This window comes from Pseudomonas sp. MF08817 (assembly GCF_059862705.1).
Map to the genome: position 1 here is coordinate 1 of NZ_JCBCUY010000035.1, position 57,671 is coordinate 57,671.

The following is a 57,671-nucleotide window of genomic DNA, read 5'->3' on the forward strand; positions in this document are numbered from 1 at the left end:
TGACCGTCGAGGCGGTCAGTCGCGTGGTAACGAAGATCAATTTACGCCCGCGAAAACGCCTGGGCTGGAAGACGCCGTACGAAGTTTATGCAGGGGTGAGCGTTGCACTTATGTGTTGAATTCAGGCAGCAATAATACTGGGAAAGATAATCATGTTGAAGAGGCAGCAGATGGGTTTGGGGTAGTACCCAACACAGGAACATCTTACTTTGCGTACAAAAAATTTCCTTTTCTTTTCCGTTATTACGATTCTTTGGAGTTTCTGCGATTAGAAAAGAAATTCAAACAACTAACGAAGATGGATATATCAGATTGTTTTAACCGAATTTACACCCATACCATTGCGTGGGCTGTAAAAAGCAAAGAGCATGCAAAGCGCAACAAGCAGCAGTCTTCTTTTGAAGCTAGCTTTGACAAACTAATCCAGAATGCTAACCACGGAGAAACCGCAGGCATTCTAATTGGTCCAGAAGTATCCCGCATATTCGCGGAGATAATACTTCAGAGAGTAGATCTTGACATAATTTCTAGAGCATCAAAACTCGGACTGCAATTGGATACCGACTACACCATCAGACGTTATGTAGATGATTACTTCATTTACACAAACACTTCTACGGCGCAAGATGCTTTAAAGAAACTTATTCCTGGCGCGCTTGCAGAATTCAAACTCGCTATCAACAATGGTAAGACTTCTGACCAGGTCAGACCGTACATCACCAGTACGTCAATATCGCGGCATAATATATCCATTAATATCGCTTCTTTTTTTAACAAGTACGTCGATTTCAAATCAGAACTAAATGAAGAGTCCGGCAAAAATTCAACCGTAATATTTCTGAAAGGAATTGATAACGTCACCGCTGCGGTTGTTCAGACAATAACTGCGGTTAAACGGTCGATCGGTGAGATGGGATCGTATGACGCAACAGCAAACTATTTCTTGGGAATGTTCAAAAAATTCTTATCTAGGATGATAGGCAAGAAGATAAAATCTGAAAACGATACCGCGCATAATGCACTATATTTTTTCTTAACAGCCATCATTGATATTGTTTTCTTCTATTACTCAATGACGCTACGCGTCAGACAGACGTACCAAATTTCGGAAATAATACTCATGATCGCCAAGATCATGAAGCCTCTTCCCGCAGATTTAAAAGATACACTCATTAGAAAAATTGTCGACGAAGGCCGATTAATTATTAACCAAGCGAATAACGACCTTCCCGAGCACAAAATAGAGGTGATGAACTTACTCATCGTGCTGCGAACATTTGGAGTTGAGTACGTTTTTGATATGCCGTTGTTATCAAGAACTTTCGAGTTTGATATCGGACCTGAACAGGAAATATCTATAAAGGAGAACTTTGACTATTTTCAGTTAGTTTTTTTACTATCTTATATAGGGGGTATACCAGCATTCGATAATTTAGTATCAACCGCTGTCGAGTTCTCCTCTGTTCGATTCCTCAGCAAAGGCTGGGCCGACGAAGCAGAAAATGTATTCATGTTTTTTGATCTGCTATCGTGCCCATATGTTTCACCCGCTGAGAAGCAAAAGATAGCGAAGCTAGCTTTGAGGCATATTTCAGAAAAAAACTTGAACGAACGTGCAAACAAATTAATTCAAGATGTTAGTTTGAGGACATGGTTTTTCGGGTGGACACAAACTGTAGATCTAGGTCTGGTTTTGAAGAAAAAAGAATTGCGCACGCCCTATTAACTATATAAGATAATTTTTGAGGACACGCAGGTCAGCTTGACCCAGGCCAGAGCTGTAATTTGGCGAATACGTGGAGTAGGAATTGGCAAAATTCGTAAGGATTAGTCGAAACCGAAAAACGCACCTAGACCATTCAAGCAGCCGATATGGGGCTCAGCACCATAGAAACTGCTGGTCGAAGGACACACGATGGGCCGTGCGTGCTCTCCCCTTCGGGGCCTCTTAATTATCTATTTCCTTATGAATGTTGGACTGCCCCCGGCATCGTAGACATTTTCCAGCCTCAAAGTGAGGCACTTTCAAAGGCCTCAGGACTGACGCCGCCCAGGTGACTGTGACGACGCGCTCGGTTGTAAAACGCCTCAATGTAATCGAATACGTCGGCACGGGCCATGTCCCGGGTTTTGTAGATCCTCTTGCGGATGCGTTCTTTTTTCAGGCTACTGAAAAAAGACTCAGCCACGGCATTGTCCCAGCAGTTTCCTCGGCGGCTCATACTCGGCTCGAGGTGGTTGGCCAGACAAAAACGTTTCCAGTCATCGCTACCATATTGGCTACCCTGGTCCGAATGCACGATGACTCTGGTTTTGGGTTTACGGCGCCATACCGCCATGAGCAGCGCGTCCAGCGCCAGCTCCTTGCCTAGCGTTGGCTTCATTGACCAGCCGACCACCTTGCGAGCGTAGAGATCCAGTACGACAGCCAGATATAGCCATCCCTGCCATGTTCGGATGTAAGTGATATCGGTCACCCAAGCCTTATTAGGGGCATCGACAGTGAAGGCCCGGTTAAGTCGATTGGGGGCAATGATCGATGGTCTGCCTTTGATTGCGCGCGGGGCTTTATATCCTCTGAGCGCCTTGATTTTATTGGTGCGCATCAGTGCCGCGACACGGTGCTTGCCGCAACTTTCTCCAGCCTCGCGCAAATCAGCAAACACCCTCCGTGCGCCATACACACCTCGACTGGCCGCATAGGAGTCGCGGATCAGCCCTAACAGCCGACCATTCTCTTTTTCGCGATCAGAAACAGGCTTGTGTAGCCATTGATAGAACCCGGCACGAGCAACTCGCAAAACCCGACACAGCGTAGTGATCGCGTATTGATCTCGGTGCTCGTTCATGAAGCGGTATTTCACTCGGGTTCCCTGGCGAAGTACCGCGCTGCTTTTTTTAATATGTCGCGCTCTTCTTCCAAGCGTCGCATTTGGGCTCGCAGCCGCAAAATCTCGCTTTTGGCTTCGAGCAACTCGCTGGCCTGTTTCTCGGTTTTGTCAGGCGTCACGGCTTTGACCCATTTGTAGAGGCTGTGGGTCGAAACGCCGAGGCGCTCGGCTGTTTCCGCAACGGAGTATCCGCGTTCAATAACTTGCCTCACGGCTTCTGCCTTGAATTCCGGCGTGAATCGTTGGGTGCTCATAAACTTCCTCCTATGCTCAAAGCATAGGCTGGAGATGTCTACGATGCCGGGGGCAGTCCAGCGAGCCTGGAGAGTGTCTAGAAAACCCGGGGCGATTCAGTAGTTAAGCCACAAATTATATTCTTCCTCATGCTCTAGAACATATACCTTTTCATTCCTATTGCGTAAATTAGCCGCTCGAACCGTACCAACCATAGGTCTTGGACCTCGTATTTCTCTCAGTCCGTCCTGCCCAATCCACATGCTATTAACAACAATATCTTTGCCCTGAACCTCCATTTCAAAATATGGGTCAGTCTACTGAGGAAGTCGCAAACGGCATATGGACTTTAGTACCGCATGTGCAATTTTATTAAACTGGCCATCGTCACACGATTCAATAACAAACTGAAAAGAAGAAAAACTTTTAAATCCAAGCAAAATCGAAATATGATTTACGCGATCAAACTCAGAGTAGTCATCAACATCTTGACCTATTCGAAGCTCTATGACGCTTCGAGTCAACTGACTACGCGCCAGGATGCTTTGAATCGGCTCCATTTAACCCCCTTCTATTAACACTGCTATCTTCGAAAATAGAATTGTCGATATATTTTTTATTAATACACTCTACAGAGTATAGCTCTTTTGTGCCGATGAGGGCTTCATCATTCCTTTTGCGAGAATGCAAATTGGAATTGAGCAAAGCCCTAGGTCAGGCACTGAAAGAATCGAGAATTAGCAAAGGCTTATCCCAAGAGCAAGTAGGGGCAAGCCAGAGCTACGTGAGCGATATTGAGAGGGGATTAAAAACGCTGTCTCTGGAAAAACTGGATGAATTCGCATCTGGCATCGGGGTGCATCCAATCACCATTCTTGCTAGGTGCTATCTAATCAAAGAAGAATCAATGAAACAGGAAGATGTGATTAACAGATTGCGACTAGAGTTGTCTTTAATAAACCAGACAAAGTCCGAATAATCACAGTTACTTCACTGTTTTGAGTTTTGGCTTATTGCCTTTAGCCAGTTGGCTTTGCAAGAATGCAATCTTTAGATCCTTCGATTCTTTCTCATCGTGCAGACGAGCATTCAATTCAGAAATCTCAATCATTTGCTCCGAGCAGATCCTTGTAAGAGCCGTTACCAAATCGCGTTGCTCTTCTAATTTTTGCCTTAGGATACTAAGTTTCAGGCCTTGCAGTTCAATGGGGGGAATTTCCTTTCGATCGTGGTCCGCTTTTAATTTGGCGATAATATCTGGATAGTATTTATAGAGCGACGATCTACTGACTCCTGACTCTGATGCTAGCAAAGTCACACTGACTTGAGTGTTTGACTTAAACAGATTAGACAGAGTGTTTATTATCTTCGCTCTAGTATTACTCACCTGCCGCCCTCCCAATATCACTCAATACTTCTTCCGCCTCTGCAAGGCGTGATTCAAGTATCAACTTTGCCTGTAAAGATATATTAGATTGCCTCAACAATCTGACGCTATCTTGCTTGTAGTTTTCCCACCAAAGATAGTGCTTTGGTGTAGCGAAAAAATTGGCGCATCCTTTGCAAACTACCGGGGACTTTACCGCAGGGTTGGGTTCCAGGCGACTGCCCTTACATGCGCTTGTCTCTTGTCTATACATACATACTCCCCACTGACATGGAACAAGCGTCGTCCCGCGAGCCAGAAGAATTTTTACTTCTTTTGAGGTTCTAAATTGCCCAACGAACTTACCAACAGAGCGACCGCCTATTTTTGCGCCTGGACTAAGATAGATATCATCTGGTGATAAACCTGCCAGCTCAGAAGCAATGGATTCCATTTCGACATTTAATTCCTCCCTTACTAATCGTCTAAATTCAGAATCTGGACTTGCATAACTGATGTCAACACTAAATGCAGAGGTGTGGGAATACTGCACTGCCAGATCACCTAGGGCAGTTCGATCTCGCTTAGCAACGAATCTTGCGAAGTGTTTTCGGCCCATGTGGGAATGTAGTTTACCCGACCAGCCTGTTTTTGATTCTAATCCTATAAAAATTCCGAAATCATTTAATCTTTTGTTGATCGTAGATCCCGAGACGACCACATATCCTTTCGTAGGCCTGAATGGCCATAGAGCGTTACCCGTTGTTACTAGCCATAGATTATTATGTCCACTTTTCAGTCGAGCCGGTTCCGATACCCTTTCCAAAATCTTAAATGCACCTTCCGCGGCGGGAGATAAAATCCACGGGTGATCTTCATCCTCGCCCCCATTACTCGCGTTCTGATAAGCATCAAATCGCTTTTTTGATCTCGGTGCAAAGTAATAGGGATATTCCCTACCCTCAATGTGTTCAACCCGTTTAATGCTCCCCATACCCGCTCGTCGTACTTCACTAACTCGAGCGCCTGACGTATAGCTTATAATAACAAAGCAAGCACTCAACAGATGCCTCAATAAAAACGCGATGTCTTGGGGTTTCGTTGCGTTTAGCCCGATAATAAACTTATTCGCGGCTTCGCTATTTGAAAATGATTCATCGGAAATAAATTTTCTAGCTGCTATTGAAACCTTTTTTTTGACGTAACTTGTTCCTCCCAGAGCAGCATCAACGCCGACGGTGTACTTAATAAAAATACGAATTATATCTTCAGCCATCAACTCAACAAAAGATATCGACTCCCGTAGAAGCATCAGACACACCGGCTCTGGAGGAGCTTCCCACTTTAAGGATAGCTTTAGACCGACAGAAATCCTCTTCCTATATTTTTCCGGAAAGGGATCTTCGATCAATCCATCATCAATATATCTGCCCAATCTATATATTTTGCTAACTATTCCCATACGCTGTTTGACAGTCGCCGCAGTGTTAAGCTCTCCACTCATACCATTTTTATGGTATCGATTGAACGCAGATTGTATTTGCCTAGCAGTTATTGTCGAAAGACGGTAATGCCCTTCGGCGTTCAAGTGCAATAAAAAATTTCGCACCCATATGATTTGGGTCTTTGATGTAGAAGGCGCATAGGAAATACCTCCTAGCCCCAACAGAAAGCACGCTGCGATCTTTTTGAGCACATCCGGAAATCCGTTAACATGTGCATTCGACTGTAGAAAACCTTTCAGCAACAATGGCCAGCTAAATACAACGGGCTTGTCCGCAACCGATCTTTCGATTCTATAAATAAACACCCATTCATCAGCAAAATAATCTATTCCTCTTGACCCCAGCCCCGAGATAATAATGTTGTCTGGCTTCAGCTCTTCACTTACCTCTGCAATTCTCATACTAATAAACCAACGGTATGTCTGGAATTGTATCCACGAGCAAAAGGGCCTGATCAGTTACTTCTGGAAGTACCTGAGGGATAATTTCCTTGGTTATGATCTCTAACGTAGTTCGAAACTCTGCATCATACCTAAGCATTAGATCCGCACTGAGATGACTATCTTTCTCCATTTTTTCTAGGCACTGTCTTGTCTTGAGGAGACGAGCTATATAGACAGGGTCATCCTTAATAATTATTGCATTCTTGCAGGTCGCACAACTGGTAAATTCTAAACATGGCTTTCCACGTCTAGACTCACCTATCGTTCCGTCAAGGGGAGATGCACATGTTAATCCAAAAACAGTTATATACGGATCTGCCAATGTAGATGTATTCGACGCAATTAAATTTATCATTTGGCCTTGAAAATGAGATAACCGTTCAAAGCTATTCTGAACTGACGCTTTATCCTTCAAATACAACGATGTGGTTCTTTGGCTTTTATGCTGCAAAAATTCTGAAACCACTTTTGTTGACTTATATTCGCGTCTGATAAGCGATGCGACGGCCTTTCTTATATCACTAAATGTGAAATATTTCAGAACGTGCAGATTTCTAAAATCTTTAAGTTGATTATGAAGACTTTGAACAGACACACGCCTGGATATTTCTCCGGTACGGACGATGAATAGCAACTCTTTATCGCACGGCTGTGCTAAAGGCCGAATTGAATTCGTCAGCGCTTTAATGAGATCTACCAACGCCGGCACAGCGAATTTTCCACTCTTTAGAAACGGTAATGATTGTTCCTTCTGAGCTCGAGGCTTGTTCCAAGAAAAATACACCATCGTGTCGTCGGTTGGATGTGGCTCAATACATTCAACATTAACTTCCATCAATGCCATCGGGTTAGCAGCGGACTCAACCATCATCAACAAATATATAGGTAAGCAAGTTCGCATGGTCAACTCACGGAATTTAGATAGACGCCTCAAGCCAGACGCCCCTAACCTCCCTTGATGCATTTCACCCATCTGTAACTGAGTCCAAACACCTTGCCCTTCTAAACGGATGAGCCTTCTAAGTGCCAGTATAGAGCAGCTATCTAAGTCAGGATGGGAGATTGCTTCCCCTTTTTCCACTTGCCGCCGAACATCTATAGCGATTTGTATCTCCGCTATTTCTCTTTTGCATACCTCGACTATTTTATTTAATTCCTTCGCAGAGATATCATTATCTCTGAGTGAAACCTCTTCCCTCACAAACCTCATAAAAGGATACTCTTGTATATTCCAAAGAGTACCTACAGAGGCTTCAGCAACGCATCTAACAATTTTTGCCGCAAAATTATAATGGGTGCCGTTTGTTTTGCGTAGCCTCGAATTTTCATTTAGTGATTTTGCGTATTGCTCCAGAAAATTTGTACGATCATCATCTGTGCGCACATTGACATCTGATAGAAAAGACATAAAGTCTTTAGTAGACCTCCAGGCTTGATGCCTACTTCGACTATTATAATGACCTGTTAACTCTTCGAACGCATTTCTTAGGTCTATGGATATCTGTGTATGTAGATTAGCTAGACTAAAATCAAAATTTTCATACCGCTGTCGATTGTGATCAAAAAACGTAGCTAAAATTTCATTCCTCATTAGCACCACCTAACACTGCCGCGTATTTCTCCAAGATTCCCAGCACCTCAACGTGACTACCGGAAATTCTCTCAAGATAGCTCTGGGTGGTGTCAGAACTTGAGTGGCCTAATAGCCCCTGAACTATCTTTACGTGATCTATCCCCAAGTTTTGTGCCGCCTTAAACAATTGCCGCTCCATGAAAGTTGCAAAAGTCGTTCTCGCTTGATGTGGGTGAGAGTTTATACTTAATTGCTTGCATGCACGCTTGTAAGCTGCGTAGTAACACGACCTTGTTACCGGCGCGCCTTTTTCATTAATGAAGAATAACGTCTCATCAACTAACCATGGAGACGACTTCATTTGGTTTAACGTACGAACCACATCCGCATACATATTTGTTTCAGTTAACAGAGCCCGCGCGACGTATGCCTTTTGGATTTTTCCACCTTTCGCCAAAACCTCGATGAATCCATCGGATGAGCGAAGGTTCAGAAGCTCTATCTGGGAGCTTTTAATACTCAATACACTGCCGACCCTAAGGCCTGTGGTAAGAGTCCATGCAAATATCACACGGTGTACGCCTCGCAAATGTTGCATAAGTCTTAAGCTAGAATCTTGAGTAAGTGCTCTTGGTCTTTTTTTTGTGGACTTAACGCGGACCTTTCTGACTCTCATTTGATTTAGCTTGTAAGCGTAAACACTCTGATCCGCACTCCCTTCACGAATTTTTTTCGCCCAATAGAACTTATAAAATTCGTAGACAACAGCAAGTCTTAAATTTATGGTTGCTGCGCTGAGGGGTGTTCTACCATCATCTTTCGACTTCATTGAGTTTCTATATAAAGCTATATCCCTAGCGTCAGCATAGGGCCAGTCCACCTTAGATAGGGCCGTATATTTCAACCAACTTAGAATACACTCAGCATAAGTCTTCACGGTTTTATCTGATTTATAATATTCCGAGAAAAACGATTTTTCATATAGAAATTCGTGCATCTCCCGAACTACCTCACCGCGCACCTCATCGAAAATCAAAGGTATGGGATAATTCGATACCGACCTTTTTTCTTTTTCAGTTATCAACGCATCCAGCCCCGCAGCTCGGACTGTGTCTTGAACCGATGAGAAAGCTTTTTTGCTGGGCCATAGAAGCAACATGCGAACCCTCCTGCTACGTACGCAGTGTAGCCAATGATTCTAATGCCGGAGTTTGACCGCAAGGTCCTGGAGGTTCTACGCGAGCCCCTGGAATCGGGCCATATCGTGATCGCCCGGGCCCGCGACCGGGTGCGTTTCCCGGCGCGGTTCCAACTGGTGGCGGCGATGAACCCTTGCCCTTGCGGCTACCTAGGCGAACCCAGCGGGCGGTGCCGCTGCACGCCGGAGCAGATCCAGCGTTACCGCAACAAGCTCTCGGGGCCGCTGCTCGACCGTATCGACCTGCACCTGACCGTCGCCCGCGAAGCCACCGCCCTCAACCCCACCGCCCAACCCGGCGGCGACACCGCCAGCGCGGCACGCCTTGTCGCCCAAGCCCGCGAGCGCCAGCAACAGCGCCAGGGTTGCGCCAATGCCTTCCTCGACCTGCCGGGGCTGCGCCAGCATTGCCGCTTGGCCCTGGCCGATGAAGCCTGGCTGGAAACCGCGTGCGAACGCCTGACCCTGTCCCTGCGCGCCGCCCACCGTTTGCTCAAGGTTGCCCGCACCTTGGCCGACCTGGAGCAAGCCCCTGGCATTACCCGCGAACACCTGGCCGAGGCCCTGCAATACCGCCCCAGCAACGCCTGAAGGCGTCAGCTCAAATGCTCGACATCCGGGAGCACCATGGCCTGGGCTTCACCCTGTAGAAAGTCGCTCAAGCGCCGCAAACGCTCACCGCCGGGGCGGGTCTTGGGCCACACCAGGTAATAGCCATCGCCGCTGGCGACTGCGGTGGGCCACGGCAGGCTCAAGCGCCCCTGAGCCACGTCCTCGGCCACCATCAGCAGGTCGCCCATGGACACGCCATAACCGCGGGCGGCGGCAATCATGCCCAACTCCAGGGTATCGAACACCTGCCCGCCCTTGAGCGACACCTGCCCCGCCAACCCCATGCGTTCCAGCCAGTTGCGCCAGTCGCGGCGGTCGGGCGTGGGGTGAAGCAACTCGGTGTTGGCCAGGCGCTGCACATCCCAGGGCTGGTCGTTGAGCAAGTTCGGCGCGCCCACCGGGATCAGCTCTTCGGGGAACAGAAAACTCACCTCCCAATCCGGGGGGAAGCTACCGCTGCCCAGCAGCACCGCGCAATCGAACGGTTCGTGGTTGAAGTCCACCGCGTCGATGTCCATCCAGGCGCTGGTCAACTGCACTTCATTGCCGGCCTGCAAGTGGCGAAAACGGCTCAAACGCGCCAGCAACCAGCGCATGGTCAGTGTGGACGGCGCCTTCATGCGCAGGATGTCGTCCTCGGCGCGCAGCACGTTGCACGCCCGCTCCAGGGCGCTGAAACCTTCGCGCACGCCGGGCAGGAGCAGGCGCGCCGCTTCGGTCAGTTGCAGGTTGCGCCCGTTGCGCAAAAACAATCGGCAGGCGAAGTGCTCTTCGAGGGTGCGCACATGGCGGCTGACCGCACTTTGGGTAATGGACAATTCCTGCGCGGCGCGGGTGAACGAACTGTGCCGCGCGGCCGCTTCAAAGGCGCGCAAGGCATAAAGGGGCGGTAGGCGGCGGGGCATCGGGGGGCTCCAAGTAATGAACGGCCAACAGTAGCAAACAAACTCTCAGCATGAGTTTTAATCATGCCACCAATCGTTTTTATCCCTTTGTGCAAATGCCCGTAAGCGCCGAGAATCCTTGGTTTTCTGTCATTGCGAGCAAAAGGGCCAGATGACCATGCAGCATCCAGCACGCACCGAACTCTGGGCCATCCTACGGCTGGCCGGGCCGCTGATTGCCTCGCAGTTGGCGCACATGCTGATGGTGCTCACCGACACCCTGATGATGGCCAAGATCAGCCCCGAAGCATTGGCCGGCGGTGGTTTGGGGGCGGCCACCTATTCCTTCGTGTCGATTTTCTGCATCGGTGTGATCGCTGCCGTCGGCACCCTGGTGGCGATCCGCAAAGGCGCGGGGGACATCGAAGGCGCCGCACGCCTGACCCAGGCCGGCCTGTGGCTGGCGTGGCTGATGGCGCTGGTCGCCGGCCTGGCACTATGGAACCTCAAACCGCTGTTGCTGCTGTTCGGCCAGACCGAAACCAACGTGCTGGCCGCCGGCCAATTTCTGCTGATCCTGCCCTTCGCCCTGCCCGGCTACCTGAGCTTCATGGCCCTGCGCGGCTTTACCAGCGCCATCGGCCGCGCCACCCCGGTAATGGTCATCAGCTTGATCGGCACCGTGGCCAACTTCCTGCTCAATTACGCCCTCATCACCGGCATGTTCGGCCTGCCGAAACTGGGCCTGATGGGCATCGGCCTGGTGACTGCGATCGTCGCCAACTGCATGGCCCTGGCGCTGGCCTGGCACATTCGCCGCCACCCAGCGTATGACGCCTACCCGCTGCGCCGGGGCCTGTCGCGACCCAACCGCCAGTACCTGCGCGAACTCTGGCGCCTGGGCCTGCCGATTGGCGGCACCTACGCGGTGGAAGTCGGTTTGTTCGCCTTCGCCGCGCTGTGCATGGGCAGCATGGGCAGTACGCAACTGGGCGCTCACCAGATCGCCATCCAGATCGTCTCCGTGGCGTTCATGGTGCCGGCGGGGCTGTCGTACGCGATCACCATGCGCATCGGCCAGCATTACGGCGCCGGGCAATTGCTGGACGCACGGCTGGCCGGGCGCGTGGGGATCTTGTTCGGCGGCGCGGCGATGCTCGGCTTTGCCATGGTGTTCTGGCTGCTGCCTAACCAACTGGTCGGGTTGTTCCTGGACCACAACGACCCGGCGTTCGCCGAGGTCATCCAACTGGCCGTGAGCCTGCTGGCGGTGGCGGCGTGGTTCGAGCTGTTCGACGGCACGCAAACCATCGCCATGGGCGCCATTCGCGGGCTCAAGGACGCCAAAACCACCTTCCTGGTAGGCCTGGGTTGCTATTGGTTGATTGGCGCACCGGCCGCGTGGTGGATGGCGTTCACCCTCGACTGGGGCCCGACCGGCGTCTGGTGGGGCCTGGCATTGGGGCTGGCGTGCGCGGCGGTGAGCCTGACCCTGGCGTTTGAATGGAAAATGAAACGCATGATCCGCCGCGAGTCGCAGGAAGGGGCGGGGTTGCCAGCGACCTAGTGGAGCGGGCCGGGCGGCGCTCCGCTCGCCCGCGATAGCGGTATTCCTGCCGATAAATATCTAACGACTGTACCGGCCTCATCGCGGGCAAGCCCGCTCCCACAGTGGAACTGTGGTGGGGTTGGGATGTTCATTTCTCCGCTGTGGGAGCGGGCCTGCTCGCGAGGGCGGCCCTGAGTGGCGGTGACGAATTGGTAGGAGTAAGGCCGTTGTCCCCGCAGAGGTGAATTGTCGGGGGGGGTTAGCCCCTCAACACCGTTTGCCGGTCATGGCCGAGGGTGAGGTAGTCCACCAATTGCGCCAGCGGTACGGGTTTGCTTATCAGGTAGCCCTGCACCTGGTCGCAGCCGTAACCGCGCAGCAGTGCCAGTTGCTGGGGGGTTTCCACGCCTTCGGCGACCACTTCCAGGTGGAGGTTGTGAGCCAGGTTAATCATCGCGTGCACCAGTTTGCGGTTTTCTTCGCGCTCTTCCATGCCGCCGACAAAGCTCTTGTCGATCTTGAGCAGGGCGATGGGCAGGCTGTTGAGGTGTACGAACGAGGAAAACCCGGTACCGAAATCATCCAGCGAAAAGCGCACGCCCAGGCGCCCAAGGGCGTCCATGGTTTGCTTGACCAGGTCGCTGCGGCGCATCACGGCCGTCTCGGTCAGCTCGAACTCCAACCATTGCGCGTCCACGCCCCGCTCGGCGATCAAGCGGCTGAGGGTCGGCAGCAACTGGCTGTCCTGGAACTGGCGGAACGACAGGTTGATCGCCATGTGCAGCGGCGCCAGGCCGCGTTCACGCAGGTCCTGCATGTCCCGCAGGGCGCGGGAGATCACCCAGTAACCCAGGGGCACGATCAAGCCGCTTTGCTCGGCCAGCGGCACGAACTCGCTGGGCGGCAGCAGCCCGCGTTCACTGTGGCGCCAGCGCACCAGGGCTTCGAGGCCGACGATCTGCCCGTCTGCCAGGTTCATCCGTGGCTGGTAATGCAGCTCCAGCTCATCGCGGCGCAAGGCGCGGCGCAGTTCGCTTTCCAGATCGGCGAGGCTGCGGGCGTTGCGGTTGATGCGCTCGTTGAAGATATGAAAGGTGCAACCCTGGGTGCTCTTGGCCTGCTGCATGGCGATATGGGCGTGCCACATCAGCGGGTCGGCGCCAGCCTGGGCGCGGGCATGGGCCATGCCCAGGCTGCACCCGATCAGCAGGCTTTCGCCATCGACCCAATAGGGCTCGGACATCGCCTCGACAATGCGCTCGGCCATCCATTCGGCCCGTTGCGGCGCGCGACGGGTGTCGATCAGCAGGGCGAATTCGTCGCTGCCCAGGCGCGCCACTTGATCGCCCGCCTCCAACTGGCTCTTGAGCCGCGCCACCACTTGCAGGATCAAGCGGTCGCCGGCCTGGTGGCCGAGGGCGTCGTTGGCGTGGCGGAAGTTGTCCAGGTCCAGGTGCCCGAGGGCCAGGCCGCGGCCTTCGTTTTCTGCCAGGCGCGCGGCCAGCAGGGTGTGGAAGCCCTGGCGGTTGGCAATGCCGGTCAACGGGTCTTGTTCGGCCAGGCGTTGCAGGGTGTTTTCCAGCAGGCCGCGCTCGCGCACGTGGCGCAGGCAGCGGCGCAGGGTCTCGGCGTCCAGCGCTACGCGGGTCAGCCAGTCGCTGACGCCATCGGGGATGGTCAGGGGCTCTTGCTCCAACAGCAGCACGGTGGGCAGATGGCAACTGCCCGGCGCCGGTTGCAGAGCGGGAACGGTCAGTAAGACCGCGGTGCGATCACCCTCGAACAGGCGGCTGACCGATTCCCAGTCCGGCGCGCTGATAAGCACCGCCGCGTCCCCCAGAGGCACCAGACACTCGCGCAACAACGCCGCCCACGTTGGCTCCGGGGCCAATAGCAGCAAACGCACGGGTTCGACAGGCGTGGACAAGCTGGCTCCCTAGACTCTGCATAAAAATGGTGGCGGGGGGCATTATGACGCGCCGATAAACAATGACCAATGGTATTGATTATCAACCGCTATCTTGTACCGCTCTAACTCGCACGTTGTCGCCGTACATTCAGCGCGCATCCTGCGGCAAAGTAGCAAAAGCGGCAAATTTAGATCGAGTGCTACGTCACAAGTCGCACAGAGGCCGCAGAATCTTTCCAGCCTGTTAAAATGCCCGCCCATTTCGCAAGCGACCCCCCTTTTCGTCATGTCCCGACTCAATCCCCGGCAGCAAGAAGCCGTGAACTACGTCGGCGGCCCTCTTTTGGTGCTCGCCGGCGCAGGCTCCGGCAAAACCAGCGTTATCACGCGCAAAATCGCCCACCTGATCCAGAACTGCGGCATCCGTGCCCAGTACATCGTCGCCATGACCTTCACCAACAAGGCCGCGCGGGAGATGAAAGAGCGGGTCGGCACCCTGCTCAAGGGCGGCGAGGGCCGTGGCCTGACCGTGTGCACCTTCCACAACCTGGGCCTGAACATCATCCGCAAGGAACACGCGCGGCTGGGCTACAAACCCGGTTTCTCGATTTTCGACGAAACCGACGTCAAGTCCCTGATGACCGACATCATGCAAAAGGAATACTCGGGCGACGACGGCGTCGACGAGATCAAGAACATGATCGGCTCCTGGAAAAACGACTTGATCCTGCCCCCCGAGGCCCTGGAAAACGCGCGCAACCCCAAGGAACAGACCGCCGCCATCGTCTACACCCACTACCAGCGCACGCTCAAGGCGTTCAACGCGGTGGACTTCGACGACTTGATCCTGCTGCCGGTCAAGCTGTTCCAGGAACACGCCGACATCCTCGAAAAGTGGCAGAACAAGGTGCGCTACCTGCTGGTGGACGAATACCAGGACACCAACGCCAGCCAATACCTGCTGGTGAAACTGCTGATCGGCAAACGCAACCAGTTCACCGTGGTCGGCGACGACGACCAGTCGATCTACGCCTGGCGCGGCGCCCGCCCGGAAAACCTGATGCTGCTCAAGGACGACTACCCGTCCCTGAAAGTGGTGATGCTGGAGCAGAACTACCGCTCCACCAGCCGCATCCTGCGCTGCGCCAACGTGCTGATCTCCAACAACCCCCACGAGTTTGAAAAACAACTGTGGAGCGACATGGGCCACGGCGACGAAATCCGCGTGATCCGCTGCCGCAACGAAGACGCCGAAGCCGAGCGCGTGGCCGTCGAGCTGCTGACCCTGCACCTGCGCACCGACCGCCCCTACAGCGATTTCGCCATCCTGTACCGCGGCAACTACCAGGCCAAGCTGATCGAGCTGAAGTTGCAGCACCACCAGATCCCGTACCGTCTGTCGGGGGGCAACAGCTTTTTCGGACGCCAGGAAGTGAAAGACCTGATGGCGTACTTCCGCCTATTGGTCAATCCGGACGACGACAACGCCTTTTTGCGGGTGATTAACGTGCCGCGCCGGGAAATCGGCTCGACCACCCTGGAAAAACTCGGCAACTACGCCACCGAACGCAAAATCTCGATGTACGCCGCCACCGACGAAATCGGCCTGGGCGAGCACCTGGACTCGCGCTTCACCGATCGCCTGGGACGCTTCAAGCGTTTTATGGACAAGGTGCGCGAGCAGTGCGCTGGCGAAGACCCCATCTCGGCCCTGCGCAGCATGGTCATGGACATCGACTACGAGAACTGGCTACGCACCAACAGCTCCAGCGACAAAGCCGCGGACTACCGCATGAGCAACGTCTGGTTCCTGATCGAAGCCCTGAAGAACACCCTGGAAAAAGACGAAGATGGCGAAATGACCATCGAAGAAGCCATCGGCAAACTGGTGTTGCGCGATATGCTCGAACGTCAGCAGGAAGAAGAAGAAAACGCCGAAGGCGTGCAGATGATGACCTTGCATGCCTCCAAAGGCCTGGAGTTTCCCTACGTCTTCATCATGGGCATGGAGGAGGAAATCCTCCCCCACCGCTCCAGCATCGAAGCCGACACCATCGAAGAGGAACGCCGCCTGGCCTACGTGGGCATTACCCGCGCGCGCCAGACCCTGGCATTCACCTTCGCCGCCAAGCGTAAGCAGTACGGCGAGATCATCGATTGCGCGCCCAGCCGCTTCCTCGATGAACTGCCGCCGGACGACCTGGCCTGGGAAGGCAACGACGACACCCCCACCGAAGTCAAAGCCGTTCGCGGCAATACCGCATTGGCGGATATACGCGCGATGTTAAAGCGCTAGAATCGCCCACTTTTTCACCAGCCCTGGACGCACACGGCGTCATTAGAGGAAAGCTTCATGGAAGCACTGCACAAGAAAATCCGCGAAGAAGGCATCGTGCTTTCCGATCAGGTCCTGAAGGTGGATGCCTTTTTGAACCACCAGATCGACCCGGCGCTGATGAAGTTGATCGGCGACGAATTCGCCGCGTTGTTCAAGGATTCAGGCATCACCAAGATCGTCACCATCGAAGCCTCGGGCATCGCACCGGCGATCATGACCGGCCTGAACCTGGGCGTGCCGGTGATTTTCGCCCGCAAGCACCAGTCCCTGACCCTAACCGAAAACCTGCTGTCGGCGACCGTGTACTCGTTCACCAAGCAAGTGGAAAGCACCGTGGCGATCTCCCCGCGCCACCTGACCAGCAGCGACCGCGTGCTGGTCATCGATGACTTCCTGGCCAACGGCAAGGCGTCCCAGGCGCTGATTTCCATCATCAAACAGGCCGGCGCCACCGTGGCCGGCCTGGGCATCGTGATCGAAAAATCGTTCCAGGGCGGCCGCGCCGAACTGGACGCCCAAGGCTACCGCGTGGAATCCCTGGCCCGGGTCAAATCCCTGGCCGGTGGTGTGGTGACCTTTCTCTAAGCAGCGGTAGCAACAACGTCGCTGCGGTGTACAAGACGCCTGTGGGGCTCGCCCGCGATTGCGGTGTATCAGCCACCCGATGTGCCGGCTGACAAACCGCTTCGCGGGCAAGCCTGCTCCCACAGGCTTGAGGTCAGGGCTGCGCGGTGCCCCGCGCCGTCGCCTGCAACCCCGCCAGCAGCAAGCGCTGGTACAGCTCTTCCTTGAAGCCCTGGGGCTTGAGCAGTTCCATGCGTTCCAAGTGGCGCGGGAAACGCTCCGGCTCCGGTGCATCCAGGGCAGCCTTGCCCAACTCCAGCATCTCGCTGAGCTTGAACTTGCTCTTGAGCCAGTTCAGCGCCCGCAGCAAATCCTGCTCCTCGCCAGTGAAATCCGTCCCCAAGGGGTACTCGGGAAACAGCCGTGCGTGGCGTGCGCCGATCGCTTCCAGGCGTTGCGGGCTGTTGTCGGTGAACCTGGGGTTGAGGCGAAAACCCTTCTGCAGCTTGCCAGCCTGTTGCGCCTGCTCGATCAAATCCTGCTGGAACCGCGAATCGGTGATGTTGAGCAGCGCTTCGATCACCTGGGCGTCGGTTTTGCCGCGCAGGTCGGCGATGCCGTACTCGGTCACCACCACGTCGCGCAAGTGCCGTGGAATGGTGCAATGGCCGTACTCCCAGAGGATGTTGGAACTGACCTCGCCGCCCGCCTCGCGCCAACTGCGCAGGATCAAGATCGAGCGCGCGCCTTCCAGCGCATGGCCCTGGGCCACGAAGTTGTATTGCCCGCCTACGCCGCTGAGCACCCGGCCGTCCTCCAACTGATCGGCCACCCCGGCGCCCAGCAGGGTCACGGTGAACGCGCTGTTGATAAACCGCGCATCCAGGCGCTGCAAGCGCTTAAGTGGCTCCTGGCCATACAACTCGTTGATGTAGCTGATGGCGGTCATGTTGAATTCGCCGCGCTTGGCCTGGGGCAACTCGCGCACGCGCTCGTAGAAAGTGCGCGGGCCGAGAAAGAACCCGCCGTGCACCGAGACGCCATCGGCCTGCGCCGCTTCGTCCAGGGTGCCGGCGTTGGCCTGGGCTTGGCGGGCCTCGTCCGGGTAGACCTTGCGCCGCACGATGCCGGCGTCCACCAGCACCAGCAAGCCGTTGACGAACATTTCGCTGCAACCGTAAAGGCCCTTGGCGAAGGGTTCGACGCCGCCTTCGCGGTCGATCAGCGCCTGCCACGGCGCCAGGTCCATCTCTGCCAACAAGGCGCGATAGCCTTCGCTATCGGCCTGGCGCGCCAACAACGCGGCGGTCAGCGCATCGCCCATGGAGCCAATGCCGATCTGCAAGGTGCCGCCGTCGCGCACCAGGGTGCTGGCGTGCAGGCCAATGAAGTGATCCTGCAAAACCACTGGCATATTCGGCGTGGAAAACAGCGTGGTGCGGTCATCGCTGTCGATCAGGAAATCGAACGCCTGGGCGTCGATTTCCGAGTCCCCTGGCATGAACGGCAGGTCAGCGTGAACCTGGCCGAGCATGAGGATGGTTTCCCCCGCGGCACGGCGCTTGGCGATCATCGGCAGCAAGTCGAGGGTGATGTCCGGGTTGCAGCTCAAACTCAAGCGCTCCGGCTGCCCCGGGTCGCGGGCCACCATTTGGGCCACCAGGTTGAGCCCGGCCGCGTTGATATCCCGCGCGGCGTGGCTGTAGTTGCTGCTGACGTAGTCGCGCTGGGCCGGGGCGCTGTGGAGCAGGCTGCCGGGCTGCATGAAAAATTGCTGCACGCGGATATTGGCGGGCAGGCTGTCGCGGCGCAGGTCGGCAAGGTAGTCCAGTTCCGGATAGTCGCCGAACACCCGCTCCACAAACGGCTCCAGAAACCGCCGTTGCAAGCCATCGCCCAGGGCCGGGCGGCCGAGGCTCAGGGCGGTGTAGATCGTCAAGCGGCGCTCAGGCAACTGGGCGATGCGCCGGTACAGGGCGTTGACGAACCCGTTGGGCTTGCCCAACCCGAGGGGTAAGCCCAGGTGGATATGCGCGGGCAAACGGGCGAGTACATCGTCGACCCCGCGCTCGATTGAACAGGACTGCACCATCTACTCCTCCCGACCATTCCATGAATTGAGGTGAGCCCGAGCTTGCCGGGTCTTGGCGCCGATGACCAGCCTCCTGGCCAAATCGCAGGCACAAAAAAGCCGCTCGTAAGCGGCTTTTTCGCGGTAGATGGCTGCCTGTTAGAGGCCAGACATCTTCTTGATGGCGCCCTTGAGCTCGTCATCGGAGCAATCGGAGCAGGTGCCTTTAGGTGGCATCGCGTTGATCCCGGTGATGGCCTTGGCCAGGATGCCGTCGAGGCCGCCCTGGTGATCGGCACGTTCTTTCCAGGCTGCGGTGTCACCCACTTTCGGTGCGCCCAACAGGCCCGTGCCGTGGCACGCGTTGCAGTGCTTGGCAACGATGTCATCGGCTGTTCTTGCACCACCGCCGCCAGCCGAGGCTGCGACTTCCATCCCTTTGCACTCTTTGCCCTGGACGCAGACCTGGCCAACCGGCTCAAGGCGCTTGGCAATATCGTCATTGGTCGCAGCTTGAGCGCTGACTGCCCAAAGGGCCAATACGGTTGCTGGTACAGCCAGCATTTTCATAATTAGGTTCACACGTACACCCTCAATGGTGGCTAGTCACGCCCACGGCCACGGTTTCGCGGGCGGGCGAAAGTATAACGGTTGTCCCGCCACACTGAAACAACCCTAAAGTCGAAGGGGAGATTAAGCGCAGCGATGTACAGCTTCGGGCACCTCTGCAAGCCTTGCAGGACGCCTCTTTTCTTAGAAGTTCGCGGGCGTGGCTGCGCTGATTAGTCGCGCCGGCGCATCGAACGGGTTGCGAAAACGATGGGGCTTGGTGCTTTCAAAGTAGTAGCTGTCGCCGGCTTCGAGGATAAAAGTCTCAAGCCCCACCACCAGTTCAAGCCGTCCTTCGAGCAGAATCCCGGTTTCCTCGCCTTCGTGGACGAGCATTTCTTCACCCGTATCGGCACCCGGCGGGTAAATTTCACTGAGAAACGCGATGGCACGGCTCGGATGGGCCTTGCCCACCAGCTTCATGGTCACGGCGCCATCGGAAATATCGATCAGTTCGTTGGCTTTATAAACAACCTGGGTCGGTTTCTCCTGCAGGATTTCTTCGGAGAAGAACTCGACCATGGACATGGGAATGCCGCCCAGCACCTTGCGCAAGGAGCTGATGGAGGGGCTGACACTGTTTTTCTCGATCATCGAAATGGTGCTATTGGTGACGCCCGCCCGTTTGGCGAGCTCACGCTGCGAAAGACCTTTCAGTTTACGGATGGATTGCAGTCGTTCACCGACGTCCAATGCATTAGCCTCCCAGGATTCAGGTTGTATGAATAATGAGCGGTATCATGGCGACAGCGTTCAGTATTTACAACACTTGGGGCGCAATCCACCCGGGCCGTTCGGCAGTGCCGCGGCCCACTCACCGCTAGCTACCGCTATAGAGCCTTGGCACGCGGCGCAGGTTGCAGAAGATCTGGTAGGGAATGGTGCCCGCAGCGGCCGCGACGTCGCTGGCGAGGATGTGCTTGCCCCACAGCTCCACCGGTGAGCCGAGGCCCGCCTGGGGTACATCGGTCAGGTCGATGCACAGCATGTCCATCGACACCCGGCCCAGCAATTGGCTGCGCTGGCCGGCCACCAGCACCGGGGTACCGGTCGGCGCCTGGCGCGGGTAACCATCGGCATAGCCCATGGCGACCACGCCGATGCGCATCGGCCGCGGCGCGATGAACTGCGCGCCATAACCCACCGGCTCACCGGCCGGCAGTTCGCGCACGCAAATCACCTTCGATTCCAGGCTCATCACCGGTTGCAGGCGCGCGGCCAATGCCTGCTGCTGCTCGAAAGGCGTGGCGCCGTACAGCATGATGCCCGGGCGCACCCAGTCGCTGGGGATGTTCGGCCAGCCCAGCACCGCCGGCGAGTTGCGCAGGCTGATCTGCGCCGACAGGCCCTGGCGGGCCGCCTCGAACACTTCGACTTGCCGGGCACTGGCGGCGCTGTCCAGTTCATCAGCGCGGGCGAAATGGCTCATCAGCACGATTTTCGCCACTTTGCCGCTGGCTAGCAGCCGTTGGTAAGCGTTCTGGTAGTCGTCGGGGTGCAAGCCCACGCGGTGCATGCCGGAATCGAGCTTGAGCCAGATATTCAGCGGCTTGGCCACCGACGCCTGCTCAATCGCCTCCAGTTGCCACAGTGAATGCACCACGCACCAAAAGTCGTGTTCGACGATCAGTGCCAACTCGTCAGCCTCGAAAAAACCTTCCAGCAGCAGCACCGGCGCACGGATGCCCGCGGCCCGCAGTTCCAGGGCTTCCTCGATGCAGGCCACGGCGAAACCGTCCGCCTCGCCCTCCAAGGCTTGGGCGCAGCGCACCGCACCATGGCCATAGGCGTCAGCCTTGATGACGGCCAGTGCCTTGGCGCCCGTCACTTCGCGGGCCAGTTGGTAATTGTGACGCAGGGCTTGGAGGTCGATCAGGGCACGGGCAGGGCGCATGGCGGCAGGCTTCTAGGCAGACATGGGAAATAAAAAGCGGTGCGAGCCGCAGGCCTGGGCCTGCGACAGCACCGCAAGAGGGATCGTTGTTACGGCAAAGCGGCCACGACCGACAACTCGATCAGGATGCGCGGCTCGCACAGGTTGGCTTCCACCGTGGCCCGGGCAGGTGCCACGCCTTTGGGCAGCCACTTGTCCCACACCGCGTTCATGCCGGCGAAATCGGCGACGTGCTTCAGGTAGATGGTCACCGACAACAGGCGGTTCTTGTCGGTCCCGGCCAGGTCCAGCAAACGCTCGAGGTTGCCCAGCACTTCACGGGTCTGTTGCTCGATCCCGCTATCCAGGTCGTCGGCCACTTGCCCGGCCAGGTACACCGTGCCGTTGTGAACGACGATCTGGCTCATGCGCTCATTGGTGAGCTGGCGCTGGATTGACATGGGGTGTCGCCTCCTGGTGATTGCCGTAACGGGAAATATCGAGGCCTTCGGCGCTGATCTGCGGGGTTTTCTTCGCCATCAGATCGGCCAACAGGCGACCAGAGCCACAGGCCATGGTCCAGCCGAGTGTACCGTGTCCGGTGTTCAGGAACAGGTTGCGAAACGGTGTGGCGCCCACAATCGGCGTGCCGTCCGGGGTGGTGGGGCGCAGGCCGGTCCAGAAACTGGCTTGGGCCAGGTCGCCGCCCTGGGGGTAGAGGTCGTTGACGATCATCTCCAGGGTTTCGCGCCGGCGCGGGTTGAGCGACAGGTCGAAACCGGCGATCTCGGCCATGCCGCCCACGCGGATGCGGTTGTCGAAACGGGTGATGGCGACCTTGTAGGTTTCGTCGAGGATGGTCGAGGTCGGTGCCATCGCCGGGTTTGTGATCGGCACGGTCAGGGAGTAACCCTTGAGTGGATACACCGGGGCCTTGATGCCCAGGGGCTTGAGCAGTTGCGGCGAATAGCTGCCCAGGGCCAGCACGTAGCGGTCGGCGGTTTCCAGCTTGCCGTCGATCCACACGCCGTTGATGCGGTCGCCCGCGTGGTCCAGGCTCTGGATGTCCTGGCCAAAGCGGAATTCCACCCCCAGCTTCACAGCCATTTCCGCTAGGCGCGTGGTGAAGATCTGGCAGTCGCCGGTCTGATCGTTGGGCAGGCGCAGAGCGCCGGCGAGGATATCGGTAACGCTGGCCAGGGCCGGCTCCACGCGGGCGATGCCTTCACGGTCGAGCAGCTCGAACGGCACGCCGGACTCTTGCAGCACGGCAATATCCTTGGCCGCGCCGTCGAGCTGGGCCTGGGTGCGGAACAACTGGGTCGTGCCCAGGCTGCGGCCTTCATAGGCAATGCCGGTTTCGGCGCGCAATTCGTCGAGGCAATCGCGGCTGTACTCGGACAGGCGCACCATGCGCTCTTTGTTCACCGCATAGCGGTTGGCCGTGCAGTTGCGCAGCATCTGCGCCATCCACAGGTATTGGCCGATATCGGCGGTGGCCTTGATGGCCAGCGGCGCGTGGCGTTGCAGCAGCCACTTGATGGCCTTGAGCGGCACGCCCGGCGCGGCCCAGGGCGAGGCATAGCCCGGCGAGACCTGGCCGGCGTTGGCGAAGCTGGTTTCCATGGCAGCGGCGGGCTGGCGATCGACGACCACCACTTCAAAACCGGCCCGCGCCAAATAGTAGGCACTGGCCGTACCGATGACGCCGCTACCCAAGACCAGAACGCGCATTTTCGTATCCCTCATCGCGGCGAGCCGCTGACGTTTGTTATTCGAGCAAAGTTGCGGGCAGTGTAAGAAAGATCCGCCAGTGCTTTTCACTATATAAGCGCCTATATTTGGCGAGAATTCTCGGCAAAAACCCTTTTCACGGAGGCGCATCGCCTATGCGTACCAACACCCAGACCAAGCGCGAGCTGGACAAGATCGACCGCAACATCCTGCGCATCCTGCAAGCGGACGGGCGCATCTCGTTCACCGAGTTGGGAGAGAAGGTCGGTTTGTCGACAACGCCCTGCACCGAGCGGGTCCGACGCCTGGAGCGCGAAGGCATCATCATGGGCTACAACGCCCGGCTCAACCCGCAGCACCTGAAGGGCAGCCTGCTGGTGTTTGTCGAGATCAGCCTCGACTACAAATCTGGCGATACCTTCGACGAATTCCGACGCGCCGTGCTGAAGTTGCCCCATGTACTGGAGTGCCACCTGGTGTCGGGGGATTTCGACTATCTGGTCAAGGCGCGGATTTCCGAGATGGCCTCGTACCGCAAGCTGCTGGGCGACATCCTCCTCAAGCTGCCCCACGTGCGCGAATCCAAGAGCTACATCGTGATGGAAGAAGTCAAAGAGAGCCTGAGCCTACCGATTGCCGATTGAGCCGAGCTCGCCCGCGAAGGGGCCGGTACAGCCGATAGATGGATACCGTCAACCCACCAACACCGCGCTAAACCAACACCTGCCGCGTACTGGCCATGTACTCGTGGATCTGCTTTTCAACCCGCGGGTGGATCAGTTCCACCGGGCGGCGGCCGTTGGGGCATGGCAGGGTGGCGGTGGTGCCAAACAAGCGGCAGATCAGCGGGCGTTCGTCGTACACCGTGCAACCGTGGGGGCCCAGGTGTACGCAGTTGAGCTCGTCCATGGCCGCGTCCTGCTCGGCGGCGGTCTTGCGCGGCAGGCGCGCCATTTCCTCCGGCGAGGTGGTCACCGGCCCACAGCAGTCGTGGCAACCGGGGACGCACTCGAACGAGGGAATCTGCTGGCGCAGGTAGCGGACTTTCTGACTGTTGCAGCTCATGCAAGCGCGACCTGAAAAACGAGAAGGCCCGGATTTTGCCTTAAAACCCCCGGCGCAGACAGCGCGGGCCGACCAGTGTTGCCGCCCGCGAAAGGTCCGGCTTATGCTCCGTAAAATTTTTTAAACACAATAATCAGGATTACGCACATGAATGCCCGTGCACACTCACCTGTTCCCGCCCAACACACCGCTTCTTATTACGCCGCCAGCAGCCTGCCCCAGCCCGACCACCCGGCGCTCACGGGCGAGCAGGTGGCGGACGTGTGCGTGGTTGGCGGTGGGTTCTCCGGGCTCAACACCGCCATCGAGCTGGCGCAGCGCGGGTTCAGCGTGGTGCTGCTGGAGGCGCGCAAGATCGGCTGGGGCGCCAGCGGGCGCAATGGCGGGCAGTTGATCCGCGGCGTGGGGCATGGCCTCGACCAGTTCGCCAACGTGATCGGCAACGACGGCGTGCGCCAAATGAAACTCATGGGCCTGGAGGCCGTGGAAATCGTGCGCCAGCGGGTGGAGCGCTTCCAGATCGACTGCGACCTGACCTGGGGCTACTGCGACCTGGCCAACAAACCCGGCGACCTGGAAGGCTTCGCCGAAGACGCCGCCGAACTGCGCAGCCTGGGCTATCGCCACGAAACGCGGCTGTTGCAGGCCAACGAGATGCACAGCGTGGTGGGCTCCGAACGCTACGTCGGCGGCTTGATCGACATGGGTTCGGGGCACTTGCACCCGCTCAACCTGGCGCTGGGTGAAGCAATGGTGGCGCAACAACTGGGGGTGCGGCTATTCGAGCAATCGGCGGTCACCCGCATCGATTACGGCCCGCAGGTGCGCGTGCACACTGCCCAAGGCACGGTGCGCGCCAACACCCTGGTGCTGGGCTGCAACGCCTACCTCAACGACCTCAACCCGCACCTAAGCGGCAAAGTGCTAGCAGCCGGCAGCTACATCATCGCCACCGAGCCCTTGAGCGCGGAACAGGCCCACGCCTTGCTGCCGCAAAACATGGCGGTGTGCGATCAACGGGTGGCACTGGACTACTACCGCCTCTCGGCCGACCGGCGCCTGCTGTTCGGCGGTGCCTGCCACTATTCGGGCCGCGACCCGCAGGACATCGGCGCCTACATGCGGCCGAAAATGCTTGAAGTGTTCCCCCACCTGGCCGGGGTGAAGATCGACTACCAGTGGGGCGGCATGATCGGCATCGGCGCCAATCGCCTGCCGCAGATCGGCCGCCTCGCCGAGCAACCCAATGTGTATTACGCCCAGGCCTATTCCGGCCACGGCCTCAACGCCACACACCTGGCCGGCAAGCTCCTGGGCGAAGCCATCAGCGGCCAGCAGGGCGGCGGTTTCGACCTGTTCGCCAAGGTGCCCCACATGACCTTCCCCGGCGGCAAACACTTGCGCTCGCCGCTGCTGGCGCTGGGCATGTTGTGGCACCGGCTTAAAGAGCGGTTTTGATAGACGGTTGAGCCTGCGGGGTGGCGATCCCACGCTCGGGGGCTCAGGCACCTCGGCGGCGCCATCGCGGGCAAGGCCCGCTCCCACAGGGTTCAGGATTGAAATCACACCCGCCAAAACGGTTTCAACCCTTCCTCACGCGCCTGTTCGCGGCTCAGGCCGACGTCGCGCAGTTGTTCGGCGCTCAGTTCCAGCAGGGCCTTGCGGGTGTTCAGGCGATGCCACAACAGCCCCCAGCGGCCGAGGCCGAGCGGCGCGTTGCGCAGTGCGCCGGCACGCGCGCCGGTGTTCCGTGCTGCCGCCAGCTCCTGACTGTGTAGCGCCAGCCGCACATCGCTTAAACCATTCATGGTGATTGCTCCTGTTTACTTGGGTAGCGAGAGCTTTCATGATGCGCGGGCGGCGAAAATCGATACAGATTCAACCGCCGCCTATTATCTCCATACAGTTTTCCCGCTTTGCCCACTGAATCCCCCGTTTTCGGCCCATCTGTACGGGTCGCCGAAGCAGACACACCGGAGCCGCCATGACCCTCTACGTGAATCTCGCCGAACTGCTGGGCACCCGCATCGAGCAGGGCTTCTACCGCCCCGGCGACCGCTTGCCCTCGGTGCGGGCCCTGAGCGCGGAACACGGGGTCAGCCTGAGCACGGTGCAGCAGGCCTATCGCATGCTCGAAGACAGCGGCCTGGCCACGCCCAAGCCCAAGTCCGGCTATTTCGTGCCGGTGGGCCGCGAGCTACCGGAGCTGCCCGCCGTGGGCCGCCCGGCGCAGCGGCCGGTGGATATTTCGCAGTGGGACCAGGTGCTGGAACTGGTGCGCGCCGTGCCGCGCAAGGACGTCATACAGATGGGCCGGGGCATGCCGGACGTGATGACACCCACCCTGCAACCCCTGCTGCGGGGCCTGGCGCGCATCAGCCGGCGCCAGGACATGCCCGGCCTGTATTACGACAACATCTGCGGCACCCTGGAGCTGCGCGAGCAGATTGCGCGCCTGATGCTCGACTCCGGCTGCCAGCTCGGCGCCCAGGACCTGGTCATCACCACCGGGTGCCATGAGGCGCTGTCCACCAGCATCCGCGCCATCTGCGAGCCGGGGGATATCGTCGCCGTCGACTCGCCGAGCTTTCACGGCGCCATGCAAACCCTCAAGGGTTTGGGCATGAAGGCCCTGGAGATCCCCACCGACCCGCTCACCGGCATCAGCCTCGAAGCCTTGGAGCTGGCCCTGGAGCAGTGGCCGGTCAAGGCCATACAGTTGACCCCCAACTGCAATAACCCGCTGGGCTACATCATGCCCGAGTCGCGCAAACGCGCCCTGCTGACCCTGGCGCAACGCTTTGACGTGGCGATCATCGAAGACGATGTGTATGGCGAATTGGCCTACACCTACCCGCGCCCGCGCACCATCAAATCCTTCGACGAAGACGGCCGCGTGTTGCTGTGCAGTTCGTTTTCCAAGACCCTCGCCCCCGGGTTGCGCATTGGCTGGGTAGCACCCGGGCGTTACCTGGAGCGGGTGCTGCACATGAAATACATCAGCACCGGCTCCACCGCGCCGCAGCCGCAGATCGCCATTGCCGAATTCCTCAAGGGCGGGCATTTCGAGCCCCATTTGCGGCGCATGCGCACGCAGTACCAGCGCAACCGCGACCAGATGCTCGACTGGGTCAGCCGCTATTTCCCCGCTGGCACCCGCGCCAGCCGCCCTCAGGGCAGCTTCATGCTGTGGGTTGAGCTGCCGGACAACTTCGACGCCCTCAAGCTCAACCGCGTGCTACTGGAGCAAGGCGTGCAGATCGCCGTGGGCAGCATTTTTTCGGCCTCGGGCAAGTACCGCAATTGTCTGCGGATGAACTACGCTGCCAAGCCGACGGCAGAGATTGAAGAAGCGGTGCGCAAAGTCGGCGCGGCGGCGGCCCGGTTGTTGGCCGAAACCCAAGGCACCACGGACTTTTAACCGCTGGCTGGCGTCGAAAAACAACATTCCACGCCGCGCTCAGAGGCCACTCCTTGAAACTCACCCAGGCCCTGCCCTTTTTCCTGCTGTTGGCCACCAGCGGTTGCGCCAGCCTCGACGTGCCGCGCGAACCGAGCCAGGCCCTGCCCGCCCAGGGCTCGGCGTTCGGCCGCTCGATCCAGGCCCAGGCCGCGCCGCACCAGGGCCGCTCGGGGTTTCGCTTGCTGTCCAACAGCAGCGAGGCGTTCATGGCCCGCGCCGAGCTGATCCGCAACGCCCAAAGCAGCCTGGATTTGCAGTACTACATCGTGCACGACGGCATCAGTACGCGGATGCTCGTCGAAGAGTTGCTCAAGGCCGCCGACCGTGGCGTGCGCGTGCGCATCCTGCTGGACGACACCACCAGCGATGGCCTGGACCAGATCATCGCCACCCTCGCCGCCCACCCACAGATCCAGATCCGCCTCTTCAACCCGCTGCACCTGGGGCGCAGCACCGGCGTCACGCGGGCCATGGGGCGGCTGTTCAACCTGTCGCTGCAACACCGGCGCATGCACAACAAGCTGTGGCTGGCCGACAACGCGGCGGCGATTGTCGGCGGGCGCAACCTGGGCGACGAATACTTCGACGCCGAACCCAACCTGAACTTCACCGACATCGACATGCTCAGCGTCGGGCCGGTGGCCGAGCAGTTGGGCCACAGCTTCGACCAGTACTGGAACAGCGCCCTGAGCAAACCCATCGATGAGTTCCTCTCGCAGCCTTCGGCCAAGGACCTGGCCAAGACCCGCGCGCAGCTCGAAGCCTCCCTGGAGCAGAACCGGCGCGAGAACCACGCGCTGTTCCAGCAACTGATGAGCTATCGCACCGAGCCGCGCCTGGACCTCTGGCGCAAGGAATTGATTTGGGCCTGGAACCAGGCGCTGTGGGATGCGCCGAGCAAAGTCCTGGCCCGAGGCGAGCCCGACCCGCAGCTGCTGCTGACCACGCAGATGGCGCCGCAGCTGCAAGGGGTGAGCGAGGAGTTGATCCTGATTTCCGCCTACTTCGTGCCAGGCCAACCGGGGCTTTTGTACCTCACCGGGCGCGCCGATGCGGGGGTCGCGGTGAGCCTATTGACCAACTCCCTGGAAGCCACCGACGTGCCGGCGGTGCACGGCGGCTACACGCCCTACCGCAAGGCCCTGCTGGAGCACGGCGTGCGCCTGTTCGAGCTGCGCCGCCAACCCGGCGCCACCGGCGGCAGCGGCCCCCGCCTGTTCAGCGGCGCTTCGCGCCAGGGCTCGGATTCGAGCCTGCACAGCAAGGCGATGATCTTCGACCGCCGCTACGCCTTTATCGGCTCGTTCAACTTCGACCCGCGCTCGGTGCTGTGGAATACCGAAGTGGGGGTCATGGTGGACAGCCCGGAACTGGCCGAACACGTGCGCACCCTGGCCCTGCAAGGCATGGCCCCGGCCCTGAGCTACGAAGCGAAAATCGACAACGGCGACGTGGTGTGGGTCACCGAAGACCACGGCCAGCGCCACACCCTGACCCGCGAACCGGGCAGTTGGTGGCGCCGCTTCAACGCCTGGTTCAGCACCCGCGTGGGGCTGGAGCGGATGCTGTAAGCCGTACCCAGCCTTCTCCCTGTAGGAGCGGGCTTGCCCGCGACGACGGCGGCACCTCCAATTACTTACACGTGTTGTCGATTTTTCCTGAGCCAGATCACGCCAGCCAACACTGTGCGTTGGCGCGAGCCTGTGATCGTGGCACGATGGCGAAGTTTTCGACCGAGACCCCCTACCCATGCCGCAATCCAAAGCCAAGCATCTGTCCCTGATCGCCGCTATCGACCTGGGCTCCAACAGCTTTCATATGGTCGTGGCCAAGGCCCAGAACGGTGAAATCCGCATCCTGGAGCGACTCGGCGAGAAGGTCCAACTGGCCGCCGGCATCGACGACGAACGTCGCCTCAACGAAGAATCCATGCAGCGCGGGCTCGACTGCCTCAAGCGCTTTGCCCAATTGATAAACGGCATGCCCCTGGGCGCGGTGCGCATCGTGGGCACCAACGCCCTGCGCGAGGCGCGCAACCGTGGCGAATTCATCCGCCGCGCCGAAGAGATCCTCGGCCACCCGGTGGAAGTCATCTCCGGCCGTGAAGAAGCGCGCCTGATCTACCTCGGGGTCTCCCATACCCTGGCCGACACCCCGGGCAAACGCCTGGTGGCGGACATCGGCGGCGGCAGCACCGAGTTCATCATCGGCCAACGCTTCGAGCCGCTGCTGCGCGAGAGCCTGCAAATGGGCTGCGTCAGCTACACCCAGCGCTATTTCAAGGACGGCAAGATCACCCCGGCGCGCTACGCCCAGGCCTACACCGCCGCGCGCCTGGAAATCATGAGCATCGAGCATGCCTTGCATCGCCTGACCTGGGATGAAGCCATCGGCTCCTCGGGCACCATTCGCGCCATTGGCCTGGCGCTCAAGGCCGGCGGCCACGGCACCGGCGAAGTCAACGCCGAAGGCCTGGCGTGGCTCAAGCGCAAGCTGTTCAAACTGGGCGACGCGGAAAAAATCGACTTCGAAGGCATCAAGCCCGACCGGCGCACCATTTTCCCGGCGGGCCTGGCGATTCTCGAAGCGATCTTCGATGCCCTCGAGCTGCAACGCATGGACCACTGCGATGGCGCGCTGCGCGAAGGCGTGCTGTACGACCTGCTGGGCCGCCACCACCACGAAGACGTGCGCGAACGCACCCTCGGCTCATTGATGGAGCGCTACCACGTCGATCTGGAACAAGCGGCGCGGGTCGAGCGCAAGGCCCTGCATGCCTTCGACCAAGTGGCGGCGGACTGGGACCTGGCGGACGGTATCTGGCGCGAACTCCTGGGCTGGGCGGCGAAAGTGCATGAAGTGGGGCTAGATATCGCCCACTACCACTACCACAAGCACGGCGCCTACCTGATCGAGCACTCGGACCTGGCCGGCTTCTCCCGCGAAGACCAGCAAATGCTCGCCCTGCTGGTGCGCGGCCACCGCCGCAACATCCCCAAGGACAAATTCGCCGAGTTCGGCGACGAAGGCATCAAGCTGATCCGCCTGTGCGTGCTGCTGCGCTTTGCGATTCTGTTCCATCACATCCGCGGCACCCAGGCCATGCCCCAGGTGGCGCTGCATGCTCAGGGCGATAGCCTGGAAGTGTCCTTCCCCGCAGGCTGGCTGGACGAAAACCAATTGACCCAAGCCGACTTCGCCCTTGAAGCCGAATGGCTGACCCGCGTCGGGATTGTGCTCAACGTGCATTGAGCCCCGGGTGCAGCAACGAAGAAGGGGCCTTTTCAGGCCCCTTTTTTGTTCAGCGAACGCTCAACACCGGGTTGCTCAGGCGCTCCAGCAAGGTCGCCTGGGCGCTGCGCGGGTTCTGGTTGCCGGTGGGCGTGTTGCGGATGTAGCGCCCGTCCGATTGCAGGCTCCAGCTGTGGGTGTTGTCGGTGAGGTAGCTTTCCAGCTCCTTCTTGACCCGCAGGATCAGCTTCTTGCCTTCCACCGGGAAGCAAGTCTCCACGCGCTTGTCGAGGTTGCGCTCCATCCAGTCGGCGCTGGAGAGGAACATCTGCTCTTCGCCGCCGTTGAGGAAGTAGAACACCCGCGTGTGCTCCAGGAAGCGGCCGATGATCGAGCGTACGTGGATGTTATGCGAGACCCCGGCAATCCCTGGGCGCAGGCAGCACATGCCGCGTACCACCAGGTCGATGCGCACGCCCGACTGGCTGGCCTTGTACAGCGCACGGATGATCTTCGGATCGGTCAGCGAGTTGAACTTGGCGATGATGTGGGCCGGTTTGCCGTCGAGGGCGAACTGGGTTTCGCGGGCAATCATGTCGAGCATGCCCTTCTTGAGGGTGAACGGCGCATGCAACAGCTTTTTCATGCGCAGGGTTTTGCCCATGCCGATCAACTGGCTGAACAGTTTGCCCACGTCTTCGCACAAGGCGTCGTCGGAGGTCAGCAGGCTGTAGTCGGTGTAGAGCTTGGCGTTACCGGCGTGGTAGTTGCCGGTGCCCAAGTGGGCGTAGCGCACGATCTCGCCCGCTTCACGGCGTAGGATCAGCATCATCTTGGCGTGGGTCTTGAAGCCGACCACGCCGTAGATCACCACCGCGCCGGCCGCTTGCAGGCGGCTGGCCAGTTGCAGGTTGGACTCTTCGTCGAAACGCGCACGCAATTCGATCACCGCGGTGACTTCCTTGCCGTTACGCGCGGCGTCCACCAGGGCATCGACGATTTCCGAGTTGGCACCGCTGCGGTACAGGGTCTGGCGCACGGCCAGCACATGCGGGTCCTTGGCGGCCTGGCGCAGCAGGTCGACCACCGGGGTGAAGGACTCGAACGGGTGCAGCAGCAAAATGTCCTGCTTGCTGACGACGCTGAAGATGTTCTCGCTGTTTTGCAAAAGCTTGGGGATTTGCGGGGTGAACGGCATGTATTGCAGTTCGCGCTGGCTCTCCAGGCCCGTGATGCTGAACAGGCGCGTCAGGTTCACCGGGCCGTTGACCTGGTACAGCTCGGTCTCGTGCAGGTTGAACTGCTTGAGCAGGTAGTCGGACAGGTGTTTAGGGCAGGTGTCGGCCACTTCCAGGCGCACCGCGTCGCCGTAGCGGCGCGAGAACAGTTCGCCGCGCAGGGCGCGGGCCAGGTCTTCGACATCTTCGGTATCGACCGCCAGGTCGGCGTTACGGGTCAGGCGGAACTGGTAGCAACCCTTGACCTTCATGCCCTGGAACAGGTCATCGGCGTGGGCGTGGATCATCGACGACAGGAACACGTAGTTGTCGCCCGCGCCGCCAACCTCTTCCGGCACCTTGATAAGGCGCGGCAACAGGCGCGGCGCCGGGATGATCGCCAGGCCCGAATCGCGGCCAAAGGCGTCGATGCCTTCAAGCTCGACGATGAAGTTCAGGCTCTTGTTCACCAGCAGCGGGAACGGGTGCGTCGGGTCCAGGCCGATGGGGGTGATGATCGGCGCGATCTCGTCGCGAAAGTAGCGGCGCACCCAGGTTTTGATCTTGGTGGTCCAGTGGCGGCGGCGGATGAAGCGCACTTGGTGCTTTTCCAGCTCCGGCAGCAGGATGTCGTTGAGGATCGCGTATTGGCGGTCAACGTGGCCGTGCACCAACTCGCTGATGCGCGCCAGGGCCTGGTGCGGCTGCAAGCCGTCGGCGCCGGCCTGTTCGCGGGCGAAGGTGATCTGCTTCTTCAGGCCCGCCACGCGGATCTCGAAGAACTCATCCAGGTTGCTGGAGAAGATCAGCAGGAACTTGAGCCGCTCCAGCAACGGGTAGGACTCATCCAGCGCCTGTTCCAGCACGCGGATGTTGAATTGCAGTTGCGACAGCTCGCGGTGGATGTACAGGCTGCTGTCATCCAGGCTCGGGATCGCAATCGCCGGCGGCGCCGGTTGCGGCTCGCTGGCCACGGCCGGCGCGGGGTGCTCCTGCTCCAGTTCCGGCGGGGTTTCGACGATCTGTTCGACCACCGGTTGAGCGTCTTTTACTGCCACTTCAGTCAGTCCTTCGGTATTCATGACGTGTTCCTGGGAGGGCTATTTTGGCTCTCGTAACAATTGAGCAGCACGAACGGCAAAGTAAGTCAGGATGCCATCAGCGCCTGCCCGTTTAAAAGCGGTCAGGGATTCGAGAATAACCCCCTCGCTCAACCAGCCATTCTGGATGGCCGCCATGTGCATGGCGTATTCACCGCTGACCTGATAGACAAAGGTCGGCACTTTAAATTCTTCTTTGACCCGGTAAAGGATGTCGAGGTAGGGCATGCCAGGCTTGACCATGACCATATCCGCGCCTTCTGACAAGTCCGCAGCCACCTCGTGCAGGGCTTCATTACCGTTGGCCGGGTCCATCTGGTAGGAGGCCTTGTTCGCCTGGCCCAGGTTCAGCGCCGAGCCCACCGCATCGCGGAACGGCCCGTAGTAGGCACTGGCGTACTTGGCCGAGTAGGCCATGATCCGCACGTTGACGTAGCCGGCCAGCTCAAGGGCTTCGCGAATACCTTGCACGCGACCGTCCATCATGTCCGACGGGGCCACCACCTGGGCGCCCGCCTCGGCATGGGACAACGCCTGGCGCACCAGCGCGGCCACCGTGGTGTCGTTCTGCACGTAGCCGCTGTCGTCGAGGATGCCGTCCTGGCCGTGGGTGGTGAACGGGTCCAGCGCCACATCGGTAATCACCCCCAACTGCGGAAAGCGTGCGCGCAAGGCGCGGGTAGCGCGTTGGGCGATGCCGTCGGGGTTCCAGGCTTCAGCGGCGTCCAGAGACTTGAGCGCGCTGGGCGTGACCGGGAACAGCGCCAGCGCCGGTATGCCCAGTTCCACCCACTGGGCGGCTTCTTCGAGCAGCAGGTCGATGCTCAAGCGCTCCACACCCGGCATCGAGGCCACGGTTTCGCGGCGATTGTGCCCGTCGAGGACAAACACCGGCAGGATCAGGTCGTCCACTGTCAGTAGGTTTTCGCGCACCAGGCGGCGGGAAAAGTCGTCGCGACGGTTGCGCCGCAGGCGGGTGGCGGGGAACACACGAGTGGCGGGGGTGAAGCTCACGGCAGACTCCTGAGCCCGCGCTGGCGGGCGAGCGTGACAGTTATAAGCGGCCATTATGACGAACAGATGACAGTCGCGCTCAGCCGTGCGACCGGTCGCCGCAGTCATTGTCTTTGTAGGAAATGTTCACGTCGAGACACATTTCGATACTTTCCTCACACTGCCCGAAGGCGTAGGCTGCGCGTTCATTTCGCCAGCATCCAGACAATGCTCCAACAATTTCTTCAGGATTTCGGCTACTTCGCCCTTTTTCTCGGCACGTTCTTTGAAGGTGAAACCATTCTGGTGCTCGCCGGCTTCCTTGCGTTCCGCGGATACATGGATATCAACCTGGTGGTGGTGGTGGCGTTCTGCGGCAGCTATGCCGGCGATCAGCTGTGGTACTTCCTGGGCCGCAAGCACGGGCGCAAATTGCTTGCGCGCAAACCGCGCTGGCAACTGATGGGCGATCGCGCGCTGGAGCACATCCGCAAACACCCGGATATCTGGGTGCTGAGTTTTCGCTTCGTCTATGGCCTGCGCACGGTGATGCCCGTGGCCATTGGCCTGTCCGGCTATCCACCGGGGCGCTACCTGATCCTCAACGGCATCGGCGCCGCGATCTGGGCCACGGCCCTGGCGGCGGCGGCCTACCACTTTGGCGCGGTGCTCGAAGGCATGCTGGGCAGCATCAAGAAGTACGAATTGTGGGTGCTCGGTGCCCTGCTCCTGCTGGGCCTGTTGCTGTGGCTGCGCCGCCGCGTCAAGAACGCGCGCCTGGCCAAGGAAATCTGCCGGGCCGAACAGGCCGAAAAAGCCGCCAACGGCGAGTCCTCGCCGCCGCTGTAACCGCGCGCCCTATCCAATCGATCGAATCCACACACCCGGTGTCTGAGCTATGGCACCGGGCGGCAAATTAGTGGACATTTGGACGCCATGAACCTGGAGAAAAACCCATGAGCAAAAAAGTTGCAGTGATCCTTTCCGGTTGTGGCGTATACGACGGCGCCGAGATCCACGAAAGCGTGATTACCCTGCTGCGCCTCGACCAACGCGGCGCGCAGGTGCAGTGCTTCGCCCCTGACATTGCGCAGTTGCACGTCATCAACCACCTGACCGGCCAGGAAATGCCGGAGTCGCGCAATGTGCTGGTGGAATCGGCGCGCATCGCCCGCGGCCAGGTCAAGGACGTGCGCGAGGCGCGGGTCGAGGACTTCGATGCGTTGATCGTGCCCGGCGGTTTTGGCTCGGCGAAAAACCTGTCCAACTTCGCTACCCAAGGCGCCGGTTGCACGGTGCAGCCCGATGTCCTGGCCCTGGCCGAAGCCTTTGCCGAAGCGGGCAAACCGGTGGGGCTGATCTGCATCTCCCCGGCCATCGCTGCCAAGATCTACGGCCCGGGCGTGGTCTGCACCATCGGCAACGACAGCGACACCGCCGCCGCCATCACCGCCATGGGCGCCGAACATGAAGAATGCGCGGTCAGCGAAATCGTCGAAGACAAGGCCCGCAAACTAGTCAGCACCCCGGCCTACATGCTCGCCCAATCCATCGGCGAAGCGGCGGCAGGAATCAACAAACTGGTTGACCGCGTGCTTGAGCTGACTCACGAAAACGACTGAGCCCAGCCAACATCACGTTGCCTGACCCGGCGCCATCGTCGGATCGCCGCCCGGACCCAGCCCGCTGCCACAGGGATGTGGTCCGGGTCATTCCCCCCGCATCAACCGTGTCAGCAGCCGATCCAGGCTATTGGCGAAGGCCTGTTTGTCCCGTTCGCCATAGGGCCCTTGTCCGCCGCTGGCCTGGCCTTGTTCGCGCAGGTCGGTGAACAGGTTGCGCACGGCCAGGCGTTCGCCCATGTTTTGCGCGTCGAAGGGTTTGCCCCGTGGGTCGAGGGCGTCCACGCCTTTTTTCACCAAGCGGTCAGCCAGCGGTACGTCGCTGCAAATCACCAGGTCGCCGGGCACGGCATGTTCCACCAGGTAATCGTCCGCCGCATCCGGCCCGGCCGGCACCACGATCAGCCGCACACAGGCGAACGGCGGTTTGATCTGGCTCTGGCCCGCCACCAGCAACACCTCGAACTGGCGCTTGAGGGCAAATTTCACCACTTGATCCTTCGCGGTCTTGGGGCAAGCGTCGGCATCGATCCACACGCGCATGGTTTCTCCTCGCTGGGTCCAGCAATAAACATTGGTTTAAACGCCCGCCTTCGTGCGCCGGGCTTTTACCACGCCCATCTGCAGCCCGAATGGCTTGAACACTGCGTTAAGCGACTTCAGGGTCTGGTTGCCTTCGCCGTGTTCGATATGCACCAGGGTGCGCACCGAGATTTTGCACATGCGCGCAAATTGGCTCTGGTGCAGCCCTGTCACTTCGACCCGCAAGCGCCGCACGGCTTCGCCGATCTGCAACGTGCCTTCGCCCAGGCCTAGCTGGATGGCGTCGATGAACCGGGCGCGTTCTTGTAGGGTCATGTTCATTGCAGCCCCCAGTCTTTCAAGCGTTGCCCAAGGTTTTTCAGGGCTATGCTCGGGTGCTTGAACGTCACGGCGGGCAAGCCGCTGTCGGCGAGGATATCGGGCAGTGCCAGCAGGTGCGCGGCGTCTTCGCGCAGGCGTTCAAAGCTGTCCTGCGGATCGGCGATATCGGCCAAGGCCTCGCACGCGGCGCGCCAATCGACCTCCCCGGCCCGCTCGATTTCCCGGGGCCATTTGGTGGTGCGAGTGATGCCTTCGTCGTCCATCACCATCGGTGCCAGGTCGTAGATGGGCGCCAGGCGCACCGAGTCGGCCTCGCGGATGATTGCCGTGTTGCGCCCGTGGTTATCAGAGTTGCCCAATATCTTGTTCAGCAGGTCACGGCGCAGGTAGTCGGCGACCAGATCCGGGATTTGCTCGTCCTGCTCCACCCGCCACCACAATTGCGCCAGCATCTGCATCACCTGCACGTGGTTCATCGCACTGCCAGGGGTGGTGACGCCGGCCAGGGAGTAGACCGACTCCACGGCCAAGCGCTCGACGCCGTGGGCCGTCACGCCCCGGTCAAAGCGCTGCATCCACAGGCTCGGCTTGCTCGCCTCTTCCAGCGCCAGGCCCTCGGCGGCCACGGTCTCGATGCCCAGGGTTTGCAGGGCTTTGTAGTAGTGGAACTCGCTACGCAGGATGTCCTGGTCCAGTTGCAGCCCCTTGTTGCGGGCGAATTTGACGAACCAGTGCTGCCGGGCCTCGGCGTCATCGAGCACAGCGTCCGGGTACAGCAGGCCGTCGACGCTTTCGGTGAGCAGCAGCTTCGGCGCCTCCCCCCCCGCCCCGGTTGCACCGCCAATCGCCGCGCCCTGCTCGTAGGCGTATTCCAGGAAACGCTGGTCGCGGGCGATCACCTCGTCACGGGCAAACCCCATGGGCAGCCGCTTATCAACGTCCTGCAACGACTCCTTGATGCGTAAATGGCCGATGGGCGCCGGGGTGCTGCGGCCCAGCAGGAACAAATCGGGGCTGATGCCTTCGGGCTTTTGCTGGCCCAGGCGCGCCAGCAGGAAGCGCCGGGCTGCGCCGGCCGGAGCGATGTCGTGTAAAAAGGCCGGCGCACTGGCCTGGTCTTCGCTGTTCCAGTCCAACGGCAGGTTGGCACTGACAGCACTGGCGAAGGGGTCGCCGATATCGCCCAGGTGCGCCACTAGGTAGTCCTGCAGGTAGCCGAAGCTACAACGGCTTTGCAGGCCCTCTTGCGGTTCGTGGAAGGTCAGGAGCATGGCGTCTTGCCATTCGCCTGCCGACCAAAGTTGGAGTGTCAAAGTGAACATGGCTGTTACCTGCAATTTGATGCCTTTGAGGGAGCGTCCAAAGTCGTTGCCTGCAATATAGTGCAGATGGTTGCACTATGCGTGCCTTATATGTGCATTAAAATGCATTTATACGCCGTTAACAGGGTGCTCACACGCAATAAAATGCAGATGCCTGCGACTGCGACCCCCGCACTGCCAGTGCGCCATGGCACAGGCGCCAATCAACCCGGCGAAGGGAGCAACGGAGGGCGGGGCGGGTGGGGGCGCCCTACAGGTGTTTCCGCAGTCACGGTGAGGCAAAGCTGCCACTCAAGCAGGCCACCGGCCAACTTTGCTCCGCCGCCCCACAATGCCGACACGTAATGCCGCCATAGCGCGCAAAAACCACGGAAAACCCCGGCATTAATAGCCCGCCATGGCCCCGTAGAGTTCCGCCTCCCGAACCACGAGGCTCCTCCTTCATGCCGACCTTGCTCCCACCTAGCCCCCATGCACTCGCCCTGGCCATCGCCCTGACCCTGCCCACGGTGAAAATGGCCCACGCCCAACAAAGCCAGGCGCCACTCCCGCCAAAGACAGTGGCCGAGGTGTTAGGCCTACTGGAAGACTTCGCCAATGACCCCACAATCAAGACGACCCTGATTGCCACCAACAGCAAAGACAACATCCTCAACTCTGCCCTGGGCATGGACGATGACCTGCTGACCCTCCAGCTCGATGGCATCCAGGAACACGCTTTCGATGGCGGCGAAGGGTTCAATGTGTTGAGGCTGGAGGCCAACCACGGCGCCACCTTGACTGAGACACGCAACTTCCAGGGGCTGGACGTTCCGCAAGGCAACTGGACAGTGCAAGGCACGGGCGACTTCCAGTTCGGTGCACTGGTGCGCAATAGCGCCACCCTCATCAACCAGGGCACCATCGTCGGCGATGCGTTCGTGGCGCAGGGCGCCACTTATGGCGGCAACGGCAAGGTCCGCAACCTGATCGTGGAAGGAACCCTGCACGTGAATCCTACGCAGGGCGCCGCATGGGTCGGCGAGGACCTGACCCTTGCCGAGGGCTCGACGCTGGTTTACGACATCGCTCAAAACGGCGACGGCGCCAAGGTCCAGGTCGAGGGCACCGCTAAAATCGACAACGCCGCATTAACGGTCAAAGCTGCCGACACCGCCTACCCTGACCCCCTGTACTTCACCGTCATCCAGGCCGGCAAGATCGAGGGTGAATTTGGGGAGGTGAACAGCGACCTGCTCTACTTGACGCCCGCCCTGCACTACAGCGAAACGACCGTAGACCTGGCTTACACCCGCAACGAACGGCGCCTTGAAGACGGTGCCGGCAGCGATAACGGCCGCGAAGCCGCCAACGGCCTGGAACCCGACTCAACCGCCCCTGGCACCCCCCGCAACGCCGAGGACACAGACACTCCACTTAACACTGAGAACACAAACACCCCTGACAGCCCTGTAAACAGGGGCAACCCAGCGGGCACGGGTAATGGTGCCCTGGACGCCCTGCTCACCAGCACCCAGCACCAAGCGGCCGATGCCCTGGAACAACTGGCCGGTGGCGCCAACGCGAACCTGGCCAACATTACCCAGAACAGCGCCCGGCCCGTGGTCGGCAGCCTGCTGGCCACCCTGCGCCAGGGCAGCGATGCCCCGGCGCAGTTCGACAGCGGCAACGGTCGCGTGTGGGTGCAGGCCCTGGGCAACTCGACCACCACCGACCGCGCCCACGCCAGCCGTGCGCTGCAACAACGCACCCATGGCGTGGTGGTGGGCGCCGACTGGTCCGTGAACGAGACCTGGAGCCTGGGCCTGCTGGGCGCCAAATCGCAGACCCAGGTCGACGGCCGACGGTTCGATGCCGACCTCGACAACTGGTACCTGGGCGCCTACGCCATAGGCCAACGCGGCCCGCTCGCGCTGCGCCTGGGCGCAACCTATGGCAGCCACTCCGGTGACACGCAGCGCAACCTGGCATTCAAGGGCTATCGCGACACCCTCAAGGGCTCCTTCGATTCCAGCACCCAGCAAGCCTTCGCCGAATTGGGCTACCAAATGGGCAGCGCCAACCTGAGCGCCGAGCCTTTTGTCAGCCTGGGCTATGAGCGCTATCAACGCGCCGGCTACCAGGAAAAGGGCGGCGATGCGGCCCTGCGGGTCGAGCGCCAGAGCCGGCAAAACCTGAACAACACCTTCGGCCTGCGCCTCGCCCAGTTCACCCTGCTGGACAACGGCATGGCCCTGATGCCGAGCCTGAGCGCCGGTTGGAAACACACCTACGGCGACTTGCAAAGCAAGACCCGCCAAAGCTTCGTCAGCACTGGCAAGGGTTTCACCATCGAAGGTGCGGCCCAGGACCGTGACAGCCTGGTACTGGCCGCTGGTCTGGACCTGAGACTGTCCGAGCACCACACCTTGGGCGTCGGCTATCAGGGCGAGCTGAGCAGCAACAACCGCAGCAATGGCCTGACAGGGCAGTGGCGGATGAGCTTCTAAAAGCACTGTACGGCTCAACACCTGTCACTTCTGACAGTAGACGGGTATCAGGACCACGCTTAGCCTGATCCCGTCGCCCCCCTCGCCCACGAGGTGCACCATGGCCAGCTCAAAAAACCCCGCCACACTCCCCAGCATTGTTCGGGTGGGAGAAGTCATATTTCTGGAAAACCCCAAGACCCATTCCCTGACTGGCCTCTACGCCGTCCAATTCAAGAAAGACAATATGGCCACCCAGGTCGAAATCAGCAGAAATAGCGCCGACGCAGTCAACTTCAAGGCGCCGCCACTGCAAAACGGGCCCAACGAAGTCACCGGGCTCTACCCTGAGGGCAGCGTGATCGCTGAGCCTCACTTGGGCCGCACTGAAATTATTGCCAGCCGGGAGAAATTCAGAATCCGGCCTTGAATCGAGTTTTTTACGCAAAAAAAAGGGGAGCACATGCCCCCCCGAGGTTTAAAGCGTTGTAGCCGAAGGCTGTTAAATCAGCCTTCGATCTCGATCAGTATCTCGCCCGGGTTGACCCGGTCGCCCTTGGCCACATGGATGGCCACGACCTTGCCCGCGATGGCCGATTGCACTTCGGTTTCCATCTTCATGGCTTCGGTAATCAGCACGGCTTGCCCGGCCTTGACCACGTCGCCTTCCTTGACCAGCACATCGACGATGTTGCCCGGCATGGTGGTGCTGACATGGCCTGGCGTACTGGCCTGCTTGCGCTGGCTGGTGCCACCGCCGACAAATTCGTTGAGCGGCTCGAACACCACTTCTTCGGGCATGCCGTCGATGGACAGGTAGAAGTGGCGCTTGCCTTCGGCCTTGACGCCGACACCGGTGATGTCCACGCGGTAGGTTTCACCGTGCACGTCGATGACGAACTCGGTCGGCACGCCTTCACCGCCCGCCGAGCGCACGCCACCCGCTTCGGGGATCGGCAGCAAGGCTTCCGGGGTCAGGGTGCCTGCGTCGCGTTCTTCGAGGAACTTGCGGCCAATGTCCGGGAACATGGCGTAAGTCAGCACGTCCTCCTCGGATTTGGCCAACGCGCCAATCTCACCGCGCAGCTTGGTCATTTCCGGCTTGAGCAAGTCGGCGGGGCGCACGTCGATCACGTCTTCGCTACCGATGGCCTGGCGGCGCAGTTTCTCGTCAACAGTGCCCGGCGCCTTGCCGTAGCCGCCTTGCAGGTACAGCTTCACTTCGTTGGTGATGGTTTTGTAGCGCTCGCCAGCCAGCACGTTGAAGAACGCCTGGGTGCCGACGATCTGCGAGGTTGGCGTGACCAGGGGCGGGAAACCCAGGTCTTCGCGTACCCGTGGAATCTCGGCCAACACTTCGCTCATGCGGTTGAGTGCACCCTGCTCTTTCAACTGGTTGGCCAGGTTGGAAATCATCCCGCCCGGCACTTGGTTGACTTGCACGCGGGTATCGACCGCGGTGAATTCACTCTCGAACTGGTGGTATTTCTTACGCACCGCGTAGAAGTACAGGCCAATCTCTTGCAGCAGTTCCAAGTCCAGGCCGGTGTCGAATTCACTGCCCTTGAGGGCCGCAACCATCGACTCGGTGCCCGGATGGCTGGTGCCCCAAGCGAAGCTGGAAATCGCCGTGTCGATATGGTCGGCACCGTTCTCGATGGCCTTGAGTTGGCACATCGCCGCCAGGCCCGCAGTGTCGTGGGAGTGGATGAAGATCGGCAGCGACTGCTCGGCTTTGAGCGCCTTGACCAATTCGCCCGTGGCGTAAGGCGTGAGCAGGCCGGCCATGTCCTTGATCGCCACCGAGTCGCACCCCATGGCTTCCATTTGCTTGGCCTGGGCCACGAACGCGTCGATGGTATGCACCGGGCTGGTGGTGTAGGCGATGGTGCCCTGGGCGTGCTTGCCGGCGGCTTTCACCGCTTCGATGGCCACACGCAGGTTACGCACGTCGTTCATCGCGTCAAAGATACGGAACACGTCGATGCCGTTGACCGCAGCCTTGGCCACGAACGCCTTGACCACGTCATCGCTGTAGTGGCGATAGCCCAGCAGGTTCTGCCCGCGCAGGAGCATTTGCAGCCGTGTGTTGGGCAATGCCGCGCGCAGCTTGCGCAGGCGCTCCCACGGGTCTTCCTTGAGAAAGCGCACACAGGCGTCGAACGTGGCCCCACCCCAGACTTCCAGCGACCAGTAGCCGACTTTGTCGAGCTTGTCGCAGATGGGCAGCATGTCATCGGTGCGCATGCGGGTCGCCAACAACGATTGGTGGGCGTCGCGCAGAATCGTGTCGGTTACGAAGATCTTCTTGCTCATTGTTATCTCCTCTTAGCGGCAAGCTTCCAGCAACAAGCGACAAACAAGAGCCGATCCGCTCTTAACTTGCCGCTTACCACTGAAAACTTGCAGCTGCTTCATTCATAGGCCTGCGTGGGCGGCGATGGCGGCGGCGATGGCCAGGGCCAGCTCTTCGGGTTTGCGCTTGATCGAGTAGTTGGTCAGCTCAGGGTGGCTTTCCACAAAACTGGTGTTGAACTGGCCGCTGCGAAATTCCGGGTTGCGCAGGATTTCCTGGTAATAGGCCGCGGTGGTCTTCACGCCTTGCAGGCGCATGTCGTCGAGGGCGCGCAAGCCACGGTCCATGGCCTCTTCCCAGGTCAAGGCCCAGACCACCAGTTTCAGGCACATGGAGTCATAGAACGGCGGAATGGTGTAGCCGGTGTAGATCGCCGTGTCGGTGCGCACGCCGGGGCCGCCGGGGGCGTAGTAACGGGTGATCTTGCCGAAGCTGGGCAGGAAGTTGTTCTTCGGGTCTTCGGCGTTGATGCGAAACTGCAACGCAAAGCCGCGGTGCTGGATGTCTTCCTGCTTGACCGACAGCGGCAGGCCCGAGGCGATGCGGATCTGCTCGCGGACGATGTCGATACCGGTGATTTCTTCGGTGATGGTGTGTTCCACCTGCACCCGGGTGTTCATCTCCATGAAGTACACCTCGCCCTCGGCGAGCAGGAACTCCACGGTGCCGGCGTTCTCGTAGCCCACCGCTTTGGCCGCACGCACCGACAGGTCACCGATGTAGGCGCGCTGTTCCGGGGTCAGTTGGGGGCTGGGGGCGATTTCGATGAGCTTCTGGTTGCGGCGCTGGATCGAGCAGTCGCGCTCGAACAGGTGCACCACGTTGCCAAAGCTGTCACCGAGTATCTGCGCTTCGATGTGCTTGGGATTGACGATGCACTTTTCCAGAAACACTTCGGCCGAGCCGAAGGCCTTGGTGGCCTCGGAGATCACCCGGGGAAAGGCTTGCTCCAGTTCTTCGCGGCTGTTGCAACGGCGAATGCCGCGGCCGCCACCACCGGAGGTGGCCTTGAGCATCACCGGGTAGCCGATGCGGTCGCCTTCGGCCAGCGCTTCGGCGATGTCCGCGACGTTGCCTTCGGTGCCCGGAGTGACCGGTACACCGGCCTTAATCATGCTGCGGCGCGCTTCAGTCTTATCGCCCATGCGGCGGATGACTTCGGCCGACGGGCCAATGAACTTGATCCCACGTTCGGCGCAGATGTCCGCCAGTTCGGCGTTTTCCGACAGGAAACCGTAGCCGGGGTGCAGGGCGTCGCAACCGGTCTCGACTGCCAGGTTCACCAGTTTGCGCGGGTTCAGGTAGCCGGCCAGGGGCTCGGCACCGATGCTGTGAGCCTCGTCGGCGCGCTTGACGTGCAAGGCGTGACGGTCGGCATCGGAATAGATCGCCACCGAGCGGATGCCCATCTCGGCGCACGCCCGCACGATGCGTACGGCAATCTCACCACGGTTGGCGATCAGGATCTTTGTTATCACTTGGAATTTCCCTTGAGCCGATTGCTATTGCCACCCGCTAGACCGGGTCGACGAGTGACCAAATGTTTCTGGCCAGCCGCGTAGCCACACTAGTCCTCTCAAGGGATTAACAAAAATCAATAATTATTGGGTCGTGCATAAGCAAAAGCTTATAGTTGAGCTTCCCGCCCGTGACGAGATTTTTCAGTAAATGCGTAAGTCATTGATGCGTATGACATTGCGTCAACTTCAGATCTTCAATGAGGTCTGTGATTTGCGCTCTTACAGTCGCGCGGCCGAGGAAATGTCCCTCACACAACCTGCCGTTAGCCTACAGATTCGTCAACTTGAAGAGCTGATCGGCCAGCCACTCTTCGATTACGTGGGCAAAAAACTCTACATGACTGAAGCAGCTGAAGCGTTACAGCGCGCTAGCCGGGATATTTTCGGGCGCCTGGAAAACCTCGACATGCAGCTCTCGGACATGCAGGGCTCGCTCCAGGGGCAACTAAAACTGGCGGTGGAATCGAGCGCCAAATACTTCGTGCCGCACCTGTTCGCCGCATTCCGGCGCCAGCATCCGGAGGTCAATCTGCACCTGACGGTCATCAACCGCGCGCAGGCCATACGTCGCCTGTCGGACAACCGCGACGACCTGGTGATTATGTCGATGGTGCCCCAGGACATGGGCCTGGAGTTCCTGCCCTTCCTCAATAACCCCATCGTCGCCGTCGCCCCGCCCGACCACCCGCTGTGCCATCAGGGGCCGCTGCGCCTGCAAGACCTCGAACCTCACACCCTGTTGATCCGCGAACCCGGCTCGGGCACGCGGTTGGCGTGTGAGGAATACTTCAAGGAAAAACGCGTGCACTTCACCCAGACCCAGGAAGTGGCGTCCGCCGAAGCGCAACGCGAATGCGTGGTGGCGGGCCTGGGCGTGGCTTTGCTGACGCGCCACGCCCTGAACCTGGAACTGGCCACCGGCAGACTGGTGGAGTTGCCGGTGGAGGAGCTACCGCTGTACCGCAGTTGGTGCCTGGTGCAGGCCAAGGCCAAGCGCCTGTCACCGGTGGCCCATGCGTTCCTGGGCTTTATTCGCAGCGAGCGGGCGCAGATCAGTGAGCTGGTTGAGCGTTTCGACGGCCGGCGCTTGGCGCTGCCTGCCAGAAATTGAGTTCTGCCGCGTCAGGCAAATCGCAAATTTGTGCGAGCAACTGCCGCTGCTGGCAACGGTCCTCGATCGCACGGCGAAACGCCATGCGGCGCTGGTCTTCCTGCTGACGACGGGTTTTGACGGCGCTGTTGCGTTCTTCGTAGGGCTGGGCCATTTCGAGTCTCCCAAGGCGAGTACGGGAGTTTCACGATAGGCGCCTAGGGTGACGGTTTGGCGGCGCGGGGGTTACAGGTAGATGACGGTGGCGCCGGCTCAGTCGTCCAGCGCCTTCACCGACTTGGGCGACAACCGCAGGCTACGAAGGCTGCGCTTGACGCTCTTGAGGTGGTTGACCAGGCTCGGGCCACGCGCCATGGCCACGCCCATGGCCAGCACGTCGATCACCACCAGGTGGGCGATGCGCGAGGTCAGCGGTGTGTAGATTTCGGTGTCTTCGTGCACATCGATGGCCAGGTTGACGGTGGCCAGCTCGGCCAGCGGCGTCTGGCTCGGGCACAGGGTAATCAGCGAGGCGCCGCTTTCGCGCACCAGGTTGGCGGTAATCAGCAAATCCTTGGAGCGCCCGGACTGGGAAATACAGATCGCCACGTCCGACGGCTTGAGGGTGACCGCCGACATCGCCTGCATGTGCGGGTCGGAATAGGCCGCCGCAGTGAGCAATAAGCGGAAGAACTTGTGCTGGGCATCCGCCGCCACCGCGCCCGAGGCGCCAAAGCCATAGAACTCCACGCGTTGGGCCTGGGACATGGCGGTCACCGCCCGTTGCAGCGCCACCGGGTCGAGCTTCTCGCGCACTTCCATCAGGGTGTGCAGGGTGGTGTCGAAAATCTTCAGGCTGTAGTCGGCGACCGAGTCGTCTTCGTGGATGGCGAACTGGCCGAAACTGGCCCCCGCCGCCAGGCTTTGCGCCAGTTTCAGCTTCAAGTCCTGGAAGCCGGAGCAACCGATGGCACGGCAAAAGCGCACGATGGTCGGCTCACTGATGCCCACGCTGTGGGCCAGGTCGGCCATGGAACTGTGCATCACCGCCGCGGGGTCAAGCAGCACGTGATCGGCAACCTTGAGTTCCGATTTGCGTAACAGGTGGCGAGACTGGGCGATATGTTGCAACAGGTTCAAAGGATCGGACTCTTGTTATTGGCAGGCGCCAGGGATGTAGCGAGCTTGTAGTTATACTACAAGAATCGTCTTTTTGCCTGCCCGAAACATCACAAAAACGTCCCGCCGCCCACTGTTCTTGAGGCCAGAGCCTTTGTAGCCCTACGGGCGCGATGGCCTGACGCGGCTCAATCCGGCGACCTATCGGCCCAGCAACGCACCCAACTCGCTGGCCTCCACGGGGCGGCTGATGAGGTAACCCTGCACTTCGTCGCAGCCCTCGGCTTTGAGAAAGTCCAGTTGCCGCTGATCTTCCACGCCTTCGGCCACGACCTTGAGGGACAGGCCATGGGCCATGGCGATGATCGCCCGGGTGATCGCCGCGTCCTCGCCGCCCTCGCCCACCCCACGAATGAACGCCTGGTCGATCTTCACGTAGTCCACCGGGATGCGCTTGAGGTAGCTCAGGGAGGAATAGCCGGTGCCAAAATCGTCGATCGCCAGTTTCACCCCCAGGTCACGCAACTGCTGGAAGGTGGCGATGATGTGCTCGACGCTGTCGAGCAACTGGCTCTCGGTCAGCTCCAACTCCAAGTAGTGCGGCGCCAACCCGGTCTCTTCCAGCACCTGGCGCACCAGGCTGACCAGTTTGCCCTGGCGCAACTGGTGCACCGACAGGTTGACCGACACCCGGATCGGCGCCAGCCCCTGGCGCTGCCATTCGCAGGCCTGCCAGCAGGCCTGGCGCAGCACGAATTCACCGATCGGGCCGATCAATCCGGTTTCTTCCGCCAACCCGATAAAGTCCCCCGGCGGCACGCGGCCCATGGTCGGGTGGTCCCAACGCACCAACGCCTCGGCGGCATTCAGGCGCCCGGTGGCCAGGCACAGTTTGGGTTGGTAGAACACCTTGAGCTGGTGCTCATCGATGGCCTTGCGCAGTTGGTTTTCCAGCTGCAAGCGCTCAAGGGTGCTGGCTTGCAGGCTGTCGGTATAGAACTGGAAGTTATTACCGCCCAAGTGCTTGGCGTGCTGCATGGCCATGTTCGACTGGCTGACCAGGGCGGGGATGTCCCGTGCGTTGTCCGGCAGCATGCTGATGCCCATCGAGGCACTGACCACCAATTCGTGCCCCTCGATGTTCAGCGGCAAACGCAGTTTGGCCGACAAGCGTGTGGCCACCCGCGCCAGGCTGGACAAGTTGCCGTAGGCATCGAATAGCACCGCGAACTCGTCCCCGGACAGCCGCGCGATGGTGTCGGCTTCGGGTAGCGCGTTGACCAGGCGCCGGGCCATTTTCTGTAACAGTTGATCGGCCACCTCATGGCCGAGGCTGTCGTTGAGCAGCTTGAAGCGGTCCAGGTTGATGTGCAGCAACGCCAGGCTGCGGCCGCCCTGGCGGATACGTTGGTAGGCATCATGCAGGCGTTCGCGAAACAGCGCGCGGTTGGCCAGCCCGGTCAGTTCGTCGTAATGGCTCAGGTAGCGCATGCGTTCTTCGGAGGCGCGGCGGGCCGACAGATCGGTGAAGAAGCCGACAATATGGCTGACGTTACCCCGCACATCGCGCACCGCCGTAAGTTGCAGCCATTGCGGATACAACTCGCCGTTCTTGCGCGCCTCCACCAGTTCGCCTTGCCAACTGCCGTGCTGCTCCAGCGCCTGGTGGATCACCGGGTAGTGCCGGCGCGCATCGCGGCTGCACGGCAATTCGACGACGTTGCGCCCCAGCATGTCTTCGATCTGATAGCCGGTGACATGGCTGAATGCCTGATTGATGGCGATCAGCGCGTAGTCCGGGTCAAGAATGACGATGCCTTCGCTGGCCGCCTCGAACACCGTCGCCGCCAGGCGCCGCTGCTCTTCCAATTCTTTGCGGGTGCTGATATCGCGCCGGGTGCCGACCATGCGGATCACCCGGCCATTGCTGGTCCGCTCCACCGCGCGGCCACGGTCTTCGATCCACACCCAGTGGCCGTCCTCGTGGCGCACGCGGTACTCGATCTGGTAGTCCTCGGTGCGCCCCTTCAAGTGCTCCACCAACGCCCGCTTGAGCAACGGCACGTCTTGCGGGTGCAGCCGCGGCTTGAGGTGGCCGAGCATGGCCGTGACGTATTCCGGCTCCAGGCCGAACAGCTCCTTGAGCTGGGTGTGGTGCACTTCATCGGTTTGCAGATTCCAATCCCACAGGCCCAACTCGCTGGCCTTCAAGGCCAGGCCCAGGCGCGCCTCACTCTTTTTCAGCGCCTGGTTGGCGGCGTCCAGCTCCAGGCTGCGCTGGGCTACACGTTGCTCCAGGCCGACCTGGGCCTGGCGCAACTGCTCTTCGGCGCTGCGGCGCTGCTCTATCTCACGGGCCAAGTCCTCGTTGAGCTGCTCGCTGCGGTGCTGGGATTGCTGCAAATGCTCGATCAGTGCCTGGTTCTGGAAGCCGCGCAGCAAACCGCGCTGGATCAACCGGTTGACCTGCCACGCCACCACGCTCAGCAAGCCCAACAGGATCAGCCCCAGCCAACCCCAACCCTGCTGCTCGCCGGAACCCCAAAACAGGTAGCCGATGGCAGGCAACAGGCAAGGCAAAGCAAAGGACAGGAACGCCGGCAGGCTCACCGCGTAGGCAACGCTGGCCGACAGCGTCGCCGCGCCGATCAGGCCGAACACCCAGGCTTGCTGAAGGAAACTGTCGGTGGGCACCACGGCGATACCGGCGATACCGAGCGTCAGGCCGCTGGCGGCCGAACCCAGCAGGAACATGCGCTGCCACACCGGTTGGGCCTGACGGGCAGGCAACGCTGAATCGAACGCCGCCACTTGGATCACCCGCAACGCCACCAGCGTCAGCAACCACACCAGCCAGACACTCACCAGCCCATAACGCTGCGGGCTCCACAGCAACGCGGCGCAGACCAAACCGTTGAGCAACATGAAAACCGTCGGCAGCAGGGAGCCTTGATAGAGCAGACGGGTTCGCTCAACCGCCATCTGCGTGGCGTATTGCTGGCGGATAACCTGGGGCGCAACAGAAGGGCCCGACAGGCTAGTGCTGAGTGTCATAGGCGGCGTGTTCTTATAATGGTGAGCCCGAAACGTCGAGCGAGCATACACAAGCCAATGCCCGCACCAAACTGCTCCACGTCATAAAAATCCGAAAACAAAACGCCTCCGCCATCCGCCAAAAACCCTTCAGGCGAGCCCCGCCGTCGTCTGTAGGCAATGACTGACCGGTCGTCCCCGGCCGTTCTTTTTTATCGGTTTACCCAACGCACGGTTTGCCGGGGGTGGCGTGGCACCCTAGAATGCGCCGATGCGCGATGATCTCTCCCTTTTGCTGAACTCTCTCAACGATGCCCAACGCCAGGCCGTAGCCGCCCGCGTGGGTCGTCAGTTGGTCCTGGCCGGTGCCGGCTCCGGTAAAACCCGAGTGCTGGTGCACCGTATCGCCTGGTTGATCCAGGTAGAAAACGCCTCGCCCCACTCGATTTTATCGGTGACCTTCACCAACAAGGCCGCCGCCGAGATGCGCCACCGCATCGAGCAATTGATGGGCCTGAGCCCGGCCGGCATGTGGGTCGGCACCTTCCACGGCCTCGCGCACCGACTGCTGCGGGCGCACTGGCAGGAAGCGGGGTTGAGCCAGTCCTTCCAGATCCTCGACAGCGACGACCAGCAACGCCTGGTCAAGCGGGTGATCCGCGAACTGGGCCTCGACGAACAACGCTGGCCGGCCCGCCAGGCCCAGTGGTTCATCAACGGCCAGAAAGACGAAGGCCTGCGCCCCAAGCACATCCAGGCCAGCGGCGACCTGTTCCTGGGTACCATGCGCAGCATCTATGAAGCCTACGAGGCCGCCTGCGCCCGCGCCGGCGTCATCGACTTCTCCGAGCTGCTGCTGCGTGCCCTGGACCTGTGGCGCGACAACCCGGGTTTGCTGGCCCACTACCAAAAGCGTTTCCGGCACATCCTGGTCGACGAATTCCAGGACACCAACGCCGTGCAGTACGCCTGGTTGCGCCTGCTGGCCAAGGGCGGCGACAGCCTGATGGTGGTCGGCGACGACGACCAGTCGATCTACGGCTGGCGCGGCGCGAAAATCGAGAACATCTACCAATACTCCGAAGACTTCCCGGACGCTGAAACCATCCGTCTGGAGCAAAACTACCGCTCCACCGCCGGCATCCTCAAAGCGGCCAACGCCCTGATCGCCAACAACACCGGGCGCCTGGGCAAAGAACTGTGGACCGACGGCGGCGAAGGCGAAGCGATCAACCTGTACGCCGCGTTCAACGAACACGATGAAGCGCGCTACGTGGTGGAAACCATCGAAAGCGCCCTGAAAACCGGCCTGGCACGCAGCGATATAGCCATTTTGTACCGCTCCAACGCCCAGTCACGGGTGCTTGAAGAAGCCCTGCTGCGCGAGCGCATCCCGTACCGCATCTACGGGGGCCAGCGCTTCTTCGAGCGCGCCGAAATCAAGAACGCCATGGCCTACCTGCGCTTGCTGGAAGGCCGGGGCAACGATGCCGCCCTGGAGCGGGTCATCAACGTACCCGCCCGGGGCATTGGCGAAAAAACCGTCGAGGCCATCCGCGAACACGCGCGTCACAGCGATGTGTCGATGTGGGAAGCCATGCGCCTGCTGGTCGCCAACAAAGGCCTCACCGGCCGCGCCGCCGGGGCGTTGGGCGGGTTTGTCGAGCTGATCGAGAACCTCGCTGCCAAAACCCTCGACATGCCGCTGCACCTGATGACCCAAACCGTCATCGAGCAGTCCGGCCTGATCGCCTACCACGAAGCGGAAAAAGGCGAAAAAGGCCAAGCCCGGGTGGAAAACCTTGAGGAACTGGTCAGCGCCGCGCGCAACTTCGAGAACACCGAAGAAGACGCCGACCTCTCGCCCCTGGCGGCATTCCTCGGCCACGCCTCGCTGGAGGCCGGCGACACCCAGGCCGACGAGCACGAAGACAGCATTCAACTGATGACGCTGCACAGCGCCAAAGGGCTGGAATTCCCCTACGTGTTCCTGGTGGGCATGGAAGAAGGCCTGTTCCCACACAAGATGAGCCTGGAAGAACCCGGCCGCCTCGAAGAGGAGCGACGCCTGGCGTATGTCGGCATCACCCGCGCCATGCAAAACCTGGTGATGACCTATGCCGAGACGCGCCGGCTCTACGGCAGCGAAACCTACAACAAGGTTTCGCGTTTCGTACGCGAAGTGCCCAAGGGGCTGATCCAGGAAGTGCGCCTGTCCAACAGTGTCAGCCGTCCCTTTGGCGGCGGCCAAAAGCAGAACTCCTCCAGCATGTTCAGCGGCGCGCAAATCCCCGAAACCGCGTTCAGCCTCGGCCAGCAAGTGCGCCACTCGGTGTTCGGCGACGGCGTAATCCTCAACTTCGAAGGCGCTGGCGCCCAGGCCCGGGTGCAGGTGAACTTCAGCGAGGGCAGCAAGTGGCTGATGCTGGGGTACGCCAAGCTGGAAACTGTCTGACAAGTTCGCGCTCACTCCCGCACGTCACACGGGGGTGAGGCTTACAGAACTTATGGTCATGGCCTACAGACTAAACCTACACAACCTCTTGTGCTGACCGAACCTGAACCCAGCCTGTCAGGCAAAAGCCCGAAACACTCTGCCGCTAGCCAGTAACACTTCACATGTGCACCATGGCGCGCGTGCCATCCACAAATGGGAATTCCCTTTATGAAACGTTTTCTTAGCATCGCCATGGCGTTGTGCATCGGCCTGACGATGAGTCTGGACGCCAATGCCAAGCGCTTCGGTGGCGGCAAAAGCTCCGGCGCTGCACCGTCCCACCAGACCAGCCAAATGGCTCCTTCTTCTCCTGGCATGGGTGGCGCTGCTGCCACTGCGGGCGCGGCCGGTGCCGCTGGCGCCGCTGCCAAGGCCGGCGGTGCTTCACGCTGGCTCGGCCCTCTGGCCGGCATCGCGGCTGGTGGCTTGCTGGCGTCCATGTTCATGGGCGGCGGCTTCCAGGGCATGCAGATCTTCGACATCCTTATCATGGCGGTCATCGCGTTCGTGATCTTCCGCTTCATCGCCGCTCGCCGCCGCAAGCAGCAGGAGCACCTGGCCCCGGCCGGCGCGCCCATGCAGCGTGAAGTGTTTGAAAACAAGCCGTCCATGGGCTCGATCTTCGGCGGTTCGGCTGCTCCAGCTGCTGCGCGCCCGGTCATCAATGCGCCAGCCTGGTTCAACGAAGAGCGCTTCATCGAAGCGGCACGCAACCACTTCCAGTCCCTGCAACAGCACTGGGACGCCAATGAAATGGACAAGATCGCCGAGTTCGTGACCCCGCAACTGCTCGAGTTCCTCAAGCGCGAACGCGCCGAGCTGGGTGACGGCTTCCAGTCCACCTACATCGACAACCTCACCGTCCAGTTGGACGGCGTGGATGATCGCGCCGACAAGACCATCGCCACCCTGACCTTCAGCGGCGTGTCGAAGACTTCGCGCTTCGACCAGGGCGAAGTGTTCAGCGAAAGCTGGAACATGGAACGCCCGCAAGGCGACAACCAGCCTTGGCTGGTAGCCGGTATCCGCCAGAACGGCTGATAGCGCAACTCGCTAAGCATGTAGTCACAGAAACCCCGGTCTTGGCCGGGGTTTTCTATTTCGCGGTTGCACTTATAGCGAGCTACTGTATAAACCGCCCCATATAAACCGCGCCATCGAGCAAGAGGATTCCGGCCGTGGAAGAAGTCATCGAACAACTGCGTGAAGCCAACGAACCCGTTCCGGTACCGCTGGAGCTGCCCGACGAAGATCAACTGGTGGAAGTCGAAGAACAGCTGTTCATCAATATCCCCTTTGTTTTCAAGGAGTTCCTGCTGACCGTCAGCGACGTGGTCTACGGCAGACTGGAACCGGTCACGGTCACCGACCCACAATCCCACACCTACCTGCCTGAAGTAGCGGCCAACGCCTGGGATACTGGCGTGCCACGGGAGCTGATCCCGATTTGCCAGGACGGCGAGAATTATTACTGCGTCGAAGAAGACGGCACCGTGGTGCTGTGGTCCGGCAAGGAAGAGCTGGTCACCGAAGAGTCCTGGGAATCGGTATGGCACTGGGCGCGGGACGTCTGGCTGGAGAGCTGCTGAGCCACGCCGTTTGAACCCGCATCCAGCACAGCCCTGGGGCGGGTATCAATGTTCGGCGGGGTCCTTGTGGTTATCCAGGGTTTCCAGCAACGCCACCTGCATGCGCGTATGCACACGGATAAACCAGCGCCACAACACCGCCGCTACAGCCGCCGCAACGACGGCTATCAGGATCAACAGCTCATTGGTCGGCAAGATGCTCGACGACAAGGCCGACAACAGCAAGAAAATCACCAGTAACGACAAGATCGGTATCACCTCGGCAATCACCCGCCGCACCCGCTGCGTATGGCGCCCGGCCATATCCGCCTTGACGCCCATCTCCGCCAGCAGCATCGACAGCGCCTTGAGCTTGCGATAAGCCGCAATCAAAAACGGCAGCGACAACAGCAACGCGCCGCCCCAGATCAAAGCCTTCTGCCAACTCGGCTCCGCCACCCACCCCTGCAAATAGTCCCCAATGCGCTGGGCGAAGAAGCCACCGGAAAAAAAGATCGCCATCACCAGCGCCAGGTTGACCCCCACTTGCAGCAGGATCTTGCGGATCATCTTCGCCAGCAATGCGCCTTCGCCCTGGGGCTGGATGCTGCGCAACCATTCGCCATACATGCCCAGCACCCGCGCCAGCCGCTTGGGCATCACTGCCGCAAGCTTCATCGACAAGGGGTCCGCACCGCGAATCAGGTACGGCGTCAGCAGCGTGGTGATCGCGGATACAGCCACCGCGACCGGGTAGAGGAAATCACTGGTGACCTGGAGCGTCATGCCCAGCGCCGCGATGATGAATGAAAATTCGCCAATCTGTGAAAGCCCCATCCCAACCCGCAGTGAGGTGCGCCCGTCATTGCCAGCGATAAAGGCACCCAAGCCGCAGGACAACATCTTGCCCAACACCACCGCCACGGTAATCACGGCAATCGGCCAGGCGTACTGCAAGAGAATCTGCGGGTCGATCATCAAGCCAATGGCCACGAAGAAGATGGCACTGAACATGTCGCGAACCGGCTCGATCAGCCGCTCAATTTTCAGCAACTGCCGGGATTCAGCCATGATCGCGCCAATCAGGAACGCCCCCAGCACCATGCTGTATTCGAGTTTGACCACCAGCAGGCAAAAACCAAAACACAGGCCCAGCACGGTAATCAGCAGCATTTCATTGCTTTCAAACTTCGCCACGTACGCCAGCAACCGTGGCACCAGCAAGATGCCGATCACCAGCGCAACGATCATGAACAACGACAGCTTGCCCACCGTGGAGAACACCTCGCCCGAACTGACGGTGCCGCTGACCGCGATGCTCGACAGCAAGGCAATGATGCCGATGCCCAGGATGTCTTCGACAATCAAGACGCCAAAGATCAACTGCGCAAAGCGCTGGTCCTTCATTTTCAGGTCGTTGAGGGCCTTGACGATGATGGTGGTCGAGGAAATGGCCAAGATCGCGCCGAGGAAGAGTGAATCCATGGTGTTCCAGTCGAACCAGCGGCCGATTTCGTAGCCGATCCAGATCATCAGCACGATTTCCAGGAACGCTGCGATGAAGGCTGTCGCGCCAACCTTGAACAACTTGCGCAGGCTGAATTCCAACCCCAGGCAGAACATCAGGAAGATCACCCCCAGCTCGGCCAGGGTCTTGATGGTGTCTTCGTCGTGGATCAAGCCGAACGGCGGGGTGTGCGGGCCGATGATGAAACCGGCGACTATGTAACCCAGCACCACCGGTTGCTTGAGCCGGTGAAAGAGGATGGTCACCACACCTGCGACCAGCATTATCACGGCCAAATCCTGGATAAAGCTGATGGCATGCATGGCGAGAGGCTCCTTGAGTTGGACTGATCTTGCTGCTCAAGCCCCAGAACGGAAGAAACGTCTGAGCACGCCGAACAAAAATCTTTATTTAAGGTAGGAAATGCCCTTGGGCCGGGCTTTTGAAGGGTAACACCGCGACTTCTAGCAGAAAGCCGGCGCAATATATGGAAACAGATCACTTCGGGCGTGACGGCCGCCCGCCGCGCGGCGTCCCGATAACGCTGGTTTGAAAAACAACCCAGGTGCCCGCAGAGGCGCCCTCGCTATTGCAGCCTTAACCCGTGAGTGAGCTATGGAACCCGGAAACGCCCAGCTGTCGATGACTGTCTTGATGACCCCCGACATGGCCAACTTCTCTGGCAATGTCCACGGCGGGACCCTGCTCAAATACCTCGATGAAGTGGCCTACGCCTGCGCCAGCCGTTATGCCGGGCGCTATGTGGTGACCCTGTCGGTGGACCAGGTGATTTTCCGCGAGCCGATCCACGTGGGTGAACTGGTGACATTCCTCGCGTCGGTCAACTACACCGGCAATACCTCGATGGAGGTGGGCATCAAGGTGGTGACGGAAAACATCCGCGAGCGCTCGGTGCGGCACACCAACAGTTGCTTTTTCACCATGGTGGCGGTGGACGAGGACCGCAAACCCGCCCCGGTTCCCCAACTGCAACCACACAACAGCGAAGACCAGCGCCGCTTCACCCAGGCCCGCCAGCGCCGCCAGATCCGCCAGGAGCTGGAGCAGCGCTACCGCGAAATCAAGGCCGAAGCCCCTTAATCGGCTTTCGGGCCCCAGGGTGCAGGTTCGCCGAACAACTGGCCCTGCACGCCGTAAAGGCCCATTTCGCGGATCACTTGCAACTCGCCCTCAGTCTCGACCCGCTCGGCAATCAGCGGCAGGTCGATGCTGTGGGCGGCGCGTTGGATGGCTTCGATAAACAGGCGTTTGTCTCCTTCCTGGTCGATGGCACGGATGTAGCTGCCGTCGATTTTCAGGTAGGCCAGGCCCAGGCGCGCCAGGTTGCCGATCATGCTGAAGCGCCCGCCGAAGCGTTGCAGGCTGAGGGAGAAGCCCAGCTCACGCAGGCGCCGGGTCAGTTGTTCCAGCACCGCTTGTTCGGGCAATTGCTCTTCGCCGATTTCCAGGGTCAGCCGCGGCCCCAGGTTGGCGTGTTGGCGCAGCAGATCGAAAATCTTGTTCAGTGCCTGAGGGTCGGCCAGGGTCGCGGATGACAGGTTCAGCGCCAGAGATTGGTCGTGCCCGGCCATTTGCTCCAATACCAGTTTGAGCATCAGGCGATCCAGGCGCGCGGTCCAGCCGAAGCGCTCCAACCACGGCAGGAAGCGCCCGGCGGCGATGGTCTGGCCCTGTTCGTCACGCAGGCGCGACAGCACTTTGTAGTGCAGGACCAATTGGGTGTCTTGGCTGGCGACTACCGGTTGGAAAAATAGCTCCAGACGCTGTTGGTCCAGTGCGCGGTCGAGCAGGGTATGCCAAGCGTGGTGGTCGTCGCCCACGCTGGCCGCCGCGCCATGGTCCAGGCAGGTCCAACTGGCCTCGCCCTGGGTCTCGGCCTGGGCCAATGCCTGGTCGGCGAGGCTGAGCAGGGTCTGTGGCGAATCGCCATGGGAGAACGGCGCCAGGCCGATGTAGGCCACCGGCGATACGTCCGAGGCGCCGGTCGCCTGCAAGCTCGCCAGGGTGCCTTCCAGGCTCTGGGCCAGTTGCAGCGCTTCTTCGCGCACCAGGCCCGGCGCCAGCACGGCGAATTCGCCACCCCGGATGCGGGTAATCAGGTTCTGGGTTTCCGGGTACTTGGCGCACTCGCGTTGCAGTTGCTCGCCCACGGCTTGCAGCAACTGGTCGGTGCGCTGCCCGCCCAGGCGCTGGTTCAGGCCCGCCAGGTCCTTGACCCGCAGCAGCATCAGGTAACCGGAACTGGCCTGCTCCGGGTTGCTG

General features: G+C 59.9%; 46 protein-coding genes and 2 pseudogenes (1 of these 48 running past the window's edge). 21 read left to right on the top strand and 27 right to left on the bottom strand.

Annotated features, from left to right (window positions below; translation table 11 throughout):
- Together AC19YR_RS19885 and drt3b are read left to right on the top strand one after the other, a co-directional pair.
- Nucleotides 1-119, top strand: a pseudogene (locus tag AC19YR_RS19885) (IS30 family transposase); the annotation flags it as partial.
- Nucleotides 113-1,726, top strand: a complete 1,614-nt coding sequence (gene drt3b / locus AC19YR_RS19890) for an antiviral reverse transcriptase Drt3b (RefSeq protein ID WP_500599814.1) — start codon at nt 113-115, stop codon at nt 1,724-1,726. The pseudogene AC19YR_RS19885 and the gene drt3b, both read left to right, overlap by 7 nt.
- Before the next feature lie 283 nt (nt 1,727-2,009).
- Here the strand turns inward: drt3b and AC19YR_RS19895 are convergent.
- A protein-coding gene (locus AC19YR_RS19895; protein WP_207303160.1) for an IS3 family transposase occupies nt 2,010-3,145 on the bottom strand; the annotation gives its coding sequence in 2 pieces (ribosomal slippage) (nt 2,010-2,893 and nt 2,893-3,145; 1,137 coding nt in all).
- 677 nt (nt 3,146-3,822) lie between these two features.
- On the opposite strand from AC19YR_RS19895, the gene AC19YR_RS19900 reads away from it, so the two are divergent.
- On the top strand, nt 3,823-4,104 hold the full coding sequence (locus AC19YR_RS19900; RefSeq protein WP_500599816.1) for a helix-turn-helix domain-containing protein: 282 nt from the start codon (nt 3,823-3,825) through the stop codon (nt 4,102-4,104).
- Between the two features lie 6 nt (nt 4,105-4,110).
- Here AC19YR_RS19900 and AC19YR_RS19905 read toward each other — a convergent pair whose 3' ends face one another.
- The 4 genes from AC19YR_RS19905 to AC19YR_RS19920 are packed head-to-tail and all read right to left on the bottom strand — an operon-like array spanning nt 4,111 to nt 9,171.
- Nucleotides 4,111-4,512, bottom strand: coding sequence for a TetR/AcrR family transcriptional regulator (locus AC19YR_RS19905; protein ID WP_130898253.1), 402 nt, complete (start codon nt 4,510-4,512; stop codon nt 4,111-4,113).
- Nucleotides 4,505-6,397: a hypothetical protein gene (locus tag AC19YR_RS19910; protein WP_500599818.1), complete on the bottom strand. Its 1,893-nt coding sequence runs from the start codon at nt 6,395-6,397 to the stop codon at nt 4,505-4,507. The genes AC19YR_RS19905 and AC19YR_RS19910 overlap by 8 nt, the downstream gene beginning before the upstream one ends.
- A gap of 1 nt (nt 6,398) precedes the next feature.
- Nucleotides 6,399-8,030, bottom strand: coding sequence for a site-specific integrase (locus tag AC19YR_RS19915; RefSeq protein WP_130898229.1), 1,632 nt, complete (start codon nt 8,028-8,030; stop codon nt 6,399-6,401).
- Nucleotides 8,020-9,171, bottom strand: coding sequence for a tyrosine-type recombinase/integrase (locus AC19YR_RS19920; protein ID WP_076963409.1), 1,152 nt, complete (start codon nt 9,169-9,171; stop codon nt 8,020-8,022). Before AC19YR_RS19920 ends, AC19YR_RS19915 begins: the two co-directional genes overlap by 11 nt.
- 42 nt (nt 9,172-9,213) lie before the next feature.
- Here AC19YR_RS19920 and AC19YR_RS19925 point away from each other — a divergent pair.
- A pseudogene (locus AC19YR_RS19925) lies at nt 9,214-9,801 on the top strand (ATP-binding protein); the annotation flags it as partial.
- Nucleotides 9,802-9,806: 5 nt separating this feature from the next.
- On the opposite strand, the gene AC19YR_RS19930 reads toward AC19YR_RS19925, so the two are convergent.
- Entirely contained in the window at nt 9,807-10,727 is a 921-nt protein-coding gene (locus tag AC19YR_RS19930; RefSeq protein WP_095109241.1) for a LysR substrate-binding domain-containing protein, read from the bottom strand.
- Nucleotides 10,728-10,884: 157 nt separating this feature from the next.
- On the opposite strand from AC19YR_RS19930, the gene AC19YR_RS19935 reads away from it, so the two are divergent.
- On the top strand, nt 10,885-12,273 hold the full coding sequence (locus AC19YR_RS19935) for a NorM family multidrug efflux MATE transporter (RefSeq protein ID WP_176465103.1): 1,389 nt from the start codon (nt 10,885-10,887) through the stop codon (nt 12,271-12,273).
- A 241-nt stretch (nt 12,274-12,514) separates the two neighbouring features.
- On the opposite strand, the gene AC19YR_RS19940 is transcribed toward AC19YR_RS19935, so the two are convergent.
- Nucleotides 12,515-14,182 (bottom strand): putative bifunctional diguanylate cyclase/phosphodiesterase, encoded by a 1,668-nt coding sequence (locus tag AC19YR_RS19940; protein WP_095109243.1) that lies wholly within the window; start codon nt 14,180-14,182, stop codon nt 12,515-12,517.
- 268 nt (nt 14,183-14,450) lie between these two features.
- On the opposite strand from AC19YR_RS19940, the gene rep reads away from it, so the two are divergent.
- Nucleotides 14,451-16,460, top strand: coding sequence for a DNA helicase Rep (gene rep / locus AC19YR_RS19945; RefSeq protein WP_095109244.1), 2,010 nt, complete (start codon nt 14,451-14,453; stop codon nt 16,458-16,460).
- Between the two features lie 57 nt (nt 16,461-16,517).
- Nucleotides 16,518-17,087, top strand: coding sequence for a xanthine phosphoribosyltransferase (locus tag AC19YR_RS19950; RefSeq protein ID WP_500599822.1), 570 nt, complete (start codon nt 16,518-16,520; stop codon nt 17,085-17,087).
- 133 nt (nt 17,088-17,220) lie between these two features.
- Here the strand turns inward: AC19YR_RS19950 and AC19YR_RS19955 are convergent, their stop codons facing one another.
- From AC19YR_RS19955 to dadA, 6 genes are all read right to left on the bottom strand, one after another.
- Nucleotides 17,221-19,158, bottom strand: coding sequence for an acetyl-CoA hydrolase/transferase C-terminal domain-containing protein (locus AC19YR_RS19955; RefSeq protein ID WP_095109246.1), 1,938 nt, complete (start codon nt 19,156-19,158; stop codon nt 17,221-17,223).
- Nucleotides 19,159-19,296: 138 nt separating this feature from the next.
- Complete coding sequence (locus tag AC19YR_RS19960) at nt 19,297-19,707, bottom strand: c-type cytochrome (RefSeq protein WP_095109247.1); 411 nt, start codon at nt 19,705-19,707, stop codon at nt 19,297-19,299.
- Between the two features lie 183 nt (nt 19,708-19,890).
- Nucleotides 19,891-20,439 (bottom strand): cupin domain-containing protein, encoded by a 549-nt coding sequence (locus tag AC19YR_RS19965; protein ID WP_095109248.1) that lies wholly within the window; start codon nt 20,437-20,439, stop codon nt 19,891-19,893.
- A 127-nt stretch (nt 20,440-20,566) separates the two neighbouring features.
- Nucleotides 20,567-21,640: an alanine racemase gene (gene alr / locus AC19YR_RS19970; RefSeq protein WP_500599825.1), complete on the bottom strand. Its 1,074-nt coding sequence runs from the start codon at nt 21,638-21,640 to the stop codon at nt 20,567-20,569.
- An 89-nt stretch (nt 21,641-21,729) separates the two neighbouring features.
- Nucleotides 21,730-22,080, bottom strand: a complete 351-nt coding sequence (locus AC19YR_RS19975) for a RidA family protein (RefSeq protein ID WP_095109250.1) — start codon at nt 22,078-22,080, stop codon at nt 21,730-21,732.
- Nucleotides 22,052-23,353, bottom strand: coding sequence for a D-amino acid dehydrogenase (gene dadA, locus AC19YR_RS19980; protein WP_095109251.1), 1,302 nt, complete (start codon nt 23,351-23,353; stop codon nt 22,052-22,054). Before dadA ends, AC19YR_RS19975 begins: the two co-directional genes overlap by 29 nt.
- Nucleotides 23,354-23,508: 155 nt before the next feature.
- Between dadA and AC19YR_RS19985 the strand changes: the two genes are divergently transcribed.
- Nucleotides 23,509-23,997: an Lrp/AsnC ligand binding domain-containing protein gene (locus tag AC19YR_RS19985; protein ID WP_095109252.1), complete on the top strand. Its 489-nt coding sequence runs from the start codon at nt 23,509-23,511 to the stop codon at nt 23,995-23,997.
- A gap of 67 nt (nt 23,998-24,064) precedes the next feature.
- Here AC19YR_RS19985 and AC19YR_RS19990 read toward each other — a convergent pair whose 3' ends face one another.
- Nucleotides 24,065-24,418, bottom strand: a complete 354-nt coding sequence (locus AC19YR_RS19990; RefSeq protein WP_095109253.1) for a YkgJ family cysteine cluster protein — start codon at nt 24,416-24,418, stop codon at nt 24,065-24,067.
- A 147-nt stretch (nt 24,419-24,565) separates the two neighbouring features.
- Between AC19YR_RS19990 and AC19YR_RS19995 the strand changes: the two genes are divergently transcribed.
- On the top strand, nt 24,566-25,876 hold the full coding sequence (locus AC19YR_RS19995; RefSeq protein ID WP_095109254.1) for an NAD(P)/FAD-dependent oxidoreductase: 1,311 nt from the start codon (nt 24,566-24,568) through the stop codon (nt 25,874-25,876).
- Between the two features lie 104 nt (nt 25,877-25,980).
- On the opposite strand, the gene AC19YR_RS20000 is transcribed toward AC19YR_RS19995, so the two are convergent.
- The gene (locus AC19YR_RS20000) at nt 25,981-26,226 is read right to left on the bottom strand and encodes a DUF1127 domain-containing protein (RefSeq protein ID WP_095109255.1); all 246 of its coding nucleotides are present in this window, start codon (nt 26,224-26,226) and stop codon (nt 25,981-25,983) included.
- Nucleotides 26,227-26,402: 176 nt separating this feature from the next.
- Here AC19YR_RS20000 and AC19YR_RS20005 point away from each other — a divergent pair, with 176 nt between their 5' ends.
- The 3 genes from AC19YR_RS20005 (at nt 26,403) to ppx (ending at nt 31,133) form a co-directional block, all read left to right on the top strand.
- Nucleotides 26,403-27,839 (top strand): aminotransferase-like domain-containing protein, encoded by a 1,437-nt coding sequence (locus AC19YR_RS20005; protein ID WP_095109256.1) that lies wholly within the window; start codon nt 26,403-26,405, stop codon nt 27,837-27,839.
- A 53-nt stretch (nt 27,840-27,892) separates the two neighbouring features.
- Entirely contained in the window at nt 27,893-29,452 is a 1,560-nt protein-coding gene (locus AC19YR_RS20010; RefSeq protein ID WP_500599828.1) for a phospholipase D family protein, read from the top strand.
- A gap of 178 nt (nt 29,453-29,630) precedes the next feature.
- Nucleotides 29,631-31,133: an exopolyphosphatase gene (gene ppx, locus AC19YR_RS20015; RefSeq protein WP_500599830.1), complete on the top strand. Its 1,503-nt coding sequence runs from the start codon at nt 29,631-29,633 to the stop codon at nt 31,131-31,133.
- A gap of 49 nt (nt 31,134-31,182) precedes the next feature.
- Here the strand turns inward: ppx and ppk1 are convergent, their stop codons facing one another.
- Both ppk1 and hemB read right to left on the bottom strand, forming a co-directional pair.
- On the bottom strand, nt 31,183-33,411 hold the full coding sequence (gene ppk1, locus AC19YR_RS20020) for a polyphosphate kinase 1 (protein WP_500599831.1): 2,229 nt from the start codon (nt 33,409-33,411) through the stop codon (nt 31,183-31,185).
- A gap of 18 nt (nt 33,412-33,429) precedes the next feature.
- Nucleotides 33,430-34,443, bottom strand: a complete 1,014-nt coding sequence (hemB, locus tag AC19YR_RS20025) for a porphobilinogen synthase (protein ID WP_095109260.1) — start codon at nt 34,441-34,443, stop codon at nt 33,430-33,432.
- 207 nt (nt 34,444-34,650) lie between these two features.
- Between hemB and AC19YR_RS20030 the strand changes: the two genes are divergently transcribed.
- Both AC19YR_RS20030 and elbB read left to right on the top strand, forming a co-directional pair.
- On the top strand, nt 34,651-35,271 hold the full coding sequence (locus AC19YR_RS20030) for a DedA family protein (RefSeq protein ID WP_095109261.1): 621 nt from the start codon (nt 34,651-34,653) through the stop codon (nt 35,269-35,271).
- A gap of 107 nt (nt 35,272-35,378) precedes the next feature.
- Nucleotides 35,379-36,044 carry an isoprenoid biosynthesis glyoxalase ElbB gene (elbB, locus tag AC19YR_RS20035; RefSeq protein WP_095109262.1) on the top strand — a complete coding sequence of 222 codons (666 nt, stop codon included), beginning with the start codon at nt 35,379-35,381 and terminating at the stop codon, nt 36,042-36,044.
- Between the two features lie 87 nt (nt 36,045-36,131).
- Here elbB and AC19YR_RS20040 read toward each other — a convergent pair whose 3' ends face one another.
- Genes AC19YR_RS20040 through AC19YR_RS20050 form a run of 3 tightly spaced genes read right to left on the bottom strand, consistent with a single transcriptional unit; the run spans nt 36,132 to nt 38,230 of the window.
- Nucleotides 36,132-36,587: a YaiI/YqxD family protein gene (locus AC19YR_RS20040; protein WP_500599834.1), complete on the bottom strand. Its 456-nt coding sequence runs from the start codon at nt 36,585-36,587 to the stop codon at nt 36,132-36,134.
- A 36-nt stretch (nt 36,588-36,623) separates the two neighbouring features.
- Nucleotides 36,624-36,908, bottom strand: a complete 285-nt coding sequence (locus AC19YR_RS20045) for a helix-turn-helix domain-containing protein (RefSeq protein ID WP_095109264.1) — start codon at nt 36,906-36,908, stop codon at nt 36,624-36,626.
- Nucleotides 36,905-38,230 (bottom strand): type II toxin-antitoxin system HipA family toxin, encoded by a 1,326-nt coding sequence (locus AC19YR_RS20050; RefSeq protein WP_095109265.1) that lies wholly within the window; start codon nt 38,228-38,230, stop codon nt 36,905-36,907. Before AC19YR_RS20050 ends, AC19YR_RS20045 begins: the two co-directional genes overlap by 4 nt.
- Nucleotides 38,231-38,673: 443 nt before the next feature.
- Between AC19YR_RS20050 and AC19YR_RS20055 the strand changes: the two genes are divergently transcribed.
- The gene (locus AC19YR_RS20055) at nt 38,674-40,719 is read left to right on the top strand and encodes an autotransporter outer membrane beta-barrel domain-containing protein (protein WP_500599836.1); all 2,046 of its coding nucleotides are present in this window, start codon (nt 38,674-38,676) and stop codon (nt 40,717-40,719) included.
- A 100-nt stretch (nt 40,720-40,819) separates the two neighbouring features.
- Nucleotides 40,820-41,128: a hypothetical protein gene (locus AC19YR_RS20060; RefSeq protein WP_095109267.1), complete on the top strand. Its 309-nt coding sequence runs from the start codon at nt 40,820-40,822 to the stop codon at nt 41,126-41,128.
- A gap of 77 nt (nt 41,129-41,205) precedes the next feature.
- On the opposite strand, the gene oadA is transcribed toward AC19YR_RS20060, so the two are convergent.
- Both oadA and AC19YR_RS20070 read right to left on the bottom strand, forming a co-directional pair.
- The gene (oadA, locus tag AC19YR_RS20065; protein WP_500599837.1) at nt 41,206-43,014 is read right to left on the bottom strand and encodes a sodium-extruding oxaloacetate decarboxylase subunit alpha; all 1,809 of its coding nucleotides are present in this window, start codon (nt 43,012-43,014) and stop codon (nt 41,206-41,208) included.
- Nucleotides 43,015-43,116: 102 nt separating this feature from the next.
- On the bottom strand, nt 43,117-44,532 hold the full coding sequence (locus AC19YR_RS20070) for an acetyl-CoA carboxylase biotin carboxylase subunit (protein ID WP_500599838.1): 1,416 nt from the start codon (nt 44,530-44,532) through the stop codon (nt 43,117-43,119).
- 190 nt (nt 44,533-44,722) lie between these two features.
- On the opposite strand from AC19YR_RS20070, the gene AC19YR_RS20075 reads away from it, so the two are divergent.
- The gene (locus tag AC19YR_RS20075; RefSeq protein ID WP_500599840.1) at nt 44,723-45,685 is read left to right on the top strand and encodes a LysR family transcriptional regulator; all 963 of its coding nucleotides are present in this window, start codon (nt 44,723-44,725) and stop codon (nt 45,683-45,685) included.
- On the opposite strand, the gene AC19YR_RS20080 is transcribed toward AC19YR_RS20075, so the two are convergent.
- The 3 genes from AC19YR_RS20080 to AC19YR_RS20090 all read right to left on the bottom strand — a co-directional run bounded on the left by AC19YR_RS20080 (nt 45,627) and on the right by AC19YR_RS20090 (nt 49,837).
- Entirely contained in the window at nt 45,627-45,839 is a 213-nt protein-coding gene (locus AC19YR_RS20080) for a PA3496 family putative envelope integrity protein (protein WP_500599842.1), read from the bottom strand. The genes AC19YR_RS20075 and AC19YR_RS20080 overlap by 59 nt on opposite strands.
- Before the next feature lie 98 nt (nt 45,840-45,937).
- On the bottom strand, nt 45,938-46,804 hold the full coding sequence (hexR, locus tag AC19YR_RS20085; RefSeq protein WP_095109272.1) for a transcriptional regulator HexR: 867 nt from the start codon (nt 46,802-46,804) through the stop codon (nt 45,938-45,940).
- Between the two features lie 180 nt (nt 46,805-46,984).
- The gene (locus tag AC19YR_RS20090) at nt 46,985-49,837 is read right to left on the bottom strand and encodes a putative bifunctional diguanylate cyclase/phosphodiesterase (protein ID WP_095109273.1); all 2,853 of its coding nucleotides are present in this window, start codon (nt 49,835-49,837) and stop codon (nt 46,985-46,987) included.
- A 250-nt stretch (nt 49,838-50,087) separates the two neighbouring features.
- Here AC19YR_RS20090 and uvrD point away from each other — a divergent pair, with 250 nt between their 5' ends.
- From uvrD to AC19YR_RS20105, 3 genes are all read left to right on the top strand, one after another.
- A complete protein-coding gene (uvrD, locus tag AC19YR_RS20095; RefSeq protein ID WP_500599845.1) occupies nt 50,088-52,271 on the top strand; it encodes a DNA helicase II in 2,184 nt (727 codons plus the stop codon).
- Between the two features lie 210 nt (nt 52,272-52,481).
- Nucleotides 52,482-53,354, top strand: coding sequence for a Tim44 domain-containing protein (locus tag AC19YR_RS20100; RefSeq protein WP_095109275.1), 873 nt, complete (start codon nt 52,482-52,484; stop codon nt 53,352-53,354).
- A gap of 137 nt (nt 53,355-53,491) precedes the next feature.
- Entirely contained in the window at nt 53,492-53,902 is a 411-nt protein-coding gene (locus AC19YR_RS20105) for an SMI1/KNR4 family protein (RefSeq protein ID WP_095109276.1), read from the top strand.
- 45 nt (nt 53,903-53,947) lie between these two features.
- Here AC19YR_RS20105 and AC19YR_RS20110 read toward each other — a convergent pair whose 3' ends face one another.
- On the bottom strand, nt 53,948-55,711 hold the full coding sequence (locus AC19YR_RS20110; RefSeq protein WP_095109277.1) for a cation:proton antiporter: 1,764 nt from the start codon (nt 55,709-55,711) through the stop codon (nt 53,948-53,950).
- A gap of 292 nt (nt 55,712-56,003) precedes the next feature.
- On the opposite strand from AC19YR_RS20110, the gene AC19YR_RS20115 reads away from it, so the two are divergent.
- On the top strand, nt 56,004-56,489 hold the full coding sequence (locus AC19YR_RS20115) for an acyl-CoA thioesterase (RefSeq protein WP_095109278.1): 486 nt from the start codon (nt 56,004-56,006) through the stop codon (nt 56,487-56,489).
- Here the strand turns inward: AC19YR_RS20115 and lapD are convergent.
- A protein-coding gene (gene lapD, locus AC19YR_RS20120) for a cyclic di-GMP receptor LapD (protein ID WP_095109279.1) crosses the window boundary here: on the bottom strand, nt 56,486-57,671 show its 3' portion. 770 nt of this gene lie beyond the right edge of the window; only the last 1,186 of its 1,956 coding nucleotides appear in the window; its start codon lies beyond the right edge, outside the window — the gene reads right to left on this strand; it ends in the stop codon at nt 56,486-56,488. The genes AC19YR_RS20115 and lapD overlap by 4 nt on opposite strands.

What these genes read in the sequence shown, in the direction of transcription:
- elbB (WP_095109262.1), top strand. Translation starts at nt 35,379, where the DNA reads ATGAGCAAAAAAGTTGCAGTGATCCTTTCCGGTTGTGGCGTATACGAC.
- AC19YR_RS20000 (WP_095109255.1), bottom strand. Translation starts at nt 26,226, where the DNA reads ATGAATGGTTTAAGCGATGTGCGGCTGGCGCTACACAGTCAGGAGCTG.
- AC19YR_RS19985 (WP_095109252.1), top strand. Translation starts at nt 23,509, where the DNA reads ATGCGTACCAACACCCAGACCAAGCGCGAGCTGGACAAGATCGACCGC.
- AC19YR_RS19975 (WP_095109250.1), bottom strand. Translation starts at nt 22,080, where the DNA reads ATGTCAATCCAGCGCCAGCTCACCAATGAGCGCATGAGCCAGATCGTC.
- AC19YR_RS20090 (WP_095109273.1), bottom strand. Translation starts at nt 49,837, where the DNA reads ATGACACTCAGCACTAGCCTGTCGGGCCCTTCTGTTGCGCCCCAGGTT.
- AC19YR_RS19955 (WP_095109246.1), bottom strand. Translation starts at nt 19,158, where the DNA reads ATGGTGCAGTCCTGTTCAATCGAGCGCGGGGTCGACGATGTACTCGCC.
- AC19YR_RS20100 (WP_095109275.1), top strand. Translation starts at nt 52,482, where the DNA reads ATGAAACGTTTTCTTAGCATCGCCATGGCGTTGTGCATCGGCCTGACG.
- AC19YR_RS20110 (WP_095109277.1), bottom strand. Translation starts at nt 55,711, where the DNA reads ATGCATGCCATCAGCTTTATCCAGGATTTGGCCGTGATAATGCTGGTC.
- AC19YR_RS20040 (WP_500599834.1), bottom strand. Translation starts at nt 36,587, where the DNA reads ATGCGCGTGTGGATCGATGCCGACGCTTGCCCCAAGACCGCGAAGGAT.
- AC19YR_RS19990 (WP_095109253.1), bottom strand. Translation starts at nt 24,418, where the DNA reads ATGAGCTGCAACAGTCAGAAAGTCCGCTACCTGCGCCAGCAGATTCCC.
- AC19YR_RS20075 (WP_500599840.1), top strand. Translation starts at nt 44,723, where the DNA reads ATGCGTAAGTCATTGATGCGTATGACATTGCGTCAACTTCAGATCTTC.
- AC19YR_RS19935 (WP_176465103.1), top strand. Translation starts at nt 10,885, where the DNA reads ATGCAGCATCCAGCACGCACCGAACTCTGGGCCATCCTACGGCTGGCC.
- oadA (WP_500599837.1), bottom strand. Translation starts at nt 43,014, where the DNA reads ATGAGCAAGAAGATCTTCGTAACCGACACGATTCTGCGCGACGCCCAC.
- AC19YR_RS20050 (WP_095109265.1), bottom strand. Translation starts at nt 38,230, where the DNA reads ATGTTCACTTTGACACTCCAACTTTGGTCGGCAGGCGAATGGCAAGAC.
- AC19YR_RS20115 (WP_095109278.1), top strand. Translation starts at nt 56,004, where the DNA reads ATGGAACCCGGAAACGCCCAGCTGTCGATGACTGTCTTGATGACCCCC.
- AC19YR_RS20045 (WP_095109264.1), bottom strand. Translation starts at nt 36,908, where the DNA reads ATGAACATGACCCTACAAGAACGCGCCCGGTTCATCGACGCCATCCAG.
- AC19YR_RS19950 (WP_500599822.1), top strand. Translation starts at nt 16,518, where the DNA reads ATGGAAGCACTGCACAAGAAAATCCGCGAAGAAGGCATCGTGCTTTCC.
- alr (WP_500599825.1), bottom strand. Translation starts at nt 21,640, where the DNA reads ATGCGCCCTGCCCGTGCCCTGATCGACCTCCAAGCCCTGCGTCACAAT.
- dadA (WP_095109251.1), bottom strand. Translation starts at nt 23,353, where the DNA reads ATGCGCGTTCTGGTCTTGGGTAGCGGCGTCATCGGTACGGCCAGTGCC.
- AC19YR_RS19920 (WP_076963409.1), bottom strand. Translation starts at nt 9,171, where the DNA reads ATGTTGCTTCTATGGCCCAGCAAAAAAGCTTTCTCATCGGTTCAAGAC.
- AC19YR_RS19915 (WP_130898229.1), bottom strand. Translation starts at nt 8,030, where the DNA reads ATGAGGAATGAAATTTTAGCTACGTTTTTTGATCACAATCGACAGCGG.
- AC19YR_RS20030 (WP_095109261.1), top strand. Translation starts at nt 34,651, where the DNA reads ATGCTCCAACAATTTCTTCAGGATTTCGGCTACTTCGCCCTTTTTCTC.
- AC19YR_RS20080 (WP_500599842.1), bottom strand. Translation starts at nt 45,839, where the DNA reads ATGGCCCAGCCCTACGAAGAACGCAACAGCGCCGTCAAAACCCGTCGT.
- rep (WP_095109244.1), top strand. Translation starts at nt 14,451, where the DNA reads ATGTCCCGACTCAATCCCCGGCAGCAAGAAGCCGTGAACTACGTCGGC.
- AC19YR_RS19960 (WP_095109247.1), bottom strand. Translation starts at nt 19,707, where the DNA reads ATGAAAATGCTGGCTGTACCAGCAACCGTATTGGCCCTTTGGGCAGTC.
- uvrD (WP_500599845.1), top strand. Translation starts at nt 50,088, where the DNA reads ATGCGCGATGATCTCTCCCTTTTGCTGAACTCTCTCAACGATGCCCAA.
- AC19YR_RS20060 (WP_095109267.1), top strand. Translation starts at nt 40,820, where the DNA reads ATGGCCAGCTCAAAAAACCCCGCCACACTCCCCAGCATTGTTCGGGTG.
- ppx (WP_500599830.1), top strand. Translation starts at nt 29,631, where the DNA reads ATGCCGCAATCCAAAGCCAAGCATCTGTCCCTGATCGCCGCTATCGAC.
- AC19YR_RS19910 (WP_500599818.1), bottom strand. Translation starts at nt 6,397, where the DNA reads ATGAGAATTGCAGAGGTAAGTGAAGAGCTGAAGCCAGACAACATTATT.
- ppk1 (WP_500599831.1), bottom strand. Translation starts at nt 33,411, where the DNA reads ATGAATACCGAAGGACTGACTGAAGTGGCAGTAAAAGACGCTCAACCG.
- AC19YR_RS20005 (WP_095109256.1), top strand. Translation starts at nt 26,403, where the DNA reads ATGACCCTCTACGTGAATCTCGCCGAACTGCTGGGCACCCGCATCGAG.
- AC19YR_RS19930 (WP_095109241.1), bottom strand. Translation starts at nt 10,727, where the DNA reads ATGCCCCGCCGCCTACCGCCCCTTTATGCCTTGCGCGCCTTTGAAGCG.
- AC19YR_RS20055 (WP_500599836.1), top strand. Translation starts at nt 38,674, where the DNA reads ATGCCGACCTTGCTCCCACCTAGCCCCCATGCACTCGCCCTGGCCATC.
- AC19YR_RS19995 (WP_095109254.1), top strand. Translation starts at nt 24,566, where the DNA reads ATGAATGCCCGTGCACACTCACCTGTTCCCGCCCAACACACCGCTTCT.